General features: G+C 60.9%; 49 protein-coding genes, 1 tRNA gene and 2 pseudogenes (1 of these 52 only partly in view). 40 read left to right on the top strand and 12 right to left on the bottom strand.

Annotated features, from left to right (window positions below):
* Nucleotides 1-326: 326 nt before the first annotated feature.
* Together Q5Q88_RS03655 and Q5Q88_RS03650 are read right to left on the bottom strand one after the other, a co-directional pair.
* Nucleotides 327-983, bottom strand: coding sequence for a transposase (locus tag Q5Q88_RS03655; RefSeq protein WP_302741836.1), 657 nt, complete (start codon nucleotides 981-983; stop codon nucleotides 327-329).
* Nucleotides 969-1255 (bottom strand): annotated as a pseudogene (locus tag Q5Q88_RS03650) (transposase); the annotation flags it as partial. The pseudogene Q5Q88_RS03650 and the gene Q5Q88_RS03655, both read right to left, overlap by 15 nt.
* A gap of 652 nt (nucleotides 1256-1907) precedes the next feature.
* On the opposite strand from Q5Q88_RS03650, the gene Q5Q88_RS03645 reads away from it, so the two are divergent.
* Nucleotides 1908-2450 carry a hypothetical protein gene (locus Q5Q88_RS03645; RefSeq protein ID WP_302741823.1) on the top strand — a complete coding sequence of 181 codons (543 nt, stop codon included), beginning with the start codon at nucleotides 1908-1910 and terminating at the stop codon, nucleotides 2448-2450.
* 114 nt (nucleotides 2451-2564) lie between these two features.
* On the opposite strand, the gene Q5Q88_RS03640 is transcribed toward Q5Q88_RS03645, so the two are convergent.
* The gene (locus tag Q5Q88_RS03640) at nucleotides 2565-2747 is read right to left on the bottom strand and encodes a hypothetical protein (RefSeq protein ID WP_302741821.1); all 183 of its coding nucleotides are present in this window, start codon (nucleotides 2745-2747) and stop codon (nucleotides 2565-2567) included.
* A 572-nt stretch (nucleotides 2748-3319) separates the two neighbouring features.
* On the opposite strand from Q5Q88_RS03640, the gene Q5Q88_RS03635 reads away from it, so the two are divergent.
* The 10 genes and pseudogenes from Q5Q88_RS03635 to Q5Q88_RS03590 all read left to right on the top strand — a co-directional run bounded on the left by Q5Q88_RS03635 (nucleotide 3320) and on the right by Q5Q88_RS03590 (nucleotide 15294).
* Complete coding sequence (locus Q5Q88_RS03635; protein WP_302741819.1) at nucleotides 3320-4153, top strand: serine protease; 834 nt, start codon at nucleotides 3320-3322, stop codon at nucleotides 4151-4153.
* 362 nt (nucleotides 4154-4515) lie between these two features.
* Nucleotides 4516-4989, top strand: coding sequence for a hypothetical protein (locus Q5Q88_RS03630; RefSeq protein WP_281656836.1), 474 nt, complete (start codon nucleotides 4516-4518; stop codon nucleotides 4987-4989).
* Nucleotides 4990-5181: 192 nt separating this feature from the next.
* On the top strand, nucleotides 5182-6123 hold the full coding sequence (locus tag Q5Q88_RS03625; RefSeq protein WP_281656835.1) for an Abi family protein: 942 nt from the start codon (nucleotides 5182-5184) through the stop codon (nucleotides 6121-6123).
* A gap of 188 nt (nucleotides 6124-6311) precedes the next feature.
* Nucleotides 6312-7334 (top strand): dTDP-glucose 4,6-dehydratase, encoded by a 1023-nt coding sequence (gene rfbB, locus Q5Q88_RS03620; RefSeq protein WP_302741815.1) that lies wholly within the window; start codon nucleotides 6312-6314, stop codon nucleotides 7332-7334.
* A 16-nt stretch (nucleotides 7335-7350) separates the two neighbouring features.
* A pseudogene (locus Q5Q88_RS03615) lies at nucleotides 7351-7785 on the top strand (sugar phosphate nucleotidyltransferase); the annotation flags it as partial.
* Between the two features lie 1686 nt (nucleotides 7786-9471).
* Entirely contained in the window at nucleotides 9472-10155 is a 684-nt protein-coding gene (locus tag Q5Q88_RS03610) for a hypothetical protein (protein WP_302741813.1), read from the top strand.
* A gap of 336 nt (nucleotides 10156-10491) precedes the next feature.
* Nucleotides 10492-11169 (top strand): DUF3800 domain-containing protein, encoded by a 678-nt coding sequence (locus Q5Q88_RS03605; protein WP_278540774.1) that lies wholly within the window; start codon nucleotides 10492-10494, stop codon nucleotides 11167-11169.
* Nucleotides 11170-11443: 274 nt separating this feature from the next.
* Entirely contained in the window at nucleotides 11444-12349 is a 906-nt protein-coding gene (locus Q5Q88_RS03600; RefSeq protein ID WP_118653916.1) for an HD domain-containing protein, read from the top strand.
* A 177-nt stretch (nucleotides 12350-12526) separates the two neighbouring features.
* On the top strand, nucleotides 12527-12805 hold the full coding sequence (rpsO, locus tag Q5Q88_RS03595) for a 30S ribosomal protein S15 (protein ID WP_118653915.1): 279 nt from the start codon (nucleotides 12527-12529) through the stop codon (nucleotides 12803-12805).
* 200 nt (nucleotides 12806-13005) lie between these two features.
* Nucleotides 13006-15294 (top strand): polyribonucleotide nucleotidyltransferase, encoded by a 2289-nt coding sequence (locus Q5Q88_RS03590; RefSeq protein ID WP_294122050.1) that lies wholly within the window; start codon nucleotides 13006-13008, stop codon nucleotides 15292-15294.
* 462 nt (nucleotides 15295-15756) lie between these two features.
* On the opposite strand, the gene aroQ is transcribed toward Q5Q88_RS03590, so the two are convergent.
* The 8 genes from aroQ to aroF form a co-directional block, all read right to left on the bottom strand.
* Nucleotides 15757-16209 carry a type II 3-dehydroquinate dehydratase gene (aroQ, locus tag Q5Q88_RS03585; protein WP_294158655.1) on the bottom strand — a complete coding sequence of 151 codons (453 nt, stop codon included), beginning with the start codon at nucleotides 16207-16209 and terminating at the stop codon, nucleotides 15757-15759.
* A gap of 133 nt (nucleotides 16210-16342) precedes the next feature.
* The gene (locus Q5Q88_RS03580; protein WP_294158653.1) at nucleotides 16343-17587 is read right to left on the bottom strand and encodes a shikimate kinase; all 1245 of its coding nucleotides are present in this window, start codon (nucleotides 17585-17587) and stop codon (nucleotides 16343-16345) included.
* Nucleotides 17588-17668: 81 nt separating this feature from the next.
* On the bottom strand, nucleotides 17669-18814 hold the full coding sequence (locus tag Q5Q88_RS03575) for a bifunctional chorismate mutase/prephenate dehydratase (protein ID WP_118653911.1): 1146 nt from the start codon (nucleotides 18812-18814) through the stop codon (nucleotides 17669-17671).
* Between the two features lie 94 nt (nucleotides 18815-18908).
* The gene (gene aroC, locus Q5Q88_RS03570; RefSeq protein ID WP_302741809.1) at nucleotides 18909-20036 is read right to left on the bottom strand and encodes a chorismate synthase; all 1128 of its coding nucleotides are present in this window, start codon (nucleotides 20034-20036) and stop codon (nucleotides 18909-18911) included.
* Between the two features lie 63 nt (nucleotides 20037-20099).
* Nucleotides 20100-21416: a 3-phosphoshikimate 1-carboxyvinyltransferase gene (gene aroA / locus Q5Q88_RS03565; protein ID WP_118653909.1), complete on the bottom strand. Its 1317-nt coding sequence runs from the start codon at nucleotides 21414-21416 to the stop codon at nucleotides 20100-20102.
* 9 nt (nucleotides 21417-21425) lie between these two features.
* Nucleotides 21426-22643 (bottom strand): 3-dehydroquinate synthase, encoded by a 1218-nt coding sequence (gene aroB, locus Q5Q88_RS03560; RefSeq protein WP_302741806.1) that lies wholly within the window; start codon nucleotides 22641-22643, stop codon nucleotides 21426-21428.
* 76 nt (nucleotides 22644-22719) lie between these two features.
* Nucleotides 22720-23646, bottom strand: a complete 927-nt coding sequence (locus Q5Q88_RS03555; protein ID WP_302741804.1) for a prephenate dehydrogenase/arogenate dehydrogenase family protein — start codon at nucleotides 23644-23646, stop codon at nucleotides 22720-22722.
* 7 nt (nucleotides 23647-23653) lie between these two features.
* Nucleotides 23654-24679 (bottom strand): 3-deoxy-7-phosphoheptulonate synthase, encoded by a 1026-nt coding sequence (aroF, locus tag Q5Q88_RS03550; RefSeq protein WP_294122059.1) that lies wholly within the window; start codon nucleotides 24677-24679, stop codon nucleotides 23654-23656.
* A gap of 270 nt (nucleotides 24680-24949) precedes the next feature.
* Between aroF and Q5Q88_RS03545 the strand changes: the two genes are divergently transcribed.
* The 19 genes from Q5Q88_RS03545 (at nucleotide 24950) to rsfS (ending at nucleotide 45002) form a co-directional block, all read left to right on the top strand.
* Nucleotides 24950-25026: transfer RNA gene (locus Q5Q88_RS03545), tRNA-Arg, on the top strand.
* Between the two features lie 113 nt (nucleotides 25027-25139).
* Nucleotides 25140-27989, top strand: coding sequence for an HAD-IC family P-type ATPase (locus Q5Q88_RS03540; RefSeq protein ID WP_302741802.1), 2850 nt, complete (start codon nucleotides 25140-25142; stop codon nucleotides 27987-27989).
* Nucleotides 27986-29152: a zinc ribbon domain-containing protein gene (locus Q5Q88_RS03535; protein ID WP_302741800.1), complete on the top strand. Its 1167-nt coding sequence runs from the start codon at nucleotides 27986-27988 to the stop codon at nucleotides 29150-29152. Before Q5Q88_RS03540 ends, Q5Q88_RS03535 begins: the two co-directional genes overlap by 4 nt.
* Nucleotides 29153-29224: 72 nt before the next feature.
* A complete protein-coding gene (locus tag Q5Q88_RS03530; protein WP_118653905.1) occupies nucleotides 29225-29764 on the top strand; it encodes a peptidylprolyl isomerase in 540 nt (179 codons plus the stop codon).
* Nucleotides 29765-29823: 59 nt separating this feature from the next.
* A complete protein-coding gene (locus tag Q5Q88_RS03525; RefSeq protein ID WP_118653904.1) occupies nucleotides 29824-31095 on the top strand; it encodes a tetratricopeptide repeat protein in 1272 nt (423 codons plus the stop codon).
* A 115-nt stretch (nucleotides 31096-31210) separates the two neighbouring features.
* Nucleotides 31211-32242 (top strand): rod shape-determining protein, encoded by a 1032-nt coding sequence (locus tag Q5Q88_RS03520; protein ID WP_006721158.1) that lies wholly within the window; start codon nucleotides 31211-31213, stop codon nucleotides 32240-32242.
* Between the two features lie 20 nt (nucleotides 32243-32262).
* Nucleotides 32263-33237, top strand: a complete 975-nt coding sequence (mreC, locus tag Q5Q88_RS03515) for a rod shape-determining protein MreC (protein WP_294122062.1) — start codon at nucleotides 32263-32265, stop codon at nucleotides 33235-33237.
* A 9-nt stretch (nucleotides 33238-33246) separates the two neighbouring features.
* Nucleotides 33247-33816, top strand: coding sequence for a rod shape-determining protein MreD (gene mreD, locus Q5Q88_RS03510; RefSeq protein WP_302741797.1), 570 nt, complete (start codon nucleotides 33247-33249; stop codon nucleotides 33814-33816).
* A 6-nt stretch (nucleotides 33817-33822) separates the two neighbouring features.
* The gene (gene mrdA / locus Q5Q88_RS03505) at nucleotides 33823-35871 is read left to right on the top strand and encodes a penicillin-binding protein 2 (protein ID WP_294158633.1); all 2049 of its coding nucleotides are present in this window, start codon (nucleotides 33823-33825) and stop codon (nucleotides 35869-35871) included.
* A gap of 9 nt (nucleotides 35872-35880) precedes the next feature.
* Complete coding sequence (locus tag Q5Q88_RS03500) at nucleotides 35881-37062, top strand: FtsW/RodA/SpoVE family cell cycle protein (RefSeq protein ID WP_302741795.1); 1182 nt, start codon at nucleotides 35881-35883, stop codon at nucleotides 37060-37062.
* Nucleotides 37063-37098: 36 nt separating this feature from the next.
* Nucleotides 37099-37992, top strand: coding sequence for a hypothetical protein (locus Q5Q88_RS03495; RefSeq protein WP_302741793.1), 894 nt, complete (start codon nucleotides 37099-37101; stop codon nucleotides 37990-37992).
* A 102-nt stretch (nucleotides 37993-38094) separates the two neighbouring features.
* Nucleotides 38095-39972 (top strand): TIGR03960 family B12-binding radical SAM protein, encoded by a 1878-nt coding sequence (locus Q5Q88_RS03490; RefSeq protein WP_294158629.1) that lies wholly within the window; start codon nucleotides 38095-38097, stop codon nucleotides 39970-39972.
* Nucleotides 39969-40808, top strand: coding sequence for a TIGR03936 family radical SAM-associated protein (locus Q5Q88_RS03485; protein WP_294122067.1), 840 nt, complete (start codon nucleotides 39969-39971; stop codon nucleotides 40806-40808). The genes Q5Q88_RS03490 and Q5Q88_RS03485 overlap by 4 nt, the downstream gene beginning before the upstream one ends.
* A gap of 97 nt (nucleotides 40809-40905) precedes the next feature.
* The gene (gene rplU, locus Q5Q88_RS03480; protein WP_294122069.1) at nucleotides 40906-41274 is read left to right on the top strand and encodes a 50S ribosomal protein L21; all 369 of its coding nucleotides are present in this window, start codon (nucleotides 40906-40908) and stop codon (nucleotides 41272-41274) included.
* 39 nt (nucleotides 41275-41313) lie between these two features.
* Entirely contained in the window at nucleotides 41314-41571 is a 258-nt protein-coding gene (rpmA, locus tag Q5Q88_RS03475) for a 50S ribosomal protein L27 (protein ID WP_006721167.1), read from the top strand.
* A gap of 214 nt (nucleotides 41572-41785) precedes the next feature.
* Nucleotides 41786-43210: a GTPase ObgE gene (gene obgE, locus Q5Q88_RS03470; RefSeq protein ID WP_294158627.1), complete on the top strand. Its 1425-nt coding sequence runs from the start codon at nucleotides 41786-41788 to the stop codon at nucleotides 43208-43210.
* 1 nt (nucleotide 43211) lies between these two features.
* On the top strand, nucleotides 43212-43892 hold the full coding sequence (gene nadD / locus Q5Q88_RS03465; protein ID WP_118653897.1) for a nicotinate-nucleotide adenylyltransferase: 681 nt from the start codon (nucleotides 43212-43214) through the stop codon (nucleotides 43890-43892).
* Nucleotides 43876-44478 carry a bis(5'-nucleosyl)-tetraphosphatase (symmetrical) YqeK gene (yqeK, locus tag Q5Q88_RS03460; protein ID WP_294122073.1) on the top strand — a complete coding sequence of 201 codons (603 nt, stop codon included), beginning with the start codon at nucleotides 43876-43878 and terminating at the stop codon, nucleotides 44476-44478. Before nadD ends, yqeK begins: the two co-directional genes overlap by 17 nt.
* Nucleotides 44479-44537: 59 nt before the next feature.
* Nucleotides 44538-45002, top strand: coding sequence for a ribosome silencing factor (gene rsfS, locus Q5Q88_RS03455; protein ID WP_118653895.1), 465 nt, complete (start codon nucleotides 44538-44540; stop codon nucleotides 45000-45002).
* A gap of 54 nt (nucleotides 45003-45056) precedes the next feature.
* Here rsfS and dinB read toward each other — a convergent pair whose 3' ends face one another.
* Nucleotides 45057-46385: a DNA polymerase IV gene (gene dinB, locus Q5Q88_RS03450; RefSeq protein ID WP_302741786.1), complete on the bottom strand. Its 1329-nt coding sequence runs from the start codon at nucleotides 46383-46385 to the stop codon at nucleotides 45057-45059.
* A 249-nt stretch (nucleotides 46386-46634) separates the two neighbouring features.
* Between dinB and rpsP the strand changes: the two genes are divergently transcribed.
* The 10 genes from rpsP to Q5Q88_RS03400 form a co-directional block, all read left to right on the top strand.
* Nucleotides 46635-46991: a 30S ribosomal protein S16 gene (gene rpsP, locus Q5Q88_RS03445; RefSeq protein WP_006721173.1), complete on the top strand. Its 357-nt coding sequence runs from the start codon at nucleotides 46635-46637 to the stop codon at nucleotides 46989-46991.
* Between the two features lie 2 nt (nucleotides 46992-46993).
* Nucleotides 46994-47305 carry a KH domain-containing protein gene (locus Q5Q88_RS03440; protein ID WP_294158622.1) on the top strand — a complete coding sequence of 104 codons (312 nt, stop codon included), beginning with the start codon at nucleotides 46994-46996 and terminating at the stop codon, nucleotides 47303-47305.
* Nucleotides 47253-47825 carry a ribosome maturation factor RimM gene (locus Q5Q88_RS03435; RefSeq protein WP_368076129.1) on the top strand — a complete coding sequence of 191 codons (573 nt, stop codon included), beginning with the start codon at nucleotides 47253-47255 and terminating at the stop codon, nucleotides 47823-47825. Before Q5Q88_RS03440 ends, Q5Q88_RS03435 begins: the two co-directional genes overlap by 53 nt.
* An 18-nt stretch (nucleotides 47826-47843) precedes the next feature.
* Nucleotides 47844-48611 carry a tRNA (guanosine(37)-N1)-methyltransferase TrmD gene (gene trmD / locus Q5Q88_RS03430; RefSeq protein ID WP_294122085.1) on the top strand — a complete coding sequence of 256 codons (768 nt, stop codon included), beginning with the start codon at nucleotides 47844-47846 and terminating at the stop codon, nucleotides 48609-48611.
* Entirely contained in the window at nucleotides 48611-49168 is a 558-nt protein-coding gene (lepB, locus tag Q5Q88_RS03425) for a signal peptidase I (protein ID WP_302741781.1), read from the top strand. Before trmD ends, lepB begins: the two co-directional genes overlap by 1 nt.
* A gap of 99 nt (nucleotides 49169-49267) precedes the next feature.
* Nucleotides 49268-50185 carry a glycine--tRNA ligase subunit alpha gene (locus Q5Q88_RS03420; protein ID WP_294158615.1) on the top strand — a complete coding sequence of 306 codons (918 nt, stop codon included), beginning with the start codon at nucleotides 49268-49270 and terminating at the stop codon, nucleotides 50183-50185.
* Nucleotides 50186-52276: a glycine--tRNA ligase subunit beta gene (gene glyS, locus Q5Q88_RS03415; protein ID WP_302741779.1), complete on the top strand. Its 2091-nt coding sequence runs from the start codon at nucleotides 50186-50188 to the stop codon at nucleotides 52274-52276.
* 351 nt (nucleotides 52277-52627) lie between these two features.
* Complete coding sequence (locus Q5Q88_RS03410) at nucleotides 52628-54307, top strand: ribonuclease J (protein ID WP_294122094.1); 1680 nt, start codon at nucleotides 52628-52630, stop codon at nucleotides 54305-54307.
* Between the two features lies 1 nt (nucleotide 54308).
* The gene (locus Q5Q88_RS03405) at nucleotides 54309-56945 is read left to right on the top strand and encodes a DNA translocase FtsK (protein ID WP_302741777.1); all 2637 of its coding nucleotides are present in this window, start codon (nucleotides 54309-54311) and stop codon (nucleotides 56943-56945) included.
* Nucleotides 56946-56950: the beginning of a RodZ family helix-turn-helix domain-containing protein gene (locus tag Q5Q88_RS03400; RefSeq protein ID WP_302741775.1), read on the top strand. 1360 nt of this gene lie beyond the right edge of the window; only the first 5 of its 1365 coding nucleotides appear in the window; its start codon is at nucleotides 56946-56948; the stop codon falls past the right edge of the window.

Raw genomic sequence — 56950 nt, 5'->3', positions numbered from 1 at the left:
CTTTTGCCTACCAAAATTGAAATGATGGAGAATACCCCACTAATTAGAACTGGGATAATGTTTTCGAGCATTGCGTTTCCTTTCTTCGTCGGCTCTGTAGGGGTGCATCGCGATCGTTGCAGGCTGAGGTGCTGCTGTTTTATCGTGCCTGTGGTTTTACTCGATGCACCGCGGATTTATCCTGCCATAAGGGTAGTGCCGTGTGCGGACAGAATAGAACGAGCGGATTGGTGCGATGCGGATAGCGCCCCGAAAGTTGGTTTAGGGCTCGGTTCTCGAGGGTGGCCGCAGGCTGTACGAGTAGCCGAGAATCACCTTGGACGCCGTCATTCTGGCGCGTGCTGCGCCGCCTTCCTGCCGGGGATCGGGTCGTCGGCCACCATGGGCGCAATGATCCTGGCCGCGTACTCGGCCGCAGCGCCCTCGTAGGCGTGCGCGGGCTCGTTGACCTTGGCGCCCTCGACGGCCCTGCCGATCGAGTCGTCGCCGAACCAGCGGGGGCCCGCCCAGTCTTCGTCCATCTCCGAGAACACGGCGCCCATCATCCTGATGAGCGCCTTTCTGCTTGGGAAGACCTGCACGACGCGGCTGCGGCGCTTGAGCTCGCGGTTGGCGCGCTCCTGCACGTCGTCGGTGCGCAGCCTGACGTGGTGCTCGTGGGGGAAATCCAGATGGGCCGGGGCGTCGGCCTCGGCCTCTTCCAGCACCTCGGTCGCCTTGGGGCAGAAGCCCTCAATCCGGGCGGTGGCGAGTCGGTGGAGCTTCCTCACGAGATCGGGGTCGCGCTCGGCGAACACGGCCTTCAGGATGCCCAGCACGGCGCCCTTTTTCTGCCTGGTCGGCGCGTTGCCGGCGGCACTGCGCATCGGGTGCGCGACGCGGCGCTGCCACGCGGCGCCCGGGTAGGGGTGGATGACGTCTGACAGGTCGCGCTCCTGCAGGTCGGCGACCGATTCGTCCAGCGACGAGCGTATCCTCGACACCTGGCTGGCGCTCATGCGGTCTATGTTCACGCCCTGCGCCATGCGCTTCACCTTCCTGGTGGACACGCCGCCGGCCGCCATCTCGGACACAGCGGCGATGACCGCGCGGTCCACACGCGAGAACCGCTCGACGAGGTCCTCGGGGAAGTGGCTGCCGCGCGCAGCTTCGGGACCCTGAGGTCGATGGTGCCGATGCTGGTGACGAGCTTGCGCTCGCGGTAGCCGTTGCGCCGGTTGCAGCTCTCGCGCGCCTCGTCTCCCCGGGTGTCCATGATCTCGTTGACGAGCGACTCGGTCATCACCCTTATGAGCTAGGCCATGTTCGCCATACCGTCGTTGAATCTCGGCATCAGGGCGCCATTGCCAGCGATCTCGCGCATCTTGTCCATATGCGGCACCGCATTTCCGCGAATCCTGACTTCAGCAATTAAGATTCCAGGCGTTGACCACTTTCTGCTTTCTACAGTCAGGGAAGCGTCCCCTTCCGCCAGAATTCGGCACGCGATCCGTCCATCTGCCGGGCCGACTCGGCGACCGGGACGCCTGCCTCCATGCGGGAGACCTGGGTCTCGCGCCCCCTCGGGGTGAGTCTTGCGTTAGGATGCTATTCCATGGGAGGTCTCCTTTGCTGTTTTCTTGACCATCAATAGTACGCGGGGGTCTCCCTATTTATCACCATCCAGATGCAAACAACGCCTTGGCGCTTAACAGCTGGCGGCGAATTTGGGCTCCGGTGCTCACTCGATCGCCGCCGAGGGACGCTGGGGCTCGTCGTGCATTGCAGGGGGCGATTCCGTGTCATCTGTGTTGAAAACGGATATAAAGCGGATATACTAAAGATATCCAACTTACGTTTGGGAGGTTTAGCTGTTGAGATCGACAGATGCGTGTAAGGGCGAGACCCAGGACAAGCCAAAGGAACCCTTGCGCAAGAAGGTCCTTTTTACCATGAGCGCTGCGGAGGACACTGAGCTCACGAATTGGGCGAATCGTGATGGAATTACCAAGTCAACGCTGCTTCATGACATGATCGGTCGCGAGCGCAAAAGGCGAATGCTGGAAGGACGATACGGAACGGAGATTGATATGGTCGCAGGTTATACGGAGACGACGCTCATGGGCGGCAAGATTTGGCGCGGCGACGACCTTGCGGGGTCGGATGCCGGGTTCGCGCGCGTCAAGGAGTTCATCGAGCGCTACCCCCATGAGGGGTGGACGCTCTCCATCTACAACGCGCTCGACGAGTCGACTGCGGAGATCGACTGCCCCGCCGAGGAGATGCCGAAGATAGCGTCGTTCGTTTACAACCTCGAGCGCGCCTATCCGATGACGTTCATCGGCGAGAACCCGTTGACCGAGTCCTACGTGGTTGGCATGGCCCTCACGCGCGGCAGAATCCAGACGCCTGGCGTTTATCGTGCCGAGAATGGCAAGCTCCGCTCTGTGCTTCCGTCAGACCTGATGTAAGGAGGACGATATGGGGCTGCTGGCCATCGACACGCCGCCTGGGATCTAAGTTGTGCTCGATGTCGAGACGAACGCCCTCAAGAGCAAGGAGGACGACCTTCTCTCGGCCTCGATTTACAAGTCGGACGACGGCGGGGAGTACGATTGTTCCTGCCGCTCGACCTCAACTGGGGCGTCTATACGACCGAGATCAATGGAATCATCAAGGCTTACCTCGAAGGCGAGCAACACCTCACGCAGGACGAAGTCGACCGGATCTTCGACGCGTTTGAGCTCGACCGCAGGACGGTTCTGCACTACGGTTCTTTCGACCCCCGATTCATCGCGGCTACTTTGACCGGCACGGGTCCGAGGGGTTCGAGCGACCGCGGTTCTTCAGGAGGTTGCCCATCGGGATGATGGGCGCCGTGTTCTCGGAGATGGCCGGGGACGGGGCGGGCCGCCGCCGGTTTGCGACGACTCGAACGGCAGGGCCGTCGAGGGCGCCAAGGTCAACGAGCCCGCGCGCCTACGAGGGCACTGCGGCCGAGCACGCGGCCAGGATCATCGCGCTCGTGGTTGCCGACAACCCGATTCCCGGCAGGAAGGCGGTGTAGCATGCGCCGGGCTGACGGCATTCTAAGCGATTCTCGGTTCCTCAGATAGTCTGCGGCCACCCTCGAGGACCGATCCCTACACCAACTTTCGGAACAATACCTCCTCGATGGCTTCAGCCGCCGAGGGTTCGTTCTTTATTGGTTAGATGGATTTGTGCTTAAAGATGCCGGGTATATGGAATACGACGATAGCGGCACGCGTGGGGGGGTGAACGCGCTCAGATATAGAGCGTGGGTTGCTTTAATATGTCGCGAATTGACGGGAAGGTATGCATGGGACTAGCAGAAGGCATTTTACATATGACCGTTCGCATCGAGACGCAACGGTCGGACGGCGCCACATCGACGGGGACCGGTTTCTATTTCAATTTCTGCGTGCAGGGTGACGTGTGCATCCCAGTAATCGTTACGAACAAGCATGTCATCGAGAATGCTAATTCGATGACCATCTTTCTTTCGGTTCTGAATGATGATGGTGCCATTGCGGAAAGGAAGGAACGGCTTGAGGTTAATGGAATGTTGGGGCATTGGGTGATGCATCCCGACCCCGACGTCGACCTTTGCGTGCTGCCGATTGCCCAAATAGTCGATGGTTTTGCGGACGCCGGCAAGCCCCTTGCCATTACGCCCTTGAATGTATCGCTCGTAGCGGATGCAGAGAAGATGAGCACCCTTAGCGCAATTGAAGACATAACCATGGTTGGCTATCCGAATGGCCTTTGGGATGAAGCGAATAACCTTCCAATTGTGCGAAAGGGTATAACTGCCACTCCTGTCGGATCTGATTATTGCGGAAAGAAAGAGTTTCTTATCGATTCTGCTTGTTATCCTGGGTCAAGTGGCTCTCCTGTCCTCCTATTTAACGAGGGGACCTATCGAGCGGGGAATGGAATTGTTCTAGGGGCACGGCTGCTATTGCTGGGCATCTTATATGCTGTTCCGATTAGAAACGTTGAGGGTGTGATTACTGTGACCGATATTCCGCGTGTCTACTCTCACGGCATGCTCAATTTGGGTCTTGTGATTAAAGCTGAGAGATTGCTGGAATTTGAGCCAATTTTGAATAGGGCCCTGTTGGCGAACCAATCGGTGACGATGACGGGGTGATTTCTAAACAGGAGGGCATGTTGGTATAGGGCTCTGCACTATCCGGGTGGCTGCAGGCCCTGAATTACTTCAGGTGAAGGGAGGGGGCAGCTCAGGACTGATGGCCATTGGGTTGTAGCTTCATCTGGTAACGCGGCTCAAGGGGTGCAGCGCTCCACGACCTTTGGATGCAGGGGCTTGCGACCTGAGGAGAATAGACTTACTATCCGCTCCGATAGGCTGAATAATGACGGGAAGCGGCCGCAGCGTGACCAGTGGAAGGCAAGTTACAAATGACCGTGATGCTTGATAATGGCTTTAAGCATCAAGCAAAGTGAGATTTCCGCCTGGCTGTTCGATAACCCTTACAATGAGAGGTAAACATGATTGAGGAGCGTCATCTCTTCTACGATCAAGGAATGGTTGGCCACTACGAAATAGTGCTGAAGAAATCAGGATACAGCTTGAATGCACTGAGGATGTCCATTCAGCAGGACAGCTTTTATGGAAGTGACGCTCGATGCATGGGGCAGGCAGATAGATTAAGCTTTTCGAGCAAAGTGGATATAGTGCTGGCTTCGCTCGGTGAGTGTCGTTCCAACGATGACGCCACAACTCTATTTGGTATCGCTTTGTCATTAGTTACCGGGTATCTCTTTGCAAACTTAGAGGCGAATGGGGCAGGAGCATCCTCGGAAGGGCGGGGGCTCCCTATGGCGATTATGGTATGCGCTGGCTTACTGGCGGTTTTTGTTTGGCGTAGAATCAGTATGAGCCGTATACGTAATCGACTCGCTCAAAGCTTGTACATCTTGAAGCATGAGGCGGAGCGATCGGCCGACAAGCATTCGCAATAATGACCATCGCTTTGGTGTAATAATAGTCATGGTTGGAAATCAAAGTGCTATCGACTGGCAAGCGCTTGACTTTGAGCATGCTGCGGCTATGCTTTAAGCAGCGGTATTGACGTGGTGACCTCACGGGGCCCGCGTCCGCGAAAGACGGCTGTCCTTACGGGGATAGTCGTCTTTCTTTTCTAGGGAGGCTATGTGGGTAAGCCGTTTCTGACCATTGAGGAGCAAATTGAGCTCCTGGAGAGACGCGGTGTTTCTCGTACCGAGGGTGAGCGCTGCGCTTTGATGCGCGAAGGCTACTACTCAATCATCAACGGTTACAAGGAGCCGTTCCTCGAGCCGGTTGTGACCAAGGACGACCTAAGTGACCGCTATAAAGGCAACACTTCATTTGATGATATCTTTGCCCTGTTCACATTTGATCGCTCTCTGCGAGCTTTGACCTTTCGCAATCTGATTAAGGCGGAAGCGACCGCCAGAACCGCTATTGCATATACGTTCGCCTCTGCTCATCGGGGGCAAGATGCGTATTTACTTCAAGAGAGTTATTGCTCGGAGCAGGAATACCTCGAATACAACAGGAGCAATAATTCTTATGCCGACGAATTAAGCGGCCTGACCTCTATACTGAAGAGGACGAGAGACAAGAGCGATTCGGATTTTATCTCGCACTATCGTAACGCCCATGGATCGGTTCCAATATGGGTTCTCTGCAACGCCCTGACATTTGGCAATATTCAGCATTTCTTCAATTTGATGAAACCCAATGAAAAGGTCTCTGTGTGCAAGATGATCGCGGAGAGCACTGGAAGAAAGGGAAGCAAGCTGCTCGGATATTTTGATGTCGATGAAGCTCGAGTCTCTCTGGAGGTCCTTGTTAAGTTCCGCAATCTCTGCGCCCATGATGAGCGCCTATATTGCGCACATGTTGGAGCCCGTAAGAACGTCGGGTATAGCAAGATGATTTGGATGCTCGAACGCTTTCTTACGGAAGAAGAGTTCTATGGCTTCCTGCACGATGTAACGGATCTTGTAAAGAACTATTTAGAGGTGAACGCTGCGGGGGCCCACTTGCTGGATGATCTCGGATTTCCGGAGATGCTTTCCAAAATGCAGCAGAGGATCGATGCGCATTAGGACGTTTGCCTCGGGGTGGGATTGGCTGTCTTATGAGACAGCGCCGAGTCCCTTCATGTCGATATGAGGGATGATTTTGTATGCGCCAGCCTGCCTGCGGGTCACGAAGATACGGGGCGTCCTGTGATTATGCTGCGGGCCGGTGTGATAATCAAATCGGTAGCATGAGCGCGGACCGGGAGGATCTGTTGACCGACACCACCTTCGAGCCGAAGCGCATCGTCGTCACCGGCGGCTGCGGCTTCATCGGCTCCAACTTCGTCCACCACGTCGTGCGCGAGCGCCCCGGCGTCCACGTCACCGTGCTCGACAAGCTGACCTACGCGGGCAACCCCGACAACATCGCGGGCCTGCCCTCGGACCGCGTCGAACTCGTCGTGGGCGACATCTGCGACGCCGCGCTCGTCGACCGCCTCGTGTCCGGGGCCGACGCCGTGGTCCACTACGCCGCCGAGTCCCACAACGACAACTCCATCGCCGACCCGAGCCCGTTCCTCAAGACCAACGTCGAGGGCACCTACACGCTCATCGAGGCCTGCCGCAAACACGGCGTGCGCTACCACCACGTCTCCACCGACGAGGTCTACGGCGACCTGGCGCTGGACGACCCGGCGCGCTTCACCGAGGAGACGCCCTACCGCCCGAGCTCGCCCTACAGCTCCACCAAGGCGTCCTCCGACCTGCTGGTGCGCGCCTGGGCCCGCACCTTCGGCCTTGCGGCCACCATCTCCAACTGCTCCAACAACTACGGCCCCTACCAGCACGTGGAGAAGTTCATCCCGCGCCAGGTCACCAACCTCATCGACGGCGTGCGCCCCAGGCTCTACGGAGACGGGCGCAACGTCCGCGACTGGATCCACACCGAGGACCACAGCTCCGCCGTGTGGCGCATCCTCACCCGTGGCCGCGTCGGCGAGACATACCCGATCGGCGCCGACGGCGAGCTGGACAACATCACGGTGCTCCGAGAGATCCTGAGGGCCTTCGGCCGCCCGGAGGACGACTTCGACTGGGTGCGCGACCGCCCGGGCCACGACCGCCGCTACGCGATCGACGCGACCAGGCTCCGCCGCGAGCTCGGCTGGGAGCCGGCGCGCACCGACTTCGCCGCCGGCCTGGCCGAGACGATTCGCTGGTACCGCGACAACGAGGCCTGGTGGCGCCCGGCCAAGGAGGCCACCGAGGCGAGGTACAAAGCGCAGGGGCAGTAGGGGAGGTGAGTCCGGCTGCGCGCCCGAGCAGGTCGACCGCTGCGGCGTCATCGCCGGCGACTGCGTTGGCACCCTCGAGGGCTGCGAGGGAGCGGGGGAGACCGAGCCCGGCGCCGTGTGGCGCATCGGCGGCCTGGTGGAGAAGCCGAGCCCCGAGGCCGCCCCGTCCAACCTCTACATCGTCGGCCGCTACCTGCTGAGCCCGCTCGTGATGGAGCTCCTCGCCAACCAGCAGCCCGGCAAGGGCGGCGAGATCCAGCTCACCGACGCCATGGCGCGCAGCCTGGACCGCGAGGCCATGTACGCCGTCGTCATCGACCCTCTGTCCGGCTACGACACCGGTACCCCCTCCGGCTGGATCGCCACCAACGCCTTCATGGCCGCGTCCGACCCCCGCTTCGCCGGCGAGTTCTGGGCGGCCGCCGACGAGCGCGGCGGCTTGGAGCGCTAACGTTTATTCTTGCTTTTGGTACCCATCGTCAAGCTTCGCATGGTGGACGGGAGACTCTCCGGTCAATAATATTTCGCATTTGGAGGAGGGGATTGAAGCAAGCTCACGCACAAGACTAAGTTTTGGATCTCGGTTGTCTTGGCGATCGGAGCATTTGCTAGCATATTCGTTCTTGCCTACTGCGCGGCGGTCGCCCCGGTATCGCTTGCCAAGATGACTCTCAAGCACACTCCGTTCATGGGGGGTATGCAGCCTAGCCGGGTGTCTCGCGTCATCGGTGCAGGTCGATTCGCCGGTTTCGTATCGGTGTTGTTGATGTTCACTGAGAACTGGTCCGAATGGTCGCTGCTTTTTGAGCATCGTGGTCACTGAGAATCGAGCAGAAAGAGCACAAGATATCGTATTTTCCGCTTGTGATCTATGGGCTCGAGGCCGGTTCCGCTCTGCGGCTTGCGGAACCGGCCTCAGCGGGATGCGTTGCGCTATTTGAGCGTCTTGCGCACTGGAAGCCTAGCGCGTTTGCCTCTTACTGCTGCGGGGGCGCTTCCTGTTCTTGCGATGAGGGTGGGGTCTTTTCCTCATGCTTCGCACTGACGAAGGCTTGGGCTTGGGCCTCTCGGTAGGGTCGGTCTTGTCATGGCGGGGGCTCATATTGAGGGAGGGGGCCTCATCGGGCTCTGGACACGCAGTATCCATGCGGTGCCTCCAGGTCCTCAGCGTCCTCACTGCAGCGCGGATAAGATCGGTCAGGCCATCGAAAATGTCGACGAAATGTCTGACAATCTTAGCCCCGCATTTTGCAAGCAGCAGGGCTGCTGCGGTGTAAGCAATGACGGGAACGAGCACGTCGTTGATGACGGTGTTGGCATCTCCTGATGCAAAGGTTACGATAGAAACAGCAATGATTGCCTCCGAGCTTACGGCACGGAGGCAAGTTCGTTTCCACAGCATGGCATGTCCTTTCGAGGGAGAGGAGGGGTGTTGCACAATGCAAGTCGTACGCTAAAAACAACGGGCCTCCTTCCAGTCGACGACATGTTCGGCGATGATCGGCGGGGCTCGTTGGGCCCATCCGAATAACAGGAAGCGTTGCGACCGCCCGCGTCCATCGAGTTGACCGCCCGTACTTCCTGTGCCGCTCAATAACGTTTATAGCCCCATTGCTTACATCGCGTACCGGTCAGTCTTAACGAGTCGATAAGTGGCGTTCCTGCCGCTCAGACGGTGGAGGTGCCATTTGCGGGTTATGTGGCATTGGGTTGTTAAAGGGGTGTTAAAAAGGTAACTCAGCGGTATATTTCGCATTTGGAATTGTTGCCGTTGGTGTGCTTCATTATGGGTCGTTTTGGGAAAGTAATGCAACGTTGTCGCAGGCGGTATCGTTTTACTCGATCCAAGCAGAGCGAGGGTGACTTTTCCGTAGCGGGGTCGCTCCCTCGCTGGCGTGGCGTTGTTGTAAGGTGCCCACTGCTATTGTTGCCCTTCAAACAGCTCTCTCATGGTTGATATTAATTCTGGGATGTTGCCGAATCTTCATCGTTTTTACTTGTGCCATCATTCTGAAACAGTCGGATTGGTTTCGAGCGCGGACACATCGACTGGATGCGCATATTTGTTGGACGAGATCTCGGCTTTCGAATCCTCGCCTATACCGGATTTGAGGGAATTCGTATTTGGAGGAATGTCTTGAACAGTGAACAGTTCAAACAGGAAGCTGAGAATATAGAAATAGCTCTGAGGAGTTTGAGAGTCGAAGAGAGAGATGCGGTGATCCCATTCATGGGCTGCGTTTTTACCCAATGGGATCTATACCTTGCTTCCAGTTCTGAGTATGTGATGAGACTGATAGACGGGTTCATCCCAATGCTTAAGACGAGGAATTTCGTTTGCGTCGCACAACTCCTCAGGGCACAGGTTGGCGTTTGCCTTCGGACGCTAGCGCTATTCGTCGCGAAAGACCAAGTGGATTTTCTCAAGCAGGTGTTTCGTGGAGTGCCCGTGAACAGACTTAAAGATCGCTCTGGTAAAAATATGACCGACGGAAGACTTCAATACTTGCTAAGTGAGTTCGATCCAGAGGTGGAAGACGTGTACAAGGCAACATCTGGATTCGTCCACTTCTCAACTGATATCCTGCCGGGTATGGGTGTGCCTGGGGAGGGATGTGAAGTCGAGTTTAATTTTGGAGCGGTTCCCATCGAGAGGAACAATGCGTCTCTTGTGGGGTGCGGCAAAGCATTCTGCCACTATGCCGAACTTCACCTTCAAATGCTCCATAAGGTAATTGTCTCAGACGAATGGTACGTTGATCGTTGCCATATTGATTGCGACAGCCCTGCGGATAAAGGCACGGCAAGTGGAGATGCGTAGGATCGGGCTTCCTCGCCGAGGCGCAGTTAGCCCGCGACTCCACGGCGGCCGTCCCTTTATCGACCTCGCTTACACCAACTTTTCCGACGTGATCCGACGGCTCCATGGAGATGCGGATAATTAGGCCAATAAAGTCGGTCAGTTTTAAGATTCGAAAGATGCCGGGTTGCAGTGCAGAGTGGGAGAACAGACAACGTCTTTATGCCGATTCGTATCTTAGGCGGTCTTGCTATACGACTTTGGATGTGAGACCATAAAGCCACCGAAGGAGCGTTAGTTCCGTAGGTGTCAGATTGGCGAGGTCCGTACCTCGCCATTTTCTTACATAGGGGGTCCATGGCCGAGCGTTTAAATCTGCACATCGACGAGACCGGCAACCAGGACCTATCTGAGGGGCGCTATCTCGTCGCCGTCGTCCTTCACGACCATAGCGCCGACATCGAGGACGCCATTGCTCGATACAGGTCTCGCTTGTCGGGGGCAGGCCTGCCCGACGTGCCTTTTCACGGCAAAGACCTCCTTCACGGCAACGAGGGGTATGCCAATGTCTCCCCTGGTGATAGGAAGCGCCTGCTGACCCAATTTTCCCGCTTTGTTCGAGAGCTCCCGATCTCGTTTTTCGCACTGCGGTACGACGGCGCGACCGTCCATAACAGGAGCGAGCTCGAAGCGAGGTTGAGGCGGGACCTCGCTCTGCTCATCTTCGATAGCCTGTCGTATTTCCAGGCCTTCGATGCCATCGCCGTGTATTACGACAATGGGCAGGGCGCTGTCAGCGCGGCGCTGCATGATGCGTTGGATTTTGTGCTCGCGAAGAACGTTGCGGACTATCGGCACGCCGATCCTAATGCCCGCAGGCTTCTCCAAGTGGCGGACTACGTATGCACGGTTTTGCGCGTTTCCGAGGACTATGATGCTGGTAGGCAATCGAAGACCCATGAGCGGTTTTTCGGCAATCGCCGGAATTTCACTCAGTCGTTTAAAAAGCAGCTCGATCGAAAGGCGTTTGCGTAGGTCTCCTGTCGATACTGTGGCTGCAGACCGCTTGGAGATACCTAGAAGATGCTGGCGAGCTAACGAAACGGATCGCGTAGCGAATAGTGGTGCAAGAGCGCTTTGAAAAAGCGCGGCCTCCGTCCTGGAATCTGATTCGACCAAGAAAAGGATTCGGCGGAAACGGAGACCTCAATGGACGCTATGCGGCAATTCGAGGGAGCGCTGGCCGACGGCGGCTTGGGCGCGCTCGACCACATCGTCGTTACCGGCGGCTATTTGTTTTGGGGATGTTATGCGTGAATCGTGCTTAGATGCATTCAATACTTATGTCGCTCGTTACGACGTTTCGGATGAACGTATCGCGCTCAAGGTCGAGCACACCTATGAGGTTGCCAAGCTGTGCGCCGAGATCGCGCGAGGGGAGGGCCTGCCCCCGGCCGACGTCGACCTCGCATGGTTGTGCGGCCTGCTGCACGACATCGGTCGGTTCGAGCAGCTGTGCCAATGGGGGACGTTCAGCGACGCGGACTCATGCAGCCATGCGGCGCTTGGGATCCAGGTGCTCAAGGACGAGATGGGAAGCTTCACTCGCGATCCGGAATGGGCGCACATCATCGAGCGCGCCGTCGCCCTGCACAGCGACTTTAGGCTCCCATCGGACCTGGGCGCTCGCGAGCGCCTCTTTTGCACCATCACGCGGGACGCCGACAAGGTGGATATCCTGCGTGTGTTCAACCAATCGAGCTGCGGGGCGGTGTTGGGTATCGATCCCGCCGAGTTCTCGCGCGGGGAGATCTCCGACACGGCGTTCGGAGCGTTCGGCGAGCGCCGGTGCCTTGCGCGCGATGAGCGCCCCGGGTCGCTCGACGGCCTCGTGGGCGCCGTCTGCCTGGCCTTCGAGCTCGAGTTGCCCGCGTCCCGCACGGCCCTGGGGGATAGGGGATACCTGGAGGCACTCCTGCGCGAGCCCTTCGGCCTGAGCCCGCATTTCGACTCCGAGCTTACCCAGCGCCGCTGGGACGCCATCTGCGATGTGATGCAGTGCCTTCCGTCTAATTCCCGCTCTGATGTCGAACGTGAGGCTCCCCATGAGCGCCTCATGAACCGCCTGGGTCGTTCGGAGGCCGAGTTCGATTCCGGAGGATATGTCGACGGCAATGCCTTCTTGGACGCATTGTTGGAGCGGTTTGACGCTTAACCCGTCCATAACATGGGCAAGTTGTGCGATTGCGGCGTTGTGCTGCTGGTCTGTGGTAACATACCGACCTGTTGGTACCCTCCACTTGGATATCCGCTCCACCGGCGGCTTCCCAGTTGAGGGCGAATCGAGGCCATGGGGAGCGCATCCCGCGGCCGTTACAAGAAAGGTGAAATCATGACGATTTCCAAGGAGCGCAAGGCGGAGCTCACCGCCAAGTTCGGCAAGAACGCCCAGGACACCGGCAACTCCAAGGTTCAGGTCGCCATCCTGTCCGAGCGCATCAAGGAGCTGACCGAGCACATGAAGTCCCACCAGAAGGACTTCCACACCCGCCGCGGCCTGCTCATGCTCGTCGGTAAGCGTCGTCGTCTTCTCTCCTACATCAAGAAGAACGACATCAACGAGTACCGTGAGCTCATCGCCGAGCTTGGTATCCGCGACAACATCCAGTAAGTCGTGCATGCAGGGGCGTCCGCTGGGCGCCCTTTTTCATGTTGGGGTGCAGGTTTCCACAATCTGGCTCCGGGGCATCGCCGATGCGGCGCCCGAATGAGGCGAACGGGCTGTCCGGTCGCCCCGCAACCGATCGGCGGGAGGGTCCCGCCGACCCTGAGAAGCCCGCGCGCAAGGGGCGCGTGGGGATAGGAGCAAGAATGACACTCGTAAGCAAGACCTTCGACCTGTTCGGCAAGACGTACGTGCTTGAGGCCGGCGAGCTCGCCAAGCAGGCCACCGGCGCCGCGCTGGTCAAGCAGGGCGACTCCACCGTGCTCACCACGGTCGTCGTCTCCAAGGAGCGCAAGAACTACGACTTCTTCCCGTTGACCGTCGACTTCAACGAGAAGATGTACGCAGCCGGTCGCATCCCGGGCGGCTACCTCAAGCGCGAGGGACGTCCCTCCGAGAAGGCCACCCTCACCGCCCGCATGATCGACCGCCCGATCCGCCCGTCCTTCCCGGACGGCTTCCGCAACGAGGTCCAGGTCGTCGCCACCTCCCTCGTGGCCGACCAGAAGAACCCCGTCGACGTGATCTGCGTCATGGGCGCCTCGCTTGCCATGACGCTCGGCGGTGTGCCGTTCGAGGGCCCGCTGGCTTGCGTTCGCATCGGCCGCGACAAGGAGACCGGCGAGTTCATCGTCAACCCCACTTATGAGGAGCGCGAGAACTCCGACCTCGACCTCGAGCTCGCGGGCACCCGCGACTTCATCTCCATGGTCGAGGCCGGGGCCGAGGAGGTCTCCGAGGAGGACATGCTCGCCGCCATGCAGTTTGGCCAGGAGGCCATCGGCGCCTTCTGCGACGCCCAGCTCGAGTTCGTGGCCGAGTGGGAGCAGGTTAACGGGGCGATTGTGAAGCGCGAGTACCCGCTGGACCAGCCGGTCGAGGAGGTCCACGACCGCATCTTCGCCCACTACGACGAGATGGCCGCGGCTCTCCGCGACGCCGACAAGCTCGCTCGCCAGGATAAGGTCGCCGAGCTTAAGGAGGCCATCAAGGCCGAGTTCACCGAGGAGGAGCAGGTCGCTTGGGAGCGCGAGATCCCGGTGAACCTCAAGAAACTCGAGAAGACCGCCATGCGCCGCATGGTCGTCGAGACCGGTGAGCGCGTCGACGGCCGCACCGCCGCCGAGATCCGCCCCATCATGGTCAAGGGCGACTATCTGCCCCTGGTTCACGGTTCCGGCCTGTTCCAGCGCGGCCAGACCCAGGTGCTCTCCGTACTCTCGCTCGGCATGCTCAACGAGGGTCAGCGCCTCGACACCATCGAGCCCGTCGATGGCAAGCGCTACATGCACCACTACAACTTCCCGCCCTACTGCACCGGCGAGACCGGCCGCATGGGCACGCCCAAGCGCCGCGAGATCGGCCACGGCAACCTGGCCGAGCGAGCCCTGATCCCGGTCCTGCCCGATGAGAACGAGTTCCCCTACGCCATCCGCGTGGTGTCCGAGGTCATGGAGTCTAACGGCTCCTCTTCGATGGCTTCCACCTGCGGCAGCTGCCTGGCTCTCATGGACGGCGGCGTGCCGATCAAGCGCCCCGTCTCCGGTATTGCCATGGGCCTCATCCAGGAGGAGGGCAAGACCGTCGTCCTGTCCGATATCCAGGGCCTCGAGGACTTCCTGGGCGACATGGACTTCAAGGTCACCGGCACTGAGAAGGGCATCACCGCGCTGCAGATGGACAATAAGGCCACCGGCCTGACGTTCGATATCCTGCGTACCGCCCTCGAGCAGGCCAAAGAGGGCCGCGCCTACATCCTCGACAAGATGCTCGAGGTTGTGCCCTGCCCGCGCGAGGATACCCGTTCTTCTGCGCCTAAGATCCAGACCATCACGATCCCCACCGACAACATCCGCGACGTCATCGGCAAGGGTGGCGAGACCATCCGCGGCATTCAGGATGAGACCGGCGCTTCTATCGACATCCACGAGGATGGTACCGTGTACGTCGGTGGCGTTGGCGAGTCTGTGGCCGCTGCCATCGAGCGCATCGAGCTCATCGTCAAGGTTCCCGAGGTGGGCGAGGAGTACACGGGTCGCGTTGTCTCCATCCAGCCTTTCGGCGCCTTCGTGAACCTGCTGCCCGGTAAGGATGGCCTGCTGCACATCTCCCGGGTTGCCCAGGGCCGTGTTGAGAAGGTCGAGGACGTCCTGAACGTCGGAGACGAGGTCAAGGTCAAGGTTATCGAGATCGACGACCGCGGCAAGATCTCCCTGGATCGCCTTGAGAAGCCCGAGGCCCCGGCTGGATCCGGCCGCGGTGAGGGCGAAGGCCGCGCCGAGCGCCGCGAGCGCGGTGACCGTCCGGGCCGTGGTGCCCGCGACACCGGTGCTCGTGGATTTGACCGTCCCGCCCGTCGCGAGCGTGGCGACCGTCCGCGTCGTCCCGGTGACAACGGTGGCCGTGCCCCGCGTCGTCACCACGAGGCTGAGTAGCGACTCGTTCGATTTCGTCGAATTTGCATAGTGCGACTATGGGCCCGGGGATAAACCCCCGGGCCCATATTGTGTGTGGTGTGGTTCAGTATGTAGACGGCCGTAACTGAATAAGCAGGGGCTCTCTTCAGGTTTCGCGCAATGCCTCAACAAGAACGGATCAAAATTTGCGATTCGTCACGCCTGTGCTTACAATAATCGACTATGTGTACCTTGCGGGGTTCCATGGTTCGCTTTTTGTTCTTGATTGCTCCAAAGTTGGAAGAAAATAATGAACATCTGTTAGAGAAAACCGCAAATTGAAGGGTCGTTTTGACTCCGTCGATGGGAAAGTCGTACGACTTGAATGGATCTATCCGGCCTTCTCTCTCTGAACCGTGTCGAAATGGTACACATTGTCGATTTTTGTAAGTGAAACAATCGAAGCAACATCTCTCTTTGGTCCCAAAGTGAATTCGAGGCTTAGATACTGGCCTGTTTTTCCTTCAGATGACTGGCCAGGATCTCAAGTGCGTGCGCATAGCCGGAAAGGCCTTCACCTGTGACGCGCGCGAAGCACGCCATTCCGGCATAGGATACTTGCCGAAAGTCCTCACGCTCCTCAACGGCGGAGATGTGAACCTCAACCGAGGGGATGGCGACTGCTTTGAGGGCGTCGAGGATCGCTACGCTCGTGTGCGTGTATGCAGCAGGGTTGATTACGATGCCGTCGATGCTTCCGTATGCCTCTTGGATACGGTCAACGATTGCCCCCTCATGGTTGGACTGGAATACTTCGATTCCGTCAAAGCCAAGCTCATCGGCCGCGTCCTGGCAAATCTGCACGAGCGTTTCGTAGTTGTCCGACCCATAGATGCCTGGTTCGCGGATGCCGAGCATGTTGAGGTTCGGTCCATTAATCACGAGCGCCTTCATGGGTACATTCCCTTCTTGGACGGATGGCGGAACGTGCCATTGGGGACGTGCCCTTTTGGCACACGCTGCTTGCGGATGCGTGCCAAAGGGGCATGACCCCAATGGCACGGCGATACAGCGTTCATGCCGCATGCTAAAGCATCGGCGGGAGGGCGGACATGAGTGCGGCGGCGGTGTTTGCGGCGCAGTCGGTAGAACTAACGGTGAGATCGGCCCATGCACGGTATATGGGCATGCGCTGCTGGGCGAGCTCCTCGATGCCGTGTTTGGCGGTGAGGGGACGTCCCTTGGTCGCAAGTTCTTCGAGCGGACGGTCAAGCATGACAATAAGGCTGTTCTGATGAAGCAGAGGGTAGTTCTCATCACGCGTGACAATGCCACCGCCACAGGAGATGACGAGTCCGGACTGCCCGGCAATGCGAGCAAGTACCTCGGTCTCACGGATGCGGAAGGCTGTTTCTCCCTTGCGCTCGATAAATTCAGCACAGCTCATGCCGAGCTCATTGGCGAGGGCTTGGTCGATGTCGACGTGCTCGCGCTTGAGCAGCTTCGCGAGATGCTCGCCTACGCGTGTCTTGCCGCATCCCGGCATGCCAATGAGGGAGATGTTCTGCTCGGTAGCGGAGAGTCGGCGCGTCACGTCGACTGTCCTCTCCATGTCGATGACCTCGCCCGTGTAGCGCTCGACTGCCTGCGCTGCCTGGGCAACCAGCATGAGAAGTCCTCCGGCGTACGGGATTCCCCTGCGTTCGGCCTCCATCATGAGGGCCGTGCGTGCGGGGTTGTACACGATGTCGACGAGACCCTCAAGCTTTGGAAACACGTCGAGGGAGCAGGGCGCGGCGGGGCATGTGGGGAACATGCCCACGGGCGTGCAGTTGACGGCGAGGGCGGCATCGGAATGGAGGTCCAGATTCGCATAACTGTTCTCGCCCGTGCGATCGATGGACACGGGGTTCATCTTCAAGTCGGCAAGGACCATCATCGCGGTGGAGCCGGCTCCGCCCGATCCGCCGAACACCACGGCTTTTTTGCCAGCCAGATCGAGGCCGAGGGACTCTACGAGCACCTTGAATCCGTAGTAATCGGTGTTGTCGCCGCGAAGACGCCCGTCCGCGAGGCGCGTTACCGTGTTGATGTTACCCATGCGCCGCGCAATGTCCGAAAGCTCATCCATATAGGAGACGAGCTCTTTCTTGTAGGGAATGGTGACGTTGAAGCCCTCCCACACATCGGAGCGTACGAACACTTCCAGCTGATCGGGCTCGCGCTCGAATTTACGGTAGTCAAGTCCAGCGAGCTCGCGGTATATGACAGGGGTGTAGCTGTGTCCGAGTACGCGGCCCAAAACGCCGTACGGTCGTTTGATGACATTCATGGCTGCTCCTTCGTGGACGCACGTGGTTGATTATGAGTCGAGCGTGTCAAACGGGGACACCCCCCTTGGCACGCGGCGGGATCAGAGTACTTCGAGATAACTGCCGAAATAGTGGAAACTGCTACAGACGTCGTCGAGGCCGTCGAGCAGTGCACTGAATTCAGGGCTCGTAGCGGGGCATGCGAGGTCGAAGTAGAACGTGAACTCGAAGTCACTTCCGGGGACGGGGCGGCTCTCAAGTTTCACGAGGTCGATATTCAGGGCGTAGATGCGTTCCAGCACGCGATACAGGGCGCCAGGTTCGCTTTTGAGCGTGAGCTGGATGGACGTCTTGTTGGCACCTGGGTACACGGCGGGCTCCCGCGCGATGACGACGAACCTGGTGTAGTTGGCATCGGAGTCTTGGACGTTGCGCTCAATGGCGTTCAGGCCGTACAGCTCGGCGCATGGCAACGACGAAAGTGCGGCAAGGTCGCGCCTGCCCGAAGAGGCGACGAACTCGGCAGCGCGGGCGGTGTTCTCGCATACGGTGGTCCGCACACCGAGGTTCTCGAGGTAGCCAGCGCATTGGTTAAGTGCCTGATTGTGGGAGATGACCTCTTTGATCTCATCGCGCTCAACGCCGGGGAGGGCGAGCAGGTTGTGGTCGATTTTCAGCCGCAGCGCCCGCACGATCGAACATCCGTAGGAGCCAAGCAAATCGTACACGGCGTTGACGGAGCCCGCTGTGGAGTTCTCGATGGGCAGCACGCCGAATTCGCATGCACCCGAGACAACGGCGCGAAACACTCCGTCGAAGGTGGGGGAGAAGCTGATGTCGGGAATCGAGAACAGCCTGCTGGCGGCGATTTGGCTGTAGGCCCCTTCGACCCCTTGACAGCACACGGAGACGCGAGAGGGAAATGCGCTCTCGAGCGGCAGGAAGGATGCGCGGACTCGTTTTGAGACCGCGTCTGGTCGCGAGGCATGCATGATGTTCAACTGTGCGGCCTTGTTCATGCTCATGAGCAGGGAGAATAGGGCGACGGCCTGGTTTTCGAGGCCTTCGGGCGCCTGTGCGGCTATATGGGCGAGTTTGGCGCGCTCGCGCGCGGGGTCGAAGACGGCCTTGCCCGTCTGGATCTTGCTTTGCGCGACATCGCGGGCGAGAGCCATGCGCTGGCAGAACAGGTCGAGCATTTGCGCGTCGATGGCGTCTATCTGTGTGCGAACTTCGGCGAGATCCATGTGTTTCCTTTGGCAATCGGGGGTTGCGGGGTGTCATTGGGCGTGCCAAAGGGCGCGTTGCAGGTGGCACGCCCAATGGTATGTAACACCAGCGTTATTCAGCTCGAGGTGCTTGGTGTGTGAATGCAGACGTGCCTTCGGCCTCGAGGAGCGCGTCGAACAGGGCAAGGGCGCAGGCGGCCTCAGCCACCGGGACGGCGCGCGGGACGATGCAAGGATCGTGGCGCCCGCGCACCACAAGGTCGGCATTCTCCATATGGTCGAGGTCGACGCTGGGTTGGTGTCGCCCGATGGACGGCGTGGGCTTGAGGGCCATGCGCCATACCACGGGCAGGCCGGTGGTGATGCCGCCGAGGATGCCCCCCGCGCTATTGGACTGCGGGCAAACGCGCCCGTCCTCCACCCGATACGCATCGTTGTTCTCGCTGCCGCGTAGTTCGGCGGCTCCAAAGCCGACGCCGAACTCGACTCCCTTGACGGCGGGGATGCCAAACGCGATGCGCGCGATTCGGTTCTCAATGCCGTCGAACATGGGGTCGCCGAGCCCCGCGGGAACGCCGTACGCCACACATTCGATCATGCCGCCCACGCTGTCGAGGTCGTTTTTCGCCTCCATGATGCAGGCGCGCATGTTTGTCGCGGCGGCCGCGCTTACGCAGGGCAGGGGGTTGGCGAGGATGGCGGCGAGCTGTACCTCGTTGGGCTTCATGGGATCGAGCGGAGTGTCCTGAATCGCCTCGGGCCCCAGGCTCGCGATGTGCGCGGCTATGCGCACCCCGCGTGCCTCGAGCGCTTGCAGTGCGATCCCGCCAGCGATGCACAGCGGCGCGGTCAGGCGCCCCGAGAAGTGGCCTCCGCCAGCGACGTCCTGGAACCCGCCGTATTTGACCTGGGCGGGCCAATCGGCATGGCCGGGGCGGGGCTTGCGGCGTAGCTCGTCGTAGTCCTGGCTGCGCGTGTTGCCATTGCGGATGATCGCCGCGATGGGTGCCCCGTTGGTGTGCCCATCGGTGACGCCCGCGATGAATTCGGGCGCGTCGGCTTCGTGTCGCGTGGTCGAGGTCTCATCGCGACCAGGGGCGCGCCTGTTCAGGAACTCCTGCAGTCGCTCAAAGTCAACATCGATACCAGCGGGAATGCCGTCCAGCGAACATCCGATGGCGGGGGAGTGGGATTGCCCGAAGATGGACAGCTTCAATATGTTGCCGTAGACGGAAGCCATGGGCACCTCCTAGAAATAGCGCGTTTTGGTGCAATTGGGGTACGTCCCCAATTGCACCAAACGTTACTCGTCGAAGAGCTCGACGTCGCCGCCGAGCAGGCGGTAGTGGTCGAAGAACGCGGGATAGCTCTTGTTCACGGCCTCGGCGTCCTCAATTTCGACGGGGCCGTCGCAGCGCACGGCGGCGATGGCGGCCATCATGGCGATGCGATGGTCGTTATGACTGTTCACGCGTCCGCCCGCGAGGCGCTCCCTGCCCTCGATGACCAGGCCGTCTCCCTCAACACGAACGTCCGCACCCAGCTTGCAAAGCTCCTCAGCGGTGGTGACGAGGCGATTGGACTCTTTGAGTACCAGGCGGGCGCAGCCGGTGAGGCGCGTGGTGCCCTCGGCGCAGGCAGCCACCGCCGAGAGGACAGGGACGAGGTCGGGAATGTCGTGCGCGTCGAGCTCGATGCCGCGCAGACGGTCCGGACGGATGGTCGCCGTCCGCGCGTTGCGCTGGCCCTTTGCCCCAAAGAGCATGAGGGCGGCGTTAATGGCGCGATCGCCTTGAATGGAGTTGGACGAGACGCCGCGCACCGTGACGGAATGCTTGCCAAGCGCGCCCGCGCACAGCCAGAATGCGGCGTTCGACCAATCTCCCTCGACCGCGATGACGCCGGGCGTACGGTAGCCCTGGCGTGCCACGCTGAATACCGTGAGGGGAAGGCCGCCGGGCGTGGCGCCCTCTTCGATGCTCACGTTGACGCCAAAGGAAGAGAGGACATCGATGGTGAGGTCGACGTAGGGACGGCTCTCGAGCGTACCGGTTACGGCGACCTGGGTGTCACCGTCAAGAAGGGGTGCGGCGAGCAGCAGACCCGAGATGTACTGGGAGCTCACGTTGCCGGGTAACTCGAAGCGACCCGGGCGCATGCGACCCGTCTCGCGTAGGGGGAAGCCCCCCATGCCTTCAAGGGTGCAGCCTGCCGCCATGAGCTCGTCGGAGAGCGGAGCCAACGGGCGCTGTCCCAGGCGTCCTGCGCCCACGAACGTGGCGTCGGCTCCCAGCGCGCAGGCCACGGGCAACATGAAGCGCAGGGTGGAGCCGGATTCGCCGCAATCGAGCGTGCCGCCGGCGAGTGCGCGCAACAGCCCGTGTTCGAGGCTCTTGGGCATGGGGTGGATCTCGTAGCCTCCCTCGATGAGGGTGATGCGGGCGCCGAGCGCGGTGAGGCACCGAATGGTCGCGTCGATGTCCGCGCACGTGGTGTCGCAGGCAACGCGCGTGACGCCGTTGGCGAGGGCGGCGGCGATGATGATCCGGTGCGCCATCGACTTCGAGGCGATGGCGGGGACGGTGCCGGAGAGCGGTTTGGGGTTGATTCGGGCGAGCATCCATCCTCCTTAGTTTTGAGATTGCGGGTCGTATGAGCGGGCGTCGATGTGATCGGCGTTCGCGGTGTCGAGCTCCGTCTCCCGTTCCCGGGCGGGAGGCTCTTCATCGAGCTGATTCTTGAGCGCATGCGTGCAGGCGAGCCCCACCTCGAGGATGCGGCGGAACTCATCGAGGGGCGTGGGCGCCAGGGACGCGGCACCGACGCCGCGTGGCACCACAAGGTCAATCGAGGAGCCGGCGCGCTTCTTGTCGTGGAGTGCCTCCGCATACACCTCGTCGGCGCTAGCGTCGAACGCAAGTGAGAGCCCATGGCGTACCAGGAGGGAAGCCAGGCGCTCGGGGACGTCTTCGGGGCAAATCTCCGCGGTCACACTTGCGCTGGCGATGGCGACCATGCCGATGCCCACGCAGGTTCCGTGGCCCATGCGGTACTGCTCGGCGGCCTCGACACCGTGGCCGATGCTATGACCAAAGTTCAGCAGTTTGCGCAAACCGCTCTCGCGCTCATCTTCCACGACTACGGCACGCTTGATGTCGATGTTGCGGGCGATGAGCCAGGCCACGCGCGACAAGTCTTGTTTGAGCAATGCGGGCGTGAGCGGGGTGAGTTCAAGCTCCTCGAAGAGCTCGGCATCGGCGATCATGGCGTGCTTGATCACCTCGCCGCATCCGTCGGCAAACTGGCCATCGCAGAGCGTGCCCAGGCATCCCACGTCGGCGATGACGGCGCGCGGCTGCCAGAACGCGCCGGCGAGGTTCTTGCCGTGTGCAAGGTCAATGGCGGTCTTGCCGCCCACGGACGAGTCGACCATGGCGAGCAACGTAGTGGGTACCTGCACGAACGCGATACCGCGCATGTAGGTAGCTGCGGCGAAGCCCGCCATGTCGCCCACAACGCCGCCGCCGAGGGCGATGATGACGTCACGCCGTGAGAGCTGTTCCTCAGCCGCCCGTTCGAGCAGCGTCGACAGCGTCTCCATGCGCTTGTGCTCTTCGCCTGCCTCGAAGGTCTCGAGAGAGGTGGCGAATCCCGCCGCCTCGAGGCCGTCGATCACGGGAGCGGCGTAGAGGGGGCCCACGTTGGAGTCGGTGATGACGAGTGCGCGCTCGGCGGCCTCCACCACGGAGCGCGTGATCTGCCCAACTTGCTCGAGCAGGAAGGTACCCACATGCACTTGGTAGGGTTGAGGAGTGTCGATATCGAGCGTGTAGGCGGGAATCGCCATGTTGTTCTCCTTACGTGCCGGGGCCCGGGCCCTCAGGGGCTTGGGGCCGGTGGATGAAAGCCGGAAGCGGGGCGGGTTACATCCGCTCCCCTTCGTCGTCGAGCGCGCGTTTGATGCGGTCACCATCTGCGAGCAGGGCCTCGAGTGCATCTCGGTCGCGATCGACGAGCGCGCGACGCACGTCTTCGAGGTTACGCTGGAGCGTCGCGATCTCATACGCGAGGCTATCGGCATCCTCAATCATGAGCTCGGACCACATATGCGGATTGAGGTGCGCCACGCGCGTGAGATCCCGGTAGCTGCCGGCCGAGAACCCGTGGTGCTCCTGCGCCGTGGGGCTCTTGACGTAGGCGTTGCTCACCACATGGGCGAGCTGGCTCGTGAAGGCGATCACCCGGTCGTGCGCGGCCGGCGTGGTTACGGAGAACCTCCCGAATCCGCAGGGAGCGAGCAGGTCGTGGATGCGGTCGAGCATGTCGAGCCGATCGATGTCGCTCAGCTCGGGTGGTGTGAGCACCACGGGCGCACCGTTGAACAGGTCGGCATGCGCATAGGCGAATCCGGAGAACTCGGTTCCCGCCATGGGATGCGCGCCACAAAACGAAAAACCGTGCTTGGCGGCGATGTCGAACGCCTCGGAGCATACATGGCCCTTTACACCAGCGGCGTCGATAACCATAGGGGCCTTGCCACAGCGTGCAAGTTCGCCGAGCTCCTCAGCGTGGCTGCGCAGCCAATCCAGGCAGGCGTCGGGGTATGCCGCGAGGATGATCAAGTCGCACGCCGCTAGGTCGTCGTGGGTGCGGAGGAATCCGGCGAGGACATCGATACGCGCGATGGCGAGCGTGTCGGCGTCCACGTCCCATGCGCGGACGGGCCAGCCCGCCGCAGCATAGGCTCGGGCGAAGCTGCCGCCGATGAGGCCGAGGCCCACAATGCCTATGGTCGGATTCGCGACGGTGTCACGTACGTCTTCGTCAACGTTCAGTTCGGTTTGGTTCATGGGGAGCCTACGCCTCCTCGCGAGCCATGTCGGCCACGACTGAGCGCACGGCGTGGATGCGCTCCATGGCACGGTCGAATTGATCGGGGGTGAGGGCCTGCGCTCCGTCTGACCATGCATTGGCAGGATCATCGTGCACCTCGATTTCGAGCGCGTCCGCTCCCGCCGCGGTCGCAGCGAGCGCCATGGGCTCCACGTAGCGGGTGTAGCCGGTGGCGTGGCTGGGATCTGCCACCACGGGCAGATGCGTGAGTTCGTGCAGCGCGGGCACGGCGTTAAGGTCGAAGGTGTTGCGCGTCCGTGTCTCGAACGTGCGAATTCCGCGTTCGCAAAGCATGACATTGTCATTGCCCTCGCTCATGATGTACTCGGCCGCCATGAGCAATTCGTCAATAGTGCCGGCAATACCGCGTTTAAGCAAGACGGGCGTAGTGGTTCGACCTACTTCCTTGAGCAGGTTGAAGTTCTGCGCGTTGCGGGCGCCGATCTGCATGACATCGATACCGCGATCGACGAACAGCTCGACGTCGCGCACGTCCATGACCTCGGTCACGATGGGCATGCCCGTTTCCGCCTTGGCCTCGAGCAAAAGATCGAGTCCGCGCTCTCCCATGCCCTGGTACGCGTACGGGGAGGTACGGGGCTTATACGCGCCGCCGCGGAGCATGGTGGCACCTGCGGCCTTGCAACGGCGGGCGATACGAATGAGGTTCGGCCCTTCGACGGAGCACGGACCGGCGATGACCTGGAAGTTGCCTCCGCCGACCATGGCACCGCCGCAGTTCACGACCGTGTCGGTAGGGTGAAATTTGCGGTTTGCCTTTTTGAAGGGTTCCGACACGCGTTGAACGCGTTGAACGACGTCCATGGACTCGAGCAGAAACGGGTCGATCTTGGTGGTGTCGCCCACAAGCCCGATGATGGTCTCGTTTTGGCCGCGGCTTACGTGCGCCGTGAGACCCTTGCCCTCGATCCAGGAGACGATACGGGTTACGGCGTCTTCCGAGGCGTTTTTGCGCAGGATTGCAATCACGTGCTGGTCCTTTCGGTTTCAAGCAGCCGGAAGTGCCGGCAGAGTATATGGAAGTTTACATTTGAGTGTACCTGACTTGACCGCGTGCGATTCGAGGGCGTGCGCGGTGAACCAAATGGTTACATGGGCGACAAATCTCGTGCTGTCCGCTAACCTCGGCGGCCTTGGGGCTCATGCGCGTGACGAGGGGCGGTGAAGGGCGGCGAATCTTAAAGATTCTCTATTCCGGGCACCGCCATGTGCTGCCTTGGGTATAATGCTTGCCGTTGCGCGCCATTAGCTCAGTGGATTAGAGCGTCTGCCTCCGGAGCAGAAGGCCGTAGGTTCGAACCCTATATGGCGCACCATTCTAATTTTCCTCGAACCCGTGTGGGTTCGAATCCCGGGGGTCGCGAGCGCTAGGCGCTCGTGGCCTTCGTCATATGAGTCGCCTCCGCGACGAACGAAGCGATGGGAGCGTATGAACACTATGGACGCCCAAAACCCCTTTGGCGAGCGCGGGCTCACCGCGTCCGAAGTCGAGGAGCGCATCGCAGCGGGAAAGGTGAACGTCAACACGGAGCTCAAGACCAAATCCGTCAAAGAGCTTCTCATCGAGAACATCTGCACCCTGTTCAACCTCATCAACGTCATCCTGGCGGCACTCGTCATCATTACGGGCGCGTGGAAGAACCTGACGTTTTTGGGCATCGTCTTCCTTAACACGGGAATCGGCGTGGTGCAGGCGCTCCGATCCAAGCGCATGGTCGACAAGCTCACGTTGCTTGCCTCAAAAAAAGCCACGGCCCTGCGTGACGGTGCACTCGTCGAACTCGACTTGGACCAGATTGTTCTCGACGACGTCATTCGCCTCGGGCGCGGCGACCAGATTCCCGCCGACGCCGTAGTGGTCGAGGGGGAGTGTCACGTCAACGAGAGCCTTCTCACCGGTGAGAGCAATCCCATCCATAAACGCCCTGGTGACGAGCTCATGAGTGGAAGCTTCATCGATGCGGGCCTGGTGGTGGCGCGTGTGATCCACGTGGGTGCCGACAACTACGTGGCGCGCATCAACAATGAGGCGAAGTACGTGAAGAAGGTCAACTCCGAGATCATGAACGCGCTCAACGCCATCGTTCGGTTCGCGAGTGTGTTCATGGTCCCAATTGGTATCGCGTTGTTCTGTGCGAGTGCGAACAGTGCATATCGTGCCTGGTGCGCCCTTGACCCGAATTCCTTCTCGACCTTTATGGGCTGGCTTACGTCCGGTGAGTCCTGGAGCGCCATCTCGGCGGCGATCCTCTCCACGGTCGGCGCCTTGCTCGGCATGATTCCGCAGGGGCTCGTGCTGCTCACCTCGTCTGTCCTCGCCATTGCCACCATTCGACTGGCCAGGCGCAAGGTGCTTGCCCAACAGCTCTACTGCATCGAGACGCTGGCGCGCGTGGACGTGCTTTGCCTGGACAAGACGGGTACCATCACTTCCGGCCGAATGGAGGTCGAGGGTACGTACCTCGCCGAGTCCGATGGATCGGTCGTCGCCTGCTCGCGCGAAGATGGCGCGCAGCTCCCGGCAGGGGCGTCGCCCGATGCCGAGCGTATCGCCGCCCTCGATTGCGCGCTGTCCGGTATCGCTCGTGCGACCTCGGCAGATGCGAACGAGACCTGCGCGGCGATCCTTGCGCGCTACGCCGATGAGACCGTGGTGCCGCGGGCCGTTCGCACTGTGGCGTTCTCCTCTGCCAAAAAGTGGAGTGGAGCCACCTTGGTGGTGGGGGACCAGGAGCTTTCGTACGTGATGGGCGCTGCTCAGTTCGTTTTGGCGTCCGGGGACTTTTCGCGTTTTGAGCCTGCCGTCAGCCGGCTTGCCTCGAGCTGTCGCGTGCTTGTGGTGGCGCGCGTGGACGGCTTCACCGACGAAGGCGACATGATCGGAGAGGCCCGTCCTTTGGGCTTCGTCACCATTCGCGATGAGATCCGTTCCTCCGCAGCCGAGACCATACGGTACTTCTGCGAGCAGGGCGTGACCTTGAATGTCATTTCCGGCGACGATCCGCGCACCGTTTCGTCCATTGCACGCGTGGTCGGCATCCCTGGCGCCGAGGCGTTTGTGGATGCAACGACGCTCGACACGTCCGCCAAGCTCGATGCCGCCGTCGACCGCTATCACGTCTTCGGCCGCGTGACCCCGCAGCAAAAGCGCGAGCTCGTGGTCGCCCTGCAGCGGCGTGGTCACACCGTCGCCATGACGGGCGATGGCGTGAACGACGTGCTGGCCCTCAAGGAGGCTGATTGCTCGGTGGCGATGGCCGCTGGATCCGACGCTGCTCGCAACGTCGCCGAGATCGTGCTTGTTGACAACGACTTCGCCGCCATGCCCGCCGTGGTTGCGGAAGGGCGTCGCTCCATTAACAACCTGCAGCGCTCCGCGGCGCTCTTCCTTACGAAGACGCTCTTCTCCATGGGTCTTGCGGCCATGTGCGTCATCGCTCCGCCGTATCCGTTCCAGCCCATCACCATGACGCTCATCAACTTCTTCTGCATCGGGTTCCCCAGCTTCGTGCTTGCGCTCGAGCCCAATCGGTCGCGCGTGCGCGGAAGCTTCCTCGTCAATGTGCTCAAGAAGGCCCTTCCCGCAGCTGTGGGTGTACTCGTCACCTCGTTGCTTTGCATCTTGTCTTCCCGAACGTTCGGCTTTGAACAGGGTTTGCTCTCCACCATGTGCGTCATCACCACCTGCTCGGTGGGTCTTTGCCTTATCTGGCGCATATCGGTGCCGTTCACTCTGCTGCGCCGTCTATTGTTCACGTTCGTCTCCGCCGGGATCGCGGTGGGCGTGGTCGTGTTTCCCAACTTTTTCTCCATCGCGCGGCTCACGGTGTGGAGCGCCGTTCTCACCGTGGTCTTCTCCATCCTTGGCTGCGGTATCTTCTACCGTCTGGCCGATCTCATGGAGCGCTCGCCAGAGCGCACCACGCGGCTCGCGACTGGTTTTGGTCGCGGTGTGCGCGTGAGCGTACGGCGTGGGGGCGCATCCCGATCCAGGCACGTGAGCTCGACGGGGAGCTCGCTGCGTCGCGTTGCGGCGGAGGTGCGGTCTCGGGCGCAGAAGCGCGCGGCGATGCGTGAGCTCGTCCGTGCCGAGGAGCATGCCGAGGAGGGCGTCGAGCCCGCAACTCGAGCGCGGCATACGGGGAGCCCTGCTCGTCGTTACCGCGTGAAGGTGTCCGGTGGCAGTCCTTCTGTCCGGAAAAAGCGGTATCGTGTAGAACAGGCAAACGGCGGCATCCGCGTGAAGATGCCCAAGACCACCCGGAAGAAGGACCAGTGATCTGCCCCATCTGCAACGCCACCGTCAAGGACGGGTCGAACATGTGCCCTGCGTGCGGCGCCGACCTTTCGGTACCCGCTTCCTCTTCCGTCTCCGAGTTCATTTTTTGCGAGGGCTGTGGCGCCCGGTTGAATCCTCAGGACCGCACATGCCCTAAATGCGGGCGACCGGCACCGGGCATCCTCTCGCAGAATTCAGCCGCCTCCGACCTCGCCGCGGGTAAAACCGCGAGTTTTCCGCGTGTGACGTCCGAGATGATCGCGGAGGCCGTTCCAGCTCCTACGGGTGCGGGCATTCCCGATGTGCTCGCGCAGCCGTTCGACTCTGAGGCGACGAGCGTGATGAGTCTCGATGACATCGCGGGCGCGCAGGCCGCCTCTGGTGCGTCGGCACCTCGTGCCGCCGTGCGCAAGGCTTTACCGCTCGATGAGGTGGAGGCTGTGGAGGGGGACGACCCGTATGGCAGACCTCGGCGTGGGCGCTGGATCGCTCTCGTGGCCATGCTCGTGCTCGTCGCCGGTGGCGCGTGGTTCGTCGCGACCGATCCCATGGGCGTCATGCCTGGTTTCTATGAGTCCTTCGACCGCGCCGCGAGCGACATGTTCCCGAGCCGTCAGGTACCCCAGGACGAGGACGCAGAAACTGCGGATGCCCAGGAGTCGGATGAGGGCGACGAGGACGGTCAGGAGCAGGTCAGCGATTCCACGGTCTCGGAGGCAGAGGCCTTTCAGCGGCTGAGTGCCATATATGCCCAGATCATCGCGTTCCAAGATGAGATCGGGCCCGTTGTCGACACGTATAACGGGCAATACCTCGCAAAGGATCTTGCCACGAGGCAGACTGCGGCGCAGGGTGCATATGATTTGCGCGACTCCATTCAGGCGATCCTTGATGAGCTCGATGGGCTCGAGCTGGCCGAGGACACCGCGTATAGTGAGGACGTCGATAATCTCAAGCAGCTCGCAACCTGGACGTATAACCGCGTGGACGTCCTGTGCCGTTCTTGGGATATCAACCTGGCACTACCCGATGGCGAGCGTCCCGCCGACCACCAGGATGAGATCTTGGCTCCGCTGCGCGGTGTCGAGAAAGTTAACGGCAAGGCGGTCGACGTCGTGCAGTTCGAGGAAAACGTGAACGCCTGGAAGCCGGTAGAGAAATAAAGCACCCAGCTCGTCAGGTGCGGTGCGTGGTATGATATTCCCTGTATGCAACGATGACAGGGGAGGACACCCATGTTCCATAGGAAGACCCGTACCCCCGAGTATCAGATCGCAGGCGATGAGGTCGCCGTGATCGAGACTGGCAAGGGTACCATCCGCGTAAAGCTCGACAGTGATGGAGCCCCTATTCATGTGGCCAATTTTTGCGAGCTCGCCACCATGGGATTCTATGATGGTCTCAAGTTTCACCGCTACGTTCCGGGCTTCGTGATCCAGGGCGGCTGTCCCAACACGCGTGACATGACCTGTGAGCAGGTTGCCGCCGGTCAAGCTGGTCCCGATGGCCAGCCTGGCACGGGCGGTCCCGGCTGGTGCATCCAGGAGGAGTTCTCCACCAATCCGCGCAACAGCCATGAAGACGGCGCGCTCGCCATGGCTCGATCCATGGATCCCAACTCCGCTGGTTCCCAGTTCTATTTCTGCCTTGGTCCGCAGCACAACCTCGATTCCGGGTACACGGTTTTCGGTGCCACCGTCGAAGGCAAGGACGTTATCGGCGCACTTCGCGCAGGCGATGAGATCGTGAAGGTCGATATCGTCCACGGGGCATAGCGTCCAATTGCCCGCATTCGGGCCGTCCGACACCATCCGCTCGTCAAAGAGGAGCATTCGTGAACATCCAAGCTCTTGAACAGGCGCGCAACGCATATCGTACGGGGGATTTCGCCTCCGCTGCGCAGTTGTTCGCCGCCGCAAAAGACCCCTCTGAGCTCGCAGGCGAGGCAGATCACCTGCGCGGCAACTCGCTCATGCGCCTTGGCCGTTATGCCGAAGCTGTCGAGGCGTACGGCGCGGCCCTGCAGGACGGTGCCTACGGCAAGCGGGGCGCTCTGCTTACCAACCAGGGCAAGGCGCTCGTCGCCTCGGGCGATATTCGCTCCGCCGTGTCTGCCTTCTCCGCCGCGACGCAAGATGCCAGCTACGCCACACCTTACAAGGCGTATCTCGGACTCGGTGACGCCCTGAAGAAGCTCGGCAACCTCACCGAGGCGGGCGTTGCCTATCGTCAGGCCGCCATTGACGGAGCCAACCCCGCTCCCGCCGGTGCCCTTGCGAACCTCGGGGACTGCTTCGTCGCGCTTCAGCGTCCGGAAGACGCCATCGAGTCGTATCGTACCGCCCTTGATTTCGCCGGTCCACGTGACGACACCCGTGCCATCAGCGCCGGTCTCGGTCAGGCGTATGTGGCCGCCAACCGCTTCAGCGACGCTGTGGATGCTTTTGGCACCGCCACCGTCGACGGCATCTATCAGCTCACGCCCGAGCAGGCAGATGCCTACGAGCGCGCTCGTGACACGCTATCCGCCTCTTCTGCCATGGTCGCGACCACGAATGCGTACAGCACCGACATCGACCCGCTCGACCCGCTCGGCCAGTCCGGCAGCTTCATGCCCGATCCATCCGATACCGGTTTCTTCACGCTCTCCGAGCAGGAGATGGTCCAGCAGGACCGCGTCGAGACCAAGGTGCGCCGCAAGCGCCGTCACACGGGCCTCAAGGTCTTCATCGCATTGCTCGTCGTTCTCCTTATCGCTGGCGGCGGCGCTGCTTTCGCGTACACGCGCGGTTTCGGTTTCCCCTCGCAACAAGATGTGCTGACCGGCCTGTTCCAGGCCGCGACCGACGGATCCGATGCCAGCGAGTATCTTGCCTCCGGACTTGACGAGAGCCAGAAGTCCATCATCACCGCTTCCATTCCGCTGGATGCCACGCCCACCATCGAGGGCATGGACGCTGGCATGAGTGAGGCCACCGCCACGGTCAAGGTCGCACTCAAGAACGGCGGGGATATGACGTACGAGGTCGGATTCGTTCGTGAGGGCCTGGGCTGGGCCGTTTCGAGCGTCTCCACCGACTTCAACACGGAGACCTCCACCGACTAGAAGTGTGTAAGCCGTGCGTTCCTCATGCACGTCTCGTGGCGGATGGGGACGCACGGTACACTTTTGCCATACGTGCACGCAAGAGTTTGACGTAGGAGCAGACTTGTTTTCTTTGATGGACATGTTTTTCGGTCAGTACGACGGGGATCTGGCGATCGACCTCGGTACGGCCAATACGCTCGTCTCGGTGCGCGGCAAGGGCATCGTCATCCGCGAGCCTTCCGTGGTTGCCATCGATAAGAACGATGAGCGTATTCTCGCCGTCGGTATCGAGGCGAAGCGCATGCTCGGTCGTACCCCCGGTAACATCGTGGCAGTCCGTCCGCTCAAGGATGGTGTCATTGCCGACTTCGATGTGACCGAGGCCATGCTGCGCTACTTCATCGATAAGGCGAGTGAAAAGCGCTACCCCTGGACTCCGCGCCCCCGCGTGGTCGTGTGCGTCCCCTCGGGCGTCACCTCTGTCGAGAAGCGCGCTGTCTTTGAGGCGACCATCCAGGCCGGTGCCCGTCAGGCGTATCTTATCGAAGAGCCTATGGCTGCCGCCATCGGCGCCGATTTGCCCGTCGAGGAGCCTACGGGTTCCATGGTCATCGATATCGGCGGTGGTACCACCGAGGTCGCCGTCATCGCCATGGGCGGCATCGTTGTCTCCCAATCTATCCGCATCGCCGGTGACGAGTTCGACCAGGCTATCTTGCAACACGTCCGCGACGCCTATAATCTCGCTATCGGCGAGCGTACCGCAGAGGACATCAAGATCAAGGTCGGTTCCGCCGTCCCGCTTAAAGACGAGCTCGATGTCGAGGTCAATGGCCGCGATGTCATCAGCGGTCTTCCCAAGACGGTCCGTATTGAGAGCGAAGAGATCCGCCGCGCGCTCAACAAGCCGCTCGACGAGATGACTAAGGCCGTTAAGGACGCGCTTGACGCCACGCCGCCTGATCTCGCCTCGGACCTTATGTACTACGGCATCCTGCTCACGGGTGGCGGTGCCATGCTCCGCGGTCTCGACGTGCGTCTGCGTGACGAGACCGGCGTCGCGGTTAACGTGAGCCCCACAGCCCTCGACAACGTCGTGAACGGCTGTGCCCGCGTCCTCGAGGCCAACGCATTTGATGGCGGTTTTGTTCAAAGCAACGCCTAGTTGCAAGGAAAGGGTGGCTTGTGGCACATAAACCCAAGTACTCCTCAAATGTACATAGCTCACGACAATCAACGGGTGGTCGCCCGTTGATTGTTTTATGCGTCATCTCGCTCCTCTTGCTTACGTTTTACCTGCGTGAGAGCAGCGAGGGCCCCATCCATGCGCTTCGTGGCGCCGCGATGACGGTCACTTCTCCCGTGCGCATGCTCGGCAGCGCCATCGCCTCTCCCTTCAACGCCCTTGGCAATATCACGCAGAACGCGACTGCTTCCTCCGACACGCTCTCTGAACTCAAGAAGCAAAATGAGGAGCTCACTGCAAGAGTCGCTGAACTTTCCGAGGCTCAAGAGACGGCAGAGCGTCTGGAAAAGCTCGTCGGCCTCCAGTCCACGTACAGCCTTGAGTCTACGGCGGCTCGTATCATCGGGTCCACCGGGGACGCATGGAGCAATGCGGTCGTGATCGACAAAGGTTCTAACTCAGGCTTTGAAGTGGGAATGCCCGTCTGCAGCTCCGGCGGGGTGATCGGTCAGATCATCGAGGTTTCCGCAAACACCTCCACAGTCCGGCTCATTACCGATGAGCAGTCGGGGATCTCTGCCATGATCCAAAGCTCTCGTGCCCAGGGTATGTTGCAGGGCCAGGCCGATGGTACGCTTCGGCTGCAGTATGTGGTCGCCGACGCCGAGGTGTCCACCGGTGACATCATCATCACGTCGGGCATTGGCGGCACGTTCCCCAAAGGGCTGCCTCTCGGCACCGTTGCGTCCATCGATCGCGATGCCAATGCGGTGTACTACACCATCGTGGTACGTGCGCTTTCTTCGGCGGAAAACAACGAGGAGGTCTTGGTCATCACGTCGGTTGGCGAGGACCAGATCGCGTCGGAGGACGACGTCGCCACTGCGAACGCTTCACCCCAAGGCGGCTCGGACTCCTCCGATGGCCAGGACTCTGGAGATTCCGAATCCGAATCTTCGAATACGACGGAATAGGGGAGGGATATGGCACTCGAACTCAACAACTCGGGTCGCACGCGCTCGGCCCTCATCGCCACGATCGCCGCCTGCGCCGTGCTTCACCTCGCCATCGCCCCGCAGGTCTCCCTGTTTGGGGGACGGTTCAATTTCATGCTCGCGCTCACGGTCTCACTGGCGATTTCGGGAGATTCCCGTTCGCTTGTGTACATAGGTTTCTTTTCCGGCCTCTTCTATGACCTGACAACCTCGTCTCCCATCGGTTTCATGGCGCTGCTCTTGGCAATCACGGGATACGCTGTTGCTCTCATGTCGCGCGGTTTGTCTTCGGGCTTTGGCATGGAGACGATCCGCGCCGTCGTCCTGGCCGTCGTCGTGGTGAACGTCGTGTACGCGCTCGGCCTGTTCCTCATGGGCGTCGAGACCAATCTACTCCTCTCCATTGGCGTGCATGGTCTTGCCTCCAGCGTGCTTGATCTCCTCGCGTGCGTGCCCTTCCTTATGCTCGGGGGCCGGTCGTCCGGCGCCCACGGCAAAGGCGGACGTGGTGCACGCGGCCTGTCGTACGCCGGCAAGCGCTATAAGAGCTTGAGGTAGATGAGTATGGACGCGCAGCTCATCGTTATCATCGCCGGCGTTATCCTCGTCGTCGCCATCATTGGATCGCTGCTCTTCCTCAAGGGCTATTCCGGTAAGTTCACCTTTGATACCGCCAACGGTACCCGACCGCGCGCCACCGAGGGTGAGGGCAGTACGTCCGGCACGAAGTCGAATGGACGCTTCAAACTACTCACCGCGGGTGTCGGTGCGGTTTTTGCCGCTATCATCGCCAAGCTGTGGAGCATGCAGATGGTCTCCGCCGACCATTATGACAAGCTCGCGGAGCAAAATCAGACGCGCACGGTTACCACGCCCGCTCCGCGCGGACGCATCCTCGATCGCAACGGTGAGGCCATTGTGGACAATCGCGCTTCGCTTGCGCTTGTGGCGTATCGCGATCTTGCCGAGAACACGGTGGTCGTTCGTCATCTTGCCAACGTGCTGGGCATGCCCTATATGGCCGTACTCCGCAACATCCAGGACAACACCGAGGGTGCCCAGAGCCCCCACACCATCGCGAGCGACGTTCGTCGTTCCACTATTGCCTACGTTGTTGAGCACATCGATCAATTTCCCGGTGTGAGCGTGGCGGAGCGCACCGAGCGTTCGTATCCCAACGGTACGCTCGCATGTCACGTGGTGGGCTACACCGGAACAGTCACGCAAGAGCAGCTCGATGCGCAGGAGAACCTTTCGGATGAGGAGCGAGCCGGCTCCATCGATTACCAGTCGGGCGACATCGTGGGGCAGGCGGGTGTTGAGTATTATTACGAGAGCCTGCTGCAGGGCATTCGCGGCGAACAGACGGTCAAGGTCGATGCCGATGGCAACGTTACCGGGCAGGCGGGCGCCGTGCCGGCAAAGGCAGGCAGCGACATCAAGCTCACCATCGATCTTAAGATCCAGCGTGCGTGTGAGGAGGGCCTCAAGCTCGGTATGGAAGTCGCCGAGCAGACCGGCTATGAGCCCACGTGTGGGGCGTGCGTGTGCATGGATTGCACGAACGGCGAGATCTTGGGGCTCGCGAGTGCCCCTACCTTCGATCCCTCGGTGTTCGTCGGTGGCGTGTCATCAGATACATGGAATGAGCTGAATGACGACGAGGGCGATCATCCGCTGCTCAACCGTGTAATTGGCGGTTTGTATATGTCAGCCTCCACCATCAAGCCCTTTACCTCGCTTGCGGGCATGGAGTACGGCGTGTACACGGCCGACATGTCTTCCAATTGCACCGGCTGGTGGACCGGCTTGGGCGAGGCATGGGGCAAGAAGTGCTGGCTCGAGACAGGCCATGGCACGCGCAACCTTGAGACGGGAATCCGCGATTCGTGTGACGTGGTCTTTTACGATCTGGGCAAGAACTTCTTCTACAGTGAGAAAAATCCAGAGGGCCTGCAGGAAATGTACCGCCGCTGGGGTCTTGGTGCCAAGACGGGTATCGACCTCCCCTCCGAAGCTGAGGGGCGTGTGCCCGATTCTGCTTGGAAAGAGGAGTACCGCAAGGATTGGAGTGCCGACCAGCGTGCATGGAACGCCGGTGATATGACCAACATCGCCATTGGCCAGGGCGATATCCTCGTCACTCCGCTGCAGATGGCCACTGCGTACTGTGGTCTCGCCATGGGTGGCGTGGAGTGGACCCCCCATGTCCTGCTCTCCGCCGTCGCGCGCGACGGCGAGGGCGATGCGTACACGTATGAGCCAAAGAAGCGGCTGACGGCCGAGATCTCGACGGCCGGGGCGCTGGATGTGGCGTACCGTGGCGTCCATTCGATGATTTATGAGGAATCCGCGGTGACCGCCGCCCACTTCACCAACCTTCCCGTCCAGGTCGCCGGCAAGTCCGGCACGGGCGAGAAGGACGGCGAGGATCCATACGGCTGGTTCATCGCGTATGCCCCCTTCGACGATCCCAAGTACGTGGTGTGCGCGATGCTTGAGCGTGGTGGATTTGGCTCGACGTGTGCCATGCCGGCCGTTCGCACAGTCTTGGGAGCCCTGTACGATTCCCCCGACGACGCCGCCTACACGGCCGGCGACAGCACGAGGTAGGTGATTCTTTTGGCCCTCGATTCCCTTTCGCGTGTTAATAAGCACATGAGCTCCGATAGGGGCGGCTTTCGTCAAAAGGTCAATGTCCCCGTACTGGTTGCATGGCTTTGCCTGCTGGCGTATGGCTCACTCGTGATCTGGACCGCATCGCTCACCATCGCCGAAGCGTCGTTTACGCGCCAATTGGTGGGCATCGGCTTGGGTGCCATCCTCGCGTTCCTCTGCTGGCGTTCGGACTTTTCCGGCCTGGCGGGCATGACCACCATCTTGCTCGTGGTCGACCTCATCGTGCTGTTCAGCCCCTATATCCCCGGCTTGTCGTACAACGCCAAAGGCATGACGGGTTGGATCAAGATTCCGCTCATTGGGTTGACCTTCCAGCCGGTCGAGCTCGCCAAGATCATCACGATCTTTTTCATGGCGTCCCTCGGTGCGCAGTACAACGGGCGTATCGACAGCGTGCGCGAGTACGCCAAGCTCTGCGGCATGCTCGCCATACCCTTTGGGGCCGCCGTCGTCGCCGGCGACTTGGGCAGTGGTTTGGTCGTGTTCTTCTCCGGGGCGTGCATCATCATGATGAGTGGACCGAAGAAAGAGTGGGTGCTTTGCACGATTGCTCTATTGGTCGGAGCCGTTTCGCTCTTGCTCGCGCTCGACTCGGTTCTCGATAGCATGCTCGGCAAGGACGTGCTGCTCAAGCAGTATCAGATGAATCGCCTGCTGGTGTTCATCAATCCGGAATCCGATACGAGCCAGTCTGGGTATAACCTCTTGCAATCGATGATCGCCGTGGGTTCGGGGGGCTTCTTTGGCAAGGGCATCGGCAACGCCTCGCAATCCGGCGCGGGTTTTTTGCCCGAGGCGCATACCGATTTCATCTTCGCCCTGCTCTCCGAGGTGTTCGGCTTCGCGGGGGCGCTCGTCCTGCTTGCGTTCTTCGCCTTGCTCATCTTCGGCACCATTCGCATCGCCCATCAGTCGGATTCATTGTTCTTGCAACTTGCCTGCATCGGCATCGTGGGCATGTGGACGTTTCAGCTCTTGGAGGAGGTGGGGATGTGCATTGGGCTCATGCCCATCACCGGCATTCCCTTGCCCTTCGTCAGCTTCGGCTCATCGTCCATGCTGATGCAGTGCGCCGCGTTCGGCATCGTCCAGTCCATCTGGCGCTCACGCGGCAAGGCCCGTTAGCTTCGGACTTTTGCCGCTGAAAGAAAGTAGGTTTCTATGGGTATTCCCATCGATTCGATCTTGAATACGGTCAAGCTCGGTGCCTCCGTTCGCGGAGAGGCAGATGTTTCTGTGCGCGTCGCGGTGTTCGTTGATGCAACCGCGACTCCGTTCCTGATTGACGCGATCCGGGAGGCGTTTGTTCCACAGACCACCTCCGCGCTCGTGCGCGTGGAGCGCCTGGGTGAGGCGCCTGCGTCGGCCAAAGATGACACCGACGTGTCGATTGTTCTTTCGTGCGGCAGCGTGCGTCTTCAGGAGCATGTGCAGGAGCTTGTGGTCTGTGGTGCTCCGGTCGTGGTGCTTTCGGAATCAAGCGTCGAAGTTCCGTTCATTCGCCATGACACACGCATGCTCGGCCTGATCGCCGCCACCGATAAGACGTATCTGCTCGATACGCTCGCGCGTTGGATCCTCGAGCGTACCGAGAAGCAGAGTGCGTTCGCCGCGAACTTCCCGTTCATGCGTATCGCGGCGGCGAATCGCGTTATCGCGTCCGCTTCGCTCGGCAACCTTGCCACGGGCGCCTTGTTCTTCATGCCCGGGGCCGATTTTCCCGTCATGACGGTCGCGCAGATGGGCATGATGCTGCAACTTGCCGCGATTTTCGGTAAGCCGATGCGATTTGAGCGGGCGTATGAAGCCGCCGGTATCCTGATGGCGGCTTTGGCGATGCGTGCCGGCACATGCGTGCTGGTCAGACAGGCAGGGCATGCGAGCTTTTTGGTCAAGGCGATGGTGGGCGGCCTGGGTACCTACGGCATCGGCCGTGCGCTTTGCATCCTGTACGAGCGCGATGTGGACTATTCGCGCTTGAACGACGCCGTATCTGGAGCCGTGGGGCGTATGAAGGGCCTTGTCGTCGCCCGCCAGGACCCCGTGCGGGCGTAAGCCCCTGCGACCGGAGATGTGGTCGGGCGTGCCCAAATGGCACCCACGCCCGATACACACCGGAACCCGTGTATCCGTTTCGACCTGTTAGGAGACATCGCCGTGCGCGTTGCCTACGAAAACCGCTTCTCGGAGCTCGAGCCACTTTTGGCACGCGTCGAGAAGCCCACGCGCTACATCAACCACGAATGGGGTGCTCTGTATAAGCCCGAGGCCGAGCACCGCTGTGCGCTCATCTACCCGGATGTCTATGAAGTTGGTCTGCCCAACCAGGGCATTGCCATCCTGTACCGTAACCTCAACGAGGCAGAGGGCCTTTCCTGCGAGCGCGGTTACATCCCTTGGGTCGACATGGCCGATGAGATGCGGGCCGCCGGCATCCCGTTGCTCTCACTTGAGGGCGCGGCGCCCATCGCATCCTTCGACGTGGTGGGATTCCACGTCCCGCACGAGATGGCCTGCACCAACTACCTCGAGGGCCTCGACCTCGCCGGCATTCCGCTGCATGCGGCTGACCGCGGCGAGGACGACCCCATCGTCATCTGCGGCGGACCGTCCGTTTACAACCCCGAGCCCCTCGCGCCGTTTTTCGACTGCATGATGATCGGCGAGGGCGAGGAGCAGATCGTCGAGTTCTGTCAGCGTCATCGCGAGCTGCGCGACGCTGGTGCCTCCCGTCACGAGATGCTCCGCGAGCTCTCGAAGATCGGCGGCGTCTACGTCCCCTCCCTCTACGAGGTGCGCCACGACGAGCCCTGCTCGCCTCACGGCTACACGGTCCCGCGAGAGGGCGAGGACGTGCAGCCCGTGGTCTACAAGCGCGTGGTCAAGGACTTCGGCGCCACCAACCCCGTGCCCCAGGCCGTCGTCCCCTACATGCAGATCGTCCAGGACCGCCTGTGCGTCGAGGTGCTGCGCGGCTGCGCCCGCGGGTGCCGCTTCTGCCAGGCCGGCATGACGTACCGCCCGGTGCGCGAGCGCTCCGCCGACCAGGTGGTCTCCGCCGTGACGGGCGGGCTCGCCCATATGGGTTACGACGAGGTCTCCCTCAACTCCCTCTCCACTACCGACCATTCCAAGTGCGCCGAGATCTTGAACCGCCTAAACAGGCGACTAGGCGATACCGGCATCTCCATCTCCGTGCCGTCGCAGCGCCTCGACTCCTTCGGTGTCGACATGGCCGCCGCCGTGGCGGGGGAGAAGAAGGGCGGTCTCACCTTCGCACCGGAGGCGGGCAGTCAGCGCATGCGCGACATCATCAACAAGAACGTGACCGAGGAGGACCTCGAGCGCGCCACCCGCGCGGCCTTCGAGGCCGGCTGGCGTCGCATCAAGCTGTACTTCATGATGGGGCTGCCGGGGGAGACCGACGAGGATATCGTCGCCATCGCCGAGCTCGCCGACCACACGCTCGAGATCGCGCGCGAGGTCGTCCCCAAGGAGCAGCGTGGCGGCATCTCCGTCTCCATTTCGGTGTCGGTGTTCATCCCCAAGGCCCATACCCCGTTCCAGTGGTGCCCGCAGCTCGACGACGCAGAGGTGAAGCGCCGCCAGCAATTGTTGTTCCACTCGGTCAAGAACCGTGCCGTGCGCATCCACTGCCATGACGCCGCTACCTCGCTCGTCGAGGCGGTCATGAGCCGCGGCGGGCGTGATATCGCCCCCCTCATCGAAGGCGCCTGGAGGCGCGGCCAGCGCTTCGACGCGTGGACCGAACAGTTCGAGCTCGAGCGCTGGGAGGAGGCGGCTTCCGAACTCGGCATGGACTTGAGGGCGCTCGCCCAAGAGTCTTTCGAGCTCGATTGGCACCTTCCCTGGGAGCATGTGAGCCCCGGCGTGTCCCGCGGGTTCCTCCTGCGCGAATATCGCCGCTCCCTCGAGGGCGTCACCACGCCCGACTGCACGCGCGAGTCCTGCACGGGCTGCGGTGTGTGCCCGACCCTGAAAGCCGATAACGTCTTGGTTGGTGAGCGCGCATGACGAACGCATCCGAGCCCACGCTTTTCCGCCTCCGCGTGGCCTATCCCAAGTTGGGGCGCCTCAAGTATCTGGGGCATCTCGAGTTGATCCACACCGTCGAGCAGATCGTGCGCCGCGCCAAGCTTCCCTATGCGGTTACCCAGGGCTTTTCGCCGCATATGCGCATCGCCTACACCTCCGCGCTGCCCGTGGGCACGTCCTCCACGGCCGAGTATTTCGACGTGTATCTGACGGAGCTTGTTCCCGCCGAGGTCGCGCTGAAGCTCCTGCAGGGCGCTGCCCCCGTCGACCTGCGTCCCCTTGGCGCGGCGTACGTGGAGCTTCGTCGCCCGGCGCTCACAGCGGAGATCAACGAAGTCCACTACCTACTTGAGGTTTTCGTCAACCCCGGGTTTTCCGTGACGGACGAGGCGGTCTCGCAGGTCCTCTCTGGGTGGTATGACCAAAGCGCCGAGATCCCGTATCGTCGAGGCAAGAAGACCAAATCCCTGGACGTTCGCCATCTGCTCAAGGGCTGCAGCCACCGCGTTATGCCCGATGGTCGCATCTGGCTCGAACTCAACACACGCTGCGACAACGAGGGCTCGCTTCGCCCCGAGATTATCGTGGCCGCCCTCGATCAAGCGCTACGTGGGCTTGAGCCGGGCGTCGACGAGGAGATCGTCTCCACCGGTATTCAGAAGCTCATGACTATTTCGTCGTATAATGTCGAGCGCTGCTCACAGCGTATCCGCATAGACGACGCGAGTGAGGTCCACCCGCTGGGCCATGAGCTTGAGGCACCAGAGGGGAGCCTTACGGCGCGTAGCGCAGCGGAGGCTTTGTCGAACCTGTGAATATGCAGGGAAAACGTTGTATTAATCCGTTGACGTGCCACAAACCACCTGATACCATATCCGACTGTTGCACAACTGATGCATGAAGGGCAAGAATATGTACGCAATCGTTTCTACTGGCGGCAAGCAGTATAAAGTCGCCACCGATGACGTCATCACCGTCGAGAAGATCGAGGGCGAGACCGGTTCCAAGGTCGAGCTCGAGGTTATCTTCCTCAACGACGGCAAGAAGATCGTCACGGATCCTGCCAAGCTCGCCAAGGCTAAGGTCACTGCTGAGATCCTGGAGCAGTTCAAGGGCGAGAAGCAGCTCGTCTACAAGTTCCACAAGCGCAAGCGCTATCACCGTCTCAAGGGCCATCGTCAGCAGCTCACCAAGCTGAAGATCACCAAGGTCCAGGCCACGTCCCGTGCCGCCAAGAAGACCACCAAGGTCGAGGAGCCCGAGGCTCCCATCGCCGAGTAGACGCACCATTTGTAAGTAGTTAGAGAGCAGGTACCTGACATGGCACACAAAAAAGGTCTCGGTTCCTCCCGCAATGGTCGCGACTCCCGCGGCCAGCGTCTGGGCACCAAGCGTTTTGACGGTCAGACCGTGAAGGCCGGCGAGGTTCTCGTCCGCCAGAACGGCACCCACATCCACCCCGGCGAGAACGTCGGCCGTGGTAAGGACGACACCCTCTTCGCGCTTGTCGAGGGCAAGGTTAAGTTCACCAAGGGTCTTAAGCATCGCGTGAACGTGTACCCTGCCGTCGAGGCGTAATTCACCCTTTTTGCATTTGCATCTTGAGCAAGGCTCTCGCTTGGTGCGGGAGCCTTGTTTTTATGTGTACCCGCGAGTTCTGCCACTGGGGACGCACGCCTTTGTGGCGCAGTCTTTTACTATGGGATACATTGATGCGCTGCGTGCCAAAGGGGTACGTCCCCATTGGCACGCGCGTGGCTATATTCGATTGATCTTACAAGGAAGGGGCGCCATGTCCCAGTTCACCGACATTTGCCGCATCAACGTCAAGGGCGGCGACGGCGGCGCGGGCTGCATGTCGTTCCGCCGCGAGGCGTTTGTGCCCAAAGGCGGCCCGGACGGCGGCGACGGCGGTCACGGCGGAGACGTCGTCATCCAGGCCGATGCCCAGCTTTCCTCGCTTATCGATTATCGGTTCAAGCACCACTTCCGCGCCGAGGCGGGCACGCATGGCAAGGGCTCCAAAAAGGACGGTGCCGATGGTCGCGACCTCGTGCTGAAGGTCCCCATGGGTACGGTTATCCGTGAGCTCGATCCCAGCACGATGGAAGCGAGCTATGAGATAGCCGACCTCACGCATGATGGAGAGCGCGTCATCGTGGCCCCGGGTGGCACGGGTGGCTTGGGTAACCCGCATTTCGTCACCTCCACGCGCCGTGCCCCCGCGTTCGCCCAGAAGGGCGAGCCTGCCATCGAGCACTGGATCGAACTTGAGATGAAGCTCATGGCCGATGCCGCACTCGTGGGTTTCCCGAGTGTTGGTAAGTCTTCCCTCATTGCCCGCATGAGCGCCGCTCGTCCCAAGATTGCCGACTATCCGTTCACCACGCTCGTGCCGAACCTCGGCATGGTCCGCGCGGGCGAGTACTCCTACGTGGTTGCCGACGTCCCCGGTCTCATCGAGGGCGCTGCCGAGGGCAAGGGTCTGGGTCACCAGTTCCTTCGTCATGTTGAACGTACGGCGCTCATCTTGCATGTGGTCGACATCACGGGCAGCTACGAGGGACGCGATCCGCTCGAGGACTATCGCATTATCAACGATGAGCTGCGCCGGTACGCCTCTGAGCTTGCGGATCGCCCGCAGATCGTCGTGGCCAATAAGTGCGATGCGAGCGGTATGCAAGATCGCGTCCAGGCCCTCAAGCAGGCAGCGCTCGCCGACGGGCACGAGTTCTTCGCCGTCTCCGCCCTCACCGGCGCCGGCCTTCAAACGCTCATGCTCGCTTGCGGTGAGCGCGTGAGTGAGCTGCGTCGCGCCCTCGCCGAGGAGCAGGCGGCTGCTCCTGCGTTTGATGATGAGAAGTGGGAGCGTGCTCGTAAGGCCCGCGACAAGCGGTTCCACGTTGAGCAGGAGGAGCTGGGTGCCTGGCGCGTCACCGGCACCAACGTTGAGCGCATGGTTGTGCAGACCGATTGGGAGAACGAGGAGGCCATCATCTATCTCCAGCACCGTATGGCGCGTATGGGTGTGGACGATGCGCTTATCAAGGCGGGATGCAAGAACGGCGACGAGGTACGCATCCTGGGTTACGCCTTTGACTTCGAGGGCATTGAGGATGACGATGCCGAGGATGAGTTCAACGACCTCGAAGGCCTTGTCGAGGTTGTGGATCTTGACGATGCGCCTCTCGGCGGCGATACCGAGGATGCTGAGTAGGATGGAGACTCCCAGCCGCTTGCTGCCCTCGCTTGGCTCAGATTCCAAACGAATCTATCGCCTCGGCATCATGGGCGGCACGTTCGACCCCATCCACTACGGGCACCTGGTGACCGCCGAGCAGGCTCGCGAGGCGCTTGACTTGGACCTTGTCCTGTTTATGCCTGCTGGTTCGCCGGCGTTCAAGCAGGACAAGCGTGTGAGTGACCCCGAGGACCGTTACGCCATGACGGTCCTGGCGACGGCGGCCAACGCCGCGTTCTACGCGAGCCGCTTCGAAATCGACCGTCCGGGCGTCACGTACACCGTCGACACCTTGAGTGAGCTTCGCCGGCACTATCCAGATAACGTCGAGCTGTATTTTATTACCGGAGCCGACGCCATCATCGACATTCTGGCATGGCACGATGCCGACCGTCTCGCCTCACTCGCGACTTTGATCGCTGCGACCCGCCCGGGGTACGACATCGAGACCGCTAAGTCGCGCATCGCCGCCTCGGGCATCGATTTCGACGTTCGTTACATCGAGATTCCCGCGCTCGCCATCAGCTCCTCGAACATTCGCGAGCTCGTGGCCTCGGGAAAGAGCGTCCGCTATCTGACGAGTGAGTCCGTGATGGGGTATATTCGCAAGAACGATCTGTACGTACAGGAGGGGAGCGGCAATGGCCATGGTGCATGATCAGACCGCCGAGCTCGAGCGCGTTCGCAACATGCTCGAGGTTCGAATGAAGGAAAAGCCTCGGCGTTATCAGCATTCGCTCGGCGTTGCCCGTACGGCCGTGGACCTCGCTCGTGCCTACGAAGTGGACGAATACCATGCCGCATTTGCCGGGCTTACGCATGATTGGGACAAGGTGCTGGATGATCATGAGCTGCTTGCCCGTGCCGCCCAATACGGCGTCAAGGTGACCGGATCTCCCACGCGCGCGGTCGGCCTGTTGCATGGGCCCGTCGCCGCCCACGAGCTGCCGCATATCTTTGAAGGCATCGCTCCCGAGGTGTGCCAGGCGGTCGCCCGTCATACGGTAGGGGCGATCGACATGACCCCGCTCGATATGGTCGTGTTCATTGCCGATGCGATCGAACCGGGTAGACGTGGCGATTATGCCGAGCGTCTGCGCGCTCTGGTGGGGTCAGCGCCACTGGAAGAACTGTTCTTCCAAACGTTCGCCCAGGGGCTTGTGTATGTTATCTCCACAGGTCGCTATCTGTACCCAACCGCAATTGACATCTATAATGCGTACGCAGTGAAACGTTCGAGATAGCGCCCGTGTGTCATGTGGGGACGTATCCCTTGGCACGCTTTAAACATGAAAGGTATTCAATGTCTGATATGACCGATGCCCAGCTTCTTGAGTATGCCGCCGGCTTGAACGCCAAGCCCGTTGAGGATGGGGAGGGCCCTGCCTCCGTTGATCGCTCCTCCGCCTCGCTTTCCTCTTCTGGCGTGCCCGCGATCGAGGTCGCTCGCGCTGCGGCTGACGCCGCCTCCTTCAAGGGTGCCGAGGACATCTGCATCATCGATCTTACCGAGCTGTCCGACGTGTGCGATTACTTCGTGATTGCCACCGGCAGTAATACGCGTATGGTCGATGCGATCGTCGATGAGGTCGAGGAGCAAGTTGCCAAAGCTTGCGGCGAGCATCCGTTCTCCATTGAGGGGCGCGAGGAGCGCAATTGGATCCTCATGGACTACGGCTCGGTTATCGTGCATTCCTTTACGCCTGAGGCACGCGAGTACTATCGCTTGGAAAAGCTCTGGGGCGATGCTCCCGTCGTCGAGCTGTAGAGCCCTCCGGCCGTGCGGTGCAATTGGGGACGTACCCCACTTGCACCATGCCGGCTAGTCGGTCGGTTTGTTTTGGTTGAGGAACTTGGCAGGGTCGACGAGGTCGCCGTTGAAGCGGGTGGCGCGGCCGAAGCTGACAGCATCGGTACCGAATTTCTCACGCACAGCGTCGAGCGTCACAGCCAGATCGCGCTTGTCGCTCGCCATGGCGCCCCGCTCGTCAACCTCGCAAAACAAATCGGTCTGGATACCGGCACCGTCGATGCCGAAGTCACTCACGCCTACACCGGCTAGGCGCACGTGCGTGCCCACGCTCCAGATACTCTCAAGCAGTTCGCAGGCAACGGCTCCGAACACGTTCTCGTCGTCGGTCGCATGGGTGAGCTTGCGCTGAATCGTCCGCCCCTCGCCGAAGGAGTACTTGAGCTTGAGTGTGACGGTTCGGCCCGCGAGGTTCTTACGGCGCAACCTTCGCCCTACGGATTCGGAGAGCAGGTGGATCGCCGACTTCACGTCTGTTACATCCGTGAGGTCCCGAGAGAACGTCCGCTCGTTGCTCACCGACTTCACGTCCTCGGGCGCATCGATAGCGGAGACTTCGCTCACTTCCCGTCCAGCAGCGCGTAGACGCACCAGCTCGGCATTGACGCCGAAGATGGGGGAGAGAAGCGTATTCGAGGCTCCAGCGAGCTGCCCGAGTGTACGGATGCTCACTTTATGAAGGGCACTTTCCGCAGCCTTGCCGATGCCGCTCATGGCTCGGACAGGCAGTGGTGCCAAGAAGCCTTCCTCGGTGCCGGGAAGCACCACGGTGAGACCGCGTGGCTTTTCGCGCTCGCTGGCGATTTTTGCCACTGTCTTATTACGGCCCAGGCCAATTGAGCAGGTGATTCCCAGCTCCGCCACACGGTCAGAAATCCGACGGGCGATGGCTATTGGGCTTTCGCGGGTAAAACGTCCAGGCGAGATGTCGAAAAATGCCTCGTCGATGGACACTTGTTCCACGTAGGGAGTCTCGTCTGCCAAAATCGCCATGACCTGCGTACTCATCTCGCGATAACGCGCGAAATGCCCTGGCGTCCAAATGGCATCGGGGCAGAGGCGCGTTGCCTGCGCCGAGGACATGGCGGAATGGACGCCGTACGTACGTGCCTCATACGAGCAGGTGGAGACCACGCCGCGTTTCTCGGGGCTGCCACCCACGATAACCGGCTTGCCGCGCCATTCGGGATGATCGAGCTGCTCCACGCTCGCGAAGAACGCATCGAGGTCCAAAAGCCCGATGGCGGGGCCACTCCATGTGCCAAAGAGCACATCGGAAAACGCCGCAGAATCGAGGGCTTCGTCGTTGCCATGCCAAAGGGGCGCGTTTCCAAAGGACACGTCGTCTTCAAAAGAACCGTATGTATGTTCGATATTGCTCATACGATGAGTATAGCCAAAACACGGGATGTACGCTGCGTGAAAGCAAGATTCCACCCTTGCATTCCCGCAAATCTTAGATAAGATACTGGATTGCTTGCGACTTATCTGCACGAAGCCGGTCTCAAATGCTTCCCGTCAAGTCGTTGGGCGAAAGTATTTGTCCTGGTAAGGAATGCAGCGAGAAGCTGCGCAGAAGAAGGAGTTTGCATGGCTGTCAAGATCCGCCTCGCTCGTCATGGTTCCAAGAAGCGTCCGTACTACCGCGTCGTCGTCGCCGATTCCCGCACTCGTCGCGATGGTCGCCCCATCGAGGAGGTTGGCCGTTACAACCCCATGACCACCCCCAAGACCATCTCCCTCGACCTTGAGAAGATCGCCGACTGGCAGTCCAAGGGCGCTCAGCTCACCGACGCCGTCGCCGCTCTGGTGAAGGCCGCCAACGAGGGTGAGAAGGCCGCTGCAGCCCCCAAGAAGTCCAAGAAGCAGCTTGCCAAGGAGGCCGAGGAGGCTGCTCGTAAGGCCGAGGAAGAGGCTGCTGCCGCCGCTGAGGCCACCGAGGAGTAACGGTGTCCGAGGATCTGATCTCCGAGACCTTCGATGACGAGACCGTCGAGTTCGATGAGGGCGAGGAGCTCGTCTCCGATCGCATCGCCGATCTGGTCGAGTATCTGGTCGTCAACATCGTCGATGATGCTGACGGTGTGAGTCTCGAGGTCATCGACGGTGCAAGTTCCTCCACCATTGAGGTGACCGTCTCCGAGGGCGACGTCGCCAAGGTGATTGGGCGTCACGGTCGCACCATCAAGGCCATACGCACGCTCGCGCGTGCCCTCGCCGCTCGACTCGACACTTCCGTCGAGGTCGAGGTCATGGGCTAACGTCGTGCCGGCCTCGTATAAGAACATAGCCCGTGTGGTTCGTCCACATGGCACCAAGGGGGAGGTTCTCGTGGCTCCGCTGCGAGGCCTTCCCTTTTTACTCAGCGAAGGGATGCGCGTCCATCTGACGCCCCCCGCCCTCAAGCGGGAGCGAATCTCGACCGTGGAAGCGGTGTCCGAGACGGCAGATGGCGGCCGCGTGCTCTTTTCTTGCGCGCATGACCTGGATGCCGCCGAGGGTATTGCCGGTTGCTACGTCCTCGCCAGCTGTGCCGATTTCGAACTCGGTCCGCTCGACGCCGCATTCGAAGATCTCGTTGGCCGATTGGTCGTTGACGAGCGCCATGGTTCGCTCGGGCATATCGCCGAAGTCATGGAGACGCCCGCGAATGACGTCTGGGTCGTTGAGGGCCCCGATCATGGCGAGGTCCTGATTCCCGTCATCGATGATGTGGTCAGCACGATTCCGGTGGAGGGCCCCATTTCTGTTCGCGTTATGGACGGTTTGCTCGACCTGTAAATCACGAGGGGAGTGCTCATGCTCATCGAGACCCTCTCGGTCTTTCCCGAGCTTTTCGAACCCTATATGTCCACCTCGATTATGGGACGCGCTCGTTCTCGTGGCCTTTTCGACTTCAAGAGCTACGACCTGCGCGATTGGACGCACGATCGTCACCGCACTGTTGACGATGCGCCCTTTGGCGGAGGTGCTGGCATGCTCATGAAGGTCGAGCCGCTTCACGACGCCATCACCGACATCTCTTCTCGCGGTGATGTCCGTCCGTGCGTGGTATTCTTCACGCCCTGCGGCGTGCCGTTCACCCAGCATGTCGCAGAGCGTCTCTCAAGCGTCGAGCGCATCTTGTTCGTATGCGGTCGCTATGAGGGCATGGACGAGCGTGCTTACGCCCTGGCCGATGAGCGTCTTTCGATTGGCGATTACGTCCTTACGGGCGGCGAGCTTCCCGCGCTTGTGGTGAGTGACGCCATCATCCGTCTTTTGCCGGGCGCCCTCGGCAATGACATGGGAAGCGTCGATGAATCATTTTCCACCTGCGAAGATGGCGGCCTTCTCGAGTATGCCCAGTACACGCGTCCCGCCGACTTCAACGGTAACGCCGTGCCCGAGGTGCTGCTTTCAGGCGACCATGCCAAGGTTGATGCCTGGCGCCGCGCAAGCGCCCTCGAGCGCACGTGCCGGTGGCGTCCCGACCTGATCGAATCCGCACGCCTTACAAATGGCGAGCGCGTGCTCGCCACTGAGCTCATCACACGTTTCCATGGCTCCAAGGCAGGGGAGGCTTAATGTCTGAACGTCGCGGCATATTCTCGACCATCGCCGAATGGGTTGGCGTCTTTCTCATCGCCTTCGCGGTGTTCGCCCTCATTCGCACCTTCGTTTTGTCCCCGTTTACCGTTCCAACTGGGTCGATGGAGCCCACCATACAGGTGGGCGATACCATCTTCGCGCAAAAGCTCACGTTGAACTTGGGGCACGATGTCGAGGACGGCCAGATCGTCGTATTCGAGAATCCAGTTGCCGGCACCGAGCACGATATTCTCGTTAAGCGCGTGATTGCGCAGAGTGGACAGACCGTCGACCTGATCGATGGCGTCGTCTACATCGATGGATCTCCGCTTGATGAGCCCTATGCCCAGGGGTCGAGTTATGAGCTCGTGACCCAGGCGCCTGGCGTCGAGGTGAGTTTTCCCTATACCGTTCCGGATGGCTACATTTGGGTCATGGGTGATAACCGGGAGAATTCTGCCGATTCGCGCTACTTCGGTCCCGCGCCTAAGGAGAACCTCATTGGCATCGCCTTCTTCCGCTATTGGCCGATTGACCGAATTGGAACCTTGTAGCACGTATCGGGGATGCGTCGCAGGTGGCACGCCATATCCGGTAATCCTGCTAAAATAATCACTTGTTTGACCGTACGATTGAAGGGGAGCAACGCCAAGATGAATCCGAATGCGTTGACGTTCCAGGACATGATCCTCAAGCTCGAGGCCTATTGGGCCGGCCACGGCTGCACCGTCATGCAGCCCTATGACTCCGAGGTCGGTGCCGGTACCTTCCATACCGCAACCCTCCTGCGCAGCTTGGGTAAGCAGCCCTGGCGCGCCTGCTATCCGCAGCCCTGCCGTCGCCCCGCCGATGGCCGTTACGGCGAGAATCCCAACCGTATGCAACACTATTACCAGTTCCAGGTGCTCATCAAGCCGAGCCCCGAGAACTCCCAGGAGCTGTATCTCGATTCCCTCACCGCCATCGGTCTCGACCCTGCCGAGCATGACGTGCGCTTCGTCGAGGATGACTGGGAGAGCCCGACGCTCGGTGCCTGGGGTCTGGGCTGGGAGGTCTGGCTCGATGGCATGGAGGTCACGCAGTTCACGTACTTCCAGCAGGTTGGCGGCATTGAGTGCGATCCGGTGCCCGTCGAGATCACCTACGGTCTCGAGCGTATCGCCATGTACGCGCAGGGCGTCACAAGCGTGTACGACCTTGTGTGGAGCTACCTGCCCGATGGTACGCCCATGACCTACGGTGACGTTTTTCTCGAGAACGAGCGCGAGTTCTCCGCGTACAACTTCGAGATTGCAAACATCGAGATGATGCGTCAGAAGTTCGATGATTTCGAGGCCGAGTGCCACAGCTGCCTCGATGCCAAGCTTCCGCTGCCTGCGTACGACTGCGTCATGAAATGCTCGCACAGCTTCAACATCCTCGATGCACGCGGTGCGCTTTCGGCAACTGAGCGCGCAGCCTATATCCTGCGTGTGCGTACGCTTGCCAAGGCGTGTTGTGAGTCGTATCTCGCCGAGGTCGCCGGTGATGCCGCCGTCGAGGCTTCCAATCAGAAGGGGGAGGTGGCGTAAATGGCCGGTACCCGTGATTTCCTATTCGAGCTTGGCGTCGAAGAGATGCCCTCCGCTCCGCTCAACAACGCCGTCAAGCAGCTCAAAACCCTGATTTCCAAGGGTCTGGACGATGCTGGACTGGCCCATGGTGACGTTCGCATCATTTCTTCGCCGCGTCGTCTCGCTGCATTGGTGTTAGACGTCGCCGAGGCGACGGAGGAGATTCACTCCGTTCTCCGCGGGCCTTCCGCAAAGATCGCATTCGACGCCGAGGGAAATCCCACCAAGGCGGCCGAGGGTTTTGCCCGCAAGAATGGCATGACCGCCGCGGAGCTCGTCCGCCGCGAGGACGCAGACGGCACCGAGTACGTCTTCGCTGAGCAGAACACGCCTTCCGAGCCCGCTGTTCCGATTCTTACCCGCGTGTGCGAGGATCTCATCCCTGCCATTCAGTGGCCTAACTACCGTAGCCAGCGGTGGGGGAGCGAGCATGCCACGTTCGTGCGTCCGGTGCGTTGGATCTGCTGCCTGTTCGGAGAGGAGGTCGTACCCGTCTCCTTTGCCGACGTGAAGAGCGGCTCCACCACGCGCGGTCATCGCGTTTTGTCGCCTGGTGAGCACGTTGTTTCCAGCGCCGCGTCCTACGAGCAGGTTCTCGAAGCGGCGCATGTGCTCTCGGCCGAGCGCCGTGAGGAGGTCATCCGCGCTGGTATCGCTCGTGTCGAGGACGAGCTCGGCGTGCGTGTGGACACGCCCACGAAAATCTTCGATGAGGTTGTGAACCTCTGCGAGTGGCCCACGGTTCTGGTTGGCCATTTCGACGAGGAGTTCCTCGCCGTGCCCTCCGAGATCATCTGCGAGTCTATGCTCTCCAACCAGCGTTATTTCCCCACCTACGATGCGGAGGGTAAGCTCACCCGCGCTTTTGTGGTCGTCTCGAATGCCGATCCGGCCGTGAGTGAAACGGTTGTCGACGGCAACGAGCGTGTGGTGCGCGCCCGTCTGTACGATGCAAAGTTCTTCTACGACGAGGACCTCAAAATCGATCTTGAGGAGTTCCGTGCTCGCCTGGCAAACGTTGGTTTCCAAAAGAAGCTCGGTACGGTCCTGCAAAAGTCCGACCGTATGGAGGACCTGGCGCTCGCCATCGCCAACGAGGCGCATTTGGGCGCGCATGCCGCCTCCGATGCCCAGCGTGCCGCTCATCTCGCTAAAGCCGACCTGGTCTCCTCGGCTGTTGTCGAGTTCACGAGCCAGCAGGGCGTGATGGGCGGGTACTACGCCACCGCCGCGGGTGAGGAGCCTGCTGTCGCCGCTGCGATTCGCGATCATTACCGTCCGCGTTTTGCCGGAGACGAGCTGCCCGAAGGTATCGCCGGATGCGTTGTCGCCGTGGCCGACAAGCTCGACACCATCGCGGGCATGTTCGCCATTGGCGAACCGCCCACCGGCTCCAAGGACCCCTTCGCGCTTCGTCGTTCCGCAATCGGCGTGCTGAACATCCTTCGTGATCGTTTGGGCTGCGGCTACGAGGCGATTGTCGAAGCTGCGCTCGATGGGTACTTGGAGCAGGGACTTGCATTCGACAAGGACGAGGTGGAAGCTTCCGTGTGCGCCTTCATTAAGGGTCGCATGGAGCAGATGGTCCGCGATGAGAAGGTCTCCGCCGATACCGTCGCCGCCGTTTCCGCTGGCAGCGTCACTGTGCCTGCGCAGTACTTCCAGCTCGCCCACGCCCTTGAGGACGCCCGTGCCAACGATCGCGAGGCGTTTGACAACCTCGCCACCGCCTATGCCCGCGCCGCCCATCTTGCCGATGCCGTGCTTGGCAGCGAGGTCGATTCCGCGCTGATGGGCGATGCTGAGAGAGTCTTGCTCGAGGCCACGGATGCCACCCAGGCCAACGTCGATGTGGCACGGTCCGCCAAGGACTTCACTGCGGTAATCGCCGCTCTTGCGGCCCTGCGCGAGCCTATCGATGCGTTCTTCGACGAAGTTATGGTCATGGATGAGGATGAGGCCTTGCGTGCAAACCGCCTGCGCCTCCTCAACCGCTTTGAATCGGTCTTCGCCGGCATCGCCAACATCGGCGAGATGGCCCGCAAGTAGCGATTAGCTGGGTCTGATCCCGTCGCTCCGCCCTCGTACCTATCATTCCGTGCTCAAACAGCACTTGCGCGAACTGCGCGCGGAATGATAAGTGCGAGGGCGGAGCTCTGACAATTCACTCTCAATCAATTGTGATTTGATGTGATGATTGAGGTGAAAGCTTTTCGGTACCCCTCCCGGTCCTGGAGGGGCGTAGTTCTTTTGGTGGACTTTTGTCCTGCCGTTGCAAGCCCGTTACAATAAAACGGGATGCGCCGGACCTCTCGAACCGACGTTGGTTATTTAGACCAGTACGATGGGTGCGCCCCATCGTTTTTGTATGAAGCTCAAACGAAAGGAAACAATTCGCTTATGGCAAACAACAAGAAGACCTCTTCTGCCGCGCTCAAGGTCATTCCCCTGGGCGGCCTTGACGGTATTGGCAAGAACATGACCGCCTTCGAGTGCGGTGAGGACATGGTTCTTATCGACGCGGGCCTCATGTTCCCCGACGACAATCAGCCCGGTATCGACCTGGTCCTGCCCGACTACACCTATGTACTCGAGAACGAGCACAAGCTGCGTGGCATCATCGTCACGCACGGCCACGAGGACCATACCGGTGCCCTGCCGTATCTTCTCCAGGACCTCAACACCAAGGTCCCCATCTTCTCGAGCAAGCTCACGCTCGGCTTCATCGAGGGAAAGCTCTCCGAGTTTCGCATCCGCGCGCCCAAGTTCCGTGAGGTCAAGGGCGGCAGCCATGTCAACCTCGGCTGTTTCTCGATCGAGTTCTTCTCAACGACGCACTCCATTCCCGGCGCGCTCGGCGTGTTTCTCAAGACGCCGGCGGGCACCGTGGTGCATACGGGAGACTTCAAGCTCGACCAGACGCCCATCGACGGTGTGACGCCCGACTATGGCGCCATCGCCCGCTTTGGTAAGCAGGGCGTCGATCTGTTGCTGTCCGACTCCACCAACGCCACGGTCCCTGGTTTCACCAAATCCGAGGCGGAGGTCGGCCCCTCGCTGCTGCATATCATCAAGAACGCCAAGGGACGTGTGTTCGTCGCGTCCTTCTCGAGCCATATCCATCGTCTGCAGCAGATTTGCAACGCCGCCAAGAAGTGCAACCGCAAGATCGTGGTCACGGGTCGCTCCATGCTCACGAACACGCGCGTCGCCCGTGAGCTCGGGTACCTAAACGTTGACGAGCACGACCTTGTCGATGCTTTCGACATCAATGGTCTGCCCGAGGATAAGATCGTGGTCATGTGCACCGGCTCCCAGGGCGAGCCGCTCTCGGCGCTTTCCCGCATGGCCAACGGCGAGCACAAGACGCTCTCCATCCATGAGGGCGATACGGTGATCATCTCCGCAACGCCTGTCCCCGGCAATGAGAAGGCCGTTCAACAGGTCGTCAACAGCCTCGCAAAGCTCGGCTGCGACGTGTACGACAAGAGCCGTGCGCTGGTGCATGTCTCCGGCCATGCGAGCCAGGAGGAGCTCAAGCTCATGCTGGCGCTCACCAAGCCCACCTTCTTCATGCCCGTGCACGGTGAGGCCGTGCACCTGCGCGCGCACGCCGCCCTCGGCCAGAAGATGGGCATTCCGTCCAAGAACATCTTCGTCGTCGATAACGGCGATACGCTCGAGATGCGCGATGGCCGCGTCAAGCGCGGGCGCGCCGTCGAGTCCGGCGTCGTGTACGTCGATGGACTCCGCATTGGCGACACCGATCCCATCGTGCTGCGCGACCGTCAGAAACTGGCAAGCGATGGCATGGTCACCGTCGTCGCCATGCTCGATATGAAGCGCAAGAAGATCGGCGATCTCGAGTTCTCTGGACGCGGTGTCTCGTTCCCCATCGATGACCAGTTCTCCGCCGACGCCTCCGCCGCCATCCAGCGCGCGATCGAGAAGGGTTCGTTCAACTTCTCCAGTTCGGGTACGGATGCCATCCGCAAGGCTGTCCGCGACGCGTTATCCAATTTCATCTGGAACAACAATCGCACGCGGCCGATGATCATTCCGGTCGTCATGGAGGTGTAGGTTGCCTCGCGCAAACGCAGCCACGAACAAAAAGGGAGGTGCCGCGGGCAAGCGCGCCGGTGCCAAGCAACCGTCGCGCAACCTTCGCGCGAATGGTTCGAAGGCGGCCGTGCAAGAGCCCGCCTTCGAGCCGTTGATGGATTCATCCGTCGGTCGCGATATCACGGGGATCGTGCTCGCGGTCGTCGCCGTCGTATCCTTCATCGCCGTCGTCTCGCCCTCTTCGGCACCCGTCTCGCACGCAATAGCCAGTTTTTACCACCTCGGTTTCGGCCTTGGTGCCTATGTGCTGCCGTTTGTACTCCTCATGTTCGCCGGCGGTCTATTCTTGCGTGAGAAGACCCCGCTGAATGTGCGCACGCTCGCCGGCGGCGGGCTTATGTTCGTCTGTGTGCTTTCCATGCTTTCGCTTATGGTTCCTGGAACCGATTACGCAACCGCCGGCATGTTCGAGACCGCCGCGCTTATTACGTCCGGTGGCTATCTAGGTGCATTCATCGCCAGCGCGCTTCAAGCCGCGCTCGGCAAGACGATCTCGATGGTGGTCCTGGTCGGCCTCGTCATCGTCGGCCTTGTGATAATTGGGTTCTCCGTGAGTTCCTTTTTCGAGATGGCCGCAGACCGTGCGCGGAGACTCGCCGAGCGCCGTCGTGTGGATGTGAATGACATGCCGTGGGGCGAGGACGCCGAGCACGCCCAGGCCCAGCGTCGCATGCCTTCCTCCCGCGGTGGTGCTGCAGCCGATCAACAAACGCTTTTCGATGATCTCGATACTGCCGAGACCACGTTCTTGGGCGCGCGCGAGACGAGTGTGCTTCGCCCGCCCGTCGATGACGAGGTTGATGAAGACCCCTTCGTCGATGTGAGTGAGCAGGTCGCCGCAGAGCAGGCCAAAACGACGCTCATTCCCGTTCGTGACACGTTCATCGATGAGAAGCGGGACTGCGAACCGGACGCCGCAGCCGATGATGCCTCCGACGCCGTCGATCCCGAAATTCCGCCGTTCGATGCGGCGGATACTCCGAAGGGGCCGGCAATTCCCGAGTTCCTCAGGAACGCCAACGCTTCTGCTGACAGCCCAAAGCAGGCCGCCATGTCTTCCGTGCGTGACGCCTCGGACGATACCGCCACGGCAGAGGGAGAGTTGCAGCTGCCTCCGCTCAGCATGCTGCGCCATAATCCTCATTCCGCATCTTCCGCTTCGTCTGAGGGGGAACTTGAGCAGACTGCCAACTCCCTGCAGTCCACCCTCAACGAGTTCGGCCTTCATTCCCGCGTTGTCGGTTGGATATCGGGCCCTACTGTCACCACCTTCAAGGTGCAGCCCGGTGAGGGAGAACGCGTGAGCCGTATCTCCAATCTCGAGGACGATATCGCGCTGTCGCTCGCCGCCCAATCGGTCCGCATCTTCGCCCCGATTCCCGGCACCTCGCTCGTGGGCATCGAAATTCCCAACGCGAAACGGCAAAACGTCAATCTCGGCGACGTGCTGCCTTACGTCCAGGGTGGTCCGCTCGAGCTCGCGATCGGTAGAGATGCCGAGGGCCAGCCCATCGTGGCCGACCTCGCCAAGATGCCCCATCTGCTCATCGCGGGTACCACGGGCTCTGGTAAGTCCGTGATGATCAACTCCATTATCATGGCCCTGCTCATGCGTAGCTTGCCCGAGGATGTGCGCCTGATCATGGTCGATCCTAAGCGCGTGGAGCTATCCGGCTACAATGGGTTGCCGCACCTGTATGTTCCCGTCGTGACGGAGCCCAAGCAGGCGGCGAGCGCCCTGCAGTGGGCGGTGTCCGAAATGGAGCGGCGCCTCAAGGTGTTTGAGCGCCTGGGGGTCCGCAAGATCTCGACGTTCAATGAGAAGCAAGCGGCGGGAGCATTCGAGCATTACGACAATCCGCCTGCCAAGATGCCTTATCTCGTCATCATCATCGACGAGCTCTCCGATCTCATGATGGTGGCTGGCAAGGACGTCGAGGCTTCGATTGTCCGCATCGCCCAGCTCGGACGCGCGGCGGGTATCCACCTCATCGTCGCCACGCAGCGCCCCAGCTCAAACGTCGTGACGGGCCTCATCAAGGCGAACATCACGAATCGCATCGCGTTCAATGTCGCGACGGGAATCGACAGTCGCGTCATCATCGACCAGATGGGTGCCGAAAAGCTCACCGGTTACGGCGATATGTTGTTCTCCAAGGTTGATTGGGGCAAGCCCAAGCGTATCCAAGGCTGCTTCGTATCGGACGATGAGATCAACAGTGTCGTCGAATTCGTCAAGGAGCAGGGCGCGCCCGACTATCACGAGGAGATCCTCTCTGCAGTCGCCCCGGCGACGATGTCCGGCGGCGGGGGAGGATTTTATAACGAGGCCCCGAGCGAAGATGACCCCCTGCTATGGGATGCGGCACAGATCGTCGTCGAGACCCAGCTCGGCTCGACCTCCGGTCTGCAGCGTCGTCTCAAAGTAGGATATGCCCGTGCTGGGCGCATCATGGATATGCTTGAAGAGAAGGGCATCGTCGGGCCACCCGATGGGTCTAAGCCTCGCGAGGTCCTTTACGACGAGGAGGGGCTTGCGGCTCTTCGCGCCGTCGAGGAACCCTTGAGCGAAGATGAGATTTTTGGAGGGATGTAAATGAG

The sequence above is a fragment of the uncultured Collinsella sp. genome, assembly GCF_959026545.1.
GTDB lineage: Bacteria > Actinomycetota > Coriobacteriia > Coriobacteriales > Coriobacteriaceae > Collinsella.
The sequence above is the reverse complement of the archived record's forward strand: the minus strand, read 5'-3'. Positions and strand labels throughout refer to the sequence as shown.

Excerpts from the sequence above, each read along its gene's own strand:
- Q5Q88_RS03635 (WP_302741819.1), top strand. The coding sequence starts at position 3,320 with ATGGGACTAGCAGAAGGCATTTTACATATGACCGTTCGCATCGAGACG.
- Q5Q88_RS03630 (WP_281656836.1), top strand. The coding sequence starts at position 4,516 with ATGATTGAGGAGCGTCATCTCTTCTACGATCAAGGAATGGTTGGCCAC.
- Q5Q88_RS03605 (WP_278540774.1), top strand. The coding sequence starts at position 10,492 with ATGGCCGAGCGTTTAAATCTGCACATCGACGAGACCGGCAACCAGGAC.
- Q5Q88_RS03600 (WP_118653916.1), top strand. The coding sequence starts at position 11,444 with ATGCGTGAATCGTGCTTAGATGCATTCAATACTTATGTCGCTCGTTAC.
- rpsO (WP_118653915.1), top strand. The coding sequence starts at position 12,527 with ATGACGATTTCCAAGGAGCGCAAGGCGGAGCTCACCGCCAAGTTCGGC.
- Q5Q88_RS03590 (WP_294122050.1), top strand. The coding sequence starts at position 13,006 with ATGACACTCGTAAGCAAGACCTTCGACCTGTTCGGCAAGACGTACGTG.
- aroQ (WP_294158655.1), bottom strand. The coding sequence starts at position 16,209 with ATGAAGGCGCTCGTGATTAATGGACCGAACCTCAACATGCTCGGCATC.
- Q5Q88_RS03580 (WP_294158653.1), bottom strand. The coding sequence starts at position 17,587 with ATGAATGTCATCAAACGACCGTACGGCGTTTTGGGCCGCGTACTCGGA.
- Q5Q88_RS03575 (WP_118653911.1), bottom strand. The coding sequence starts at position 18,814 with ATGGATCTCGCCGAAGTTCGCACACAGATAGACGCCATCGACGCGCAA.
- aroC (WP_302741809.1), bottom strand. The coding sequence starts at position 20,036 with ATGGCTTCCGTCTACGGCAACATATTGAAGCTGTCCATCTTCGGGCAA.
- aroA (WP_118653909.1), bottom strand. The coding sequence starts at position 21,416 with ATGCTCGCCCGAATCAACCCCAAACCGCTCTCCGGCACCGTCCCCGCC.
- aroB (WP_302741806.1), bottom strand. The coding sequence starts at position 22,643 with ATGGCGATTCCCGCCTACACGCTCGATATCGACACTCCTCAACCCTAC.
- Q5Q88_RS03555 (WP_302741804.1), bottom strand. The coding sequence starts at position 23,646 with ATGAACCAAACCGAACTGAACGTTGACGAAGACGTACGTGACACCGTC.
- Q5Q88_RS03540 (WP_302741802.1), top strand. The coding sequence starts at position 25,140 with ATGAACACTATGGACGCCCAAAACCCCTTTGGCGAGCGCGGGCTCACC.
- Q5Q88_RS03530 (WP_118653905.1), top strand. The coding sequence starts at position 29,225 with ATGTTCCATAGGAAGACCCGTACCCCCGAGTATCAGATCGCAGGCGAT.
- Q5Q88_RS03520 (WP_006721158.1), top strand. The coding sequence starts at position 31,211 with ATGGACATGTTTTTCGGTCAGTACGACGGGGATCTGGCGATCGACCTC.
- mreD (WP_302741797.1), top strand. The coding sequence starts at position 33,247 with ATGGCACTCGAACTCAACAACTCGGGTCGCACGCGCTCGGCCCTCATC.
- mrdA (WP_294158633.1), top strand. The coding sequence starts at position 33,823 with ATGGACGCGCAGCTCATCGTTATCATCGCCGGCGTTATCCTCGTCGTC.
- Q5Q88_RS03495 (WP_302741793.1), top strand. The coding sequence starts at position 37,099 with ATGGGTATTCCCATCGATTCGATCTTGAATACGGTCAAGCTCGGTGCC.
- Q5Q88_RS03485 (WP_294122067.1), top strand. The coding sequence starts at position 39,969 with ATGACGAACGCATCCGAGCCCACGCTTTTCCGCCTCCGCGTGGCCTAT.
- rplU (WP_294122069.1), top strand. The coding sequence starts at position 40,906 with ATGTACGCAATCGTTTCTACTGGCGGCAAGCAGTATAAAGTCGCCACC.
- rpmA (WP_006721167.1), top strand. The coding sequence starts at position 41,314 with ATGGCACACAAAAAAGGTCTCGGTTCCTCCCGCAATGGTCGCGACTCC.
- obgE (WP_294158627.1), top strand. The coding sequence starts at position 41,786 with ATGTCCCAGTTCACCGACATTTGCCGCATCAACGTCAAGGGCGGCGAC.
- nadD (WP_118653897.1), top strand. The coding sequence starts at position 43,212 with ATGGAGACTCCCAGCCGCTTGCTGCCCTCGCTTGGCTCAGATTCCAAA.
- yqeK (WP_294122073.1), top strand. The coding sequence starts at position 43,876 with ATGGCCATGGTGCATGATCAGACCGCCGAGCTCGAGCGCGTTCGCAAC.
- rsfS (WP_118653895.1), top strand. The coding sequence starts at position 44,538 with ATGTCTGATATGACCGATGCCCAGCTTCTTGAGTATGCCGCCGGCTTG.
- rpsP (WP_006721173.1), top strand. The coding sequence starts at position 46,635 with ATGGCTGTCAAGATCCGCCTCGCTCGTCATGGTTCCAAGAAGCGTCCG.
- trmD (WP_294122085.1), top strand. The coding sequence starts at position 47,844 with ATGCTCATCGAGACCCTCTCGGTCTTTCCCGAGCTTTTCGAACCCTAT.
- lepB (WP_302741781.1), top strand. The coding sequence starts at position 48,611 with ATGTCTGAACGTCGCGGCATATTCTCGACCATCGCCGAATGGGTTGGC.
- Q5Q88_RS03420 (WP_294158615.1), top strand. The coding sequence starts at position 49,268 with ATGAATCCGAATGCGTTGACGTTCCAGGACATGATCCTCAAGCTCGAG.
- glyS (WP_302741779.1), top strand. The coding sequence starts at position 50,186 with ATGGCCGGTACCCGTGATTTCCTATTCGAGCTTGGCGTCGAAGAGATG.
- Q5Q88_RS03410 (WP_294122094.1), top strand. The coding sequence starts at position 52,628 with ATGGCAAACAACAAGAAGACCTCTTCTGCCGCGCTCAAGGTCATTCCC.